Below are 44,103 nucleotides of genomic sequence, written 5' to 3'. Positions count from 1 at the left end.
GGTACCGGGGGTGCCGCCCATCGGCGTACGGCGAAACGACTACTTGCGCATGACCTCGGGCTCGTGGCGGCGCAGGAAGCGGGCCACGAAGAAGCCGCAGATCACGCCGAGGACGACCAGCGCGGCCATGTCCAGGCCCCAGGCGCCGACGGTGTGCTCCCACAGCGGGTCCGTGGCACCGCCGTCCTTGGGCGGGCTGATCTTGTTGAAGTCCAGCGTGGCGCCCGCGGCGCCGACCGCCCAGCGCGAGGGCATCAGATACGAGAACTCGTTGACGCCGACCGCGCCGTTCAGGGTGAACAGACAGCCGGTGAAGACGACCTGGATGATCGCGAACATGACCAGCAGCGGCATGGTCTTCTCGGCAGTCTTCACCAGCGACGAGATGACCAGGCCGAACATCATCGAGGTGAAGCCCAGCGCCATGATCGGGATGGAGAGCTCGAACATGGTGGCGCTGCCGAGGACCAGGCCCTCCTTCGGGATCTCCCGGCTCGCGAAGCCGATGACGCCGACCAGCAGACCCTGGAGCACGGTGACCACGCCGAGCACGAACACCTTGGACATCAGGTACGCGGAGCGGGACAGGCCGGTGGCGCGTTCCCGCTCGTAGATGACCCGTTCCTTGATGAGCTCGCGGACCGAGTTGGCCGCGCCCGCGAAGCAGGCGCCGACCGCGAGGATCAGCAGGACGGTGGTGGCCGTGCCGTTGGGGATGATCCGGCCGCTCTTCGGGTTGACCGGGTTGGGCAGCAGGCTGTTGCCGGAGTCGATGAGCAGGCTCACCGCGCCGAGGACGGCCGGCAGGATCACCGTCAGGGCCAGGAAGCCCTTGTCAGAGGCGATCACCGAGGAATAGCGGCGCACCAGCGTGACGAACTGAGACATCCAGCCCTGCGGCTTCGGCGGCTTCATCGCCTGCATCGGCGGCATCTGTACGGACTGCGGCGCGATGGCGTCGATGTCCGCGGCGTACATCTGGTAGTGCTGCGAGCCCTTCCAGCGGCCCGCCCAGTCGTAGTCGCGGTAGTTCTCGAAGGCGGAGAAGACATCGGCCCAGGTGTCGTAGCCGAAGAAGTTCAGCGCCTCCTCGGGCGGCCCGAAGTAGGCGACCGCACCGCCCGGCGCCATCACGAGCAGCTTGTCGCAGATCGCGAGTTCGGCCACCGAGTGCGTGACGACCAGGACCGTGCGGCCGTCGTCGGCGAGGCCGCGCAGCAGCTGCATGACATCGCGGTCCATACCCGGGTCGAGGCCGGAGGTCGGCTCGTCCAGGAAGATCAGCGACGGCTTGGTGAGCAGCTCCAGGGCCACCGAGACGCGCTTGCGCTGGCCGCCGGAGAGAGAGGTGATCTTCTTCTCTTTGTGGATGTCCAGCTTGAGCTCGCGCAGCACCTCGTCGATGCGGGCGTCGCGCTCGGCGCCCGTGGTGTCGGCGGGGAAGCGGAGCTTGGCCGCGTACTTGAGAGCCCTCTTGACGGTCAGTTCCTTGTGCAGGATGTCGTCCTGCGGGACCAGACCGATGCGCTGGCGCAGCTCGGCGAACTGCTTGTAGAGGTTCCGGTTGTCGTAGAGGACGTCACCCTGGTTGGCGGGCCGGTAGCCGGTGAGCGCCTTGAGCAGGGTCGACTTGCCGGAACCTGACGGTCCGATGACCGCGATCAGGGACTTCTCCGGGACACCGAAGGAGACGTCCTTCAGGATCTGCTTGCCGCCGTCGACCGTGACGGTCAGATGGCGGGCCGAGAAGGAGACCTCACCGGTGTCGACGAACTCCTCGAGCCGGTCACCGACGATCCGGAACGTCGAGTGGCCGACGCCGACGATGTCGGCGGGTCCCAGCTGGACCGAGCCGCCCTTGGAGATCTGCTGGCCGTTGACGTAGGTGCCGTTGTGCGAGCCGAGGTCGCGGATCTCCATACGGCCGTCGGGCGTCGAGTGGAACTCGGCGTGGTGACGCGAGACCTGGAGGTCGGAGACGACCAGCTCGTTCTCCAGGGCACGGCCGATGCGCATCACACGGCCGAGGGAGAACTGGTGGAACGTGGTCGGGCTGCGGTCACCGTAGACCGGCGGCGCCCCCGCGCCTCCACCGGGCACCTTCTGCACATACGGCTCGCCCGGCCCCTGCTGCTGCGGGACCTGCGGCGCGCCCTGCTGCGGTGGCTGCCAGCCGGCCTGCGGCGCCTGCGGCTGCGGGGCCTGCTGGGCCCAGCCGGGGTTCGCGGCCTGCGCGGCGTACGGCTGCTGCTGGGGCTGCGCGGCGGGCGCCTGCGCTCCCGAAAGGCTCACGCGCGGTCCGTCGGTCGCGTTGCCAAGGTGCAGCGCCGTGCCGGGACCGATGTCCAGCTGATGGATCCGCTGTCCCTGCGCGAACGTGCCGTTGGTGCTCCCGTGGTCCTCGACGACCCAACTGCGCCCGTTGAAGCTGACCGTGGCGTGACGCCAGGAGACCCTGGCGTCGTCGAAGACGATGTCCCCCTGCGGATCACGTCCGAGGGTGTATTGCCTGGACGGATCGAGCGTCCAGGTGCGTCCGTTCAATTCCAGTACGAGTTCCGGCACTCCAGCCCCACTGAGTTGTCCCCCGAGTTAGCCCCATCGACGGGGAGTCTAGGGATGTCGAACATCGGGGGGAACTATTTCAGTAGCGGCCCCCTGACCGAAAGTCGGGCCTTGTGAAGAGCGTGCGCGAGCGTATCGGCCGTTCCCGTTGACGGGGTTGAAACCGGCCCGGAGAGTGGTAAAGCACGCGAGGGGGACGGAAGCGGCGATCTTCGCCGCCGCGCGCCGCGGATCGGGGGGTCTGCATGAGTGCCGGTACGGGTGTCGAGGGCAGTGGGAGCGCGGCGCGCGCCAGTGGCGTGCCGTGGACGGACGTACTGCTGGCCGCGATCGCCGCGGTCAGCTGGGCGTTGATCGGGATGGCGGGGACGGCGGCGCTGGGACTGCATCTGCTCGGGGCGGACTCCGCCGGCTCGTTGGGCCCGATGACGGCCGCCGTGGTGGCCCTGGGGGCCGGTGGCTCGGTGACTCCCTCGGGCGACGTGTCCGCCTTCGGACTGACGGGCGCGGAGGCGAACACCGCCATCGAGATCACGCCATTGGGGGTGAGCCTGGTCGGTGCGCTGCTGCTGTCCTGGTTCTTCCTGCGGTCCCTGCGCACGGCCGGAGTTGTGATCGCCCCGGCCGAACTCCTCGCGCGCGTCGGCGCGGTGGTGGCGCTGTACGTGGCGATGCTCGGCGGACTGGCCTGGGCGGGGCACGACGTCATCACGCTCGACGGGAGTGCGCTGGGGCTGGACGACCTGCCCGGCGCAGGGGGCGGTGGCGGTGGCGGCCTGAACATCCCCGGGCTCGGTGATGTCGGGGACATCGGCGGGCTGCTGCCCGACCGGCTCGGCGACCTCGTCGACGCGAAGGCCGCGGTCGGCTTCACCGTCGACACGGCGCCCACGCTGCTCGGGGGGCTCGGCTGGTCGCTCGGCATCCTGGTGATCGCCCTGCTGGCCTCACGCCGCACGCCGCTGCCACCCGGCTGGGAGGCGGTGCACCGCGTGGTGCGGCCGGCGGTGTCCGCCGTGGTGACCGTGCTGCTGGTGGCCGTGGCGGCCGGGTTCGCCGCGGCGGCGTACGCGGCGATCGGCGACGACCACCCGAAGCGGATCGCGGGAGCGGCGCTGCTCGGGGCGCCGAACGGGGTCTGGCTGGGCATCCCGATCGGCCTGTTCGTCCCCTGGGACGGGCGGGCGACGGGCGCGCTGACGAGTGTCCTCCCGGACCCGTTGGACGACCTGCTGGGCGGGGGCACCGAACAGCCGGTGACACTGGGTCGCCTCGCCGAGCTGGACGGACGGGTGTGGCTGCTGGGCGTGGCGGCGGCGCTGATGATGCTGCTGGCCGGGGTGCTGACGGCCGTACGGACACCGGTGGGGTCGGCGCCTACGGGGTCCCCGCCGGGCTCGGGAACGGGTGCGCCGGCAGGCTCGGGGGCGGGAGTAGGGCCGGGCTCGGGGGCGGCAGCCAGGGAGGGGCGGGGCTCGGAGGCGGGCGCATGGACAGGAGCCGGGCAAAGCTCAGGGGCAGGCAGAGGCCCCAAGGGCCTGGGCGGGCGTGTGGTCGGTATGGCCGGGTTCGTGGGGCTTTGTGCCGTGCGGTTGGGGGTGGCGACGGCCTTGGCGTTGCCGTTGATCGCCTGGCTGACGAACGTGTCGGTCGACGCCTCCCTGTCCGTGCTGGGGTTCGACGCCTTCGGGGCCGGGATCAGGCTGCACGGGCATCTCGGTGCGGCGTCGCTGCTGGGCGCGGTGTGGGGAGCGGGGGCGGGGGCCGCCGGTGCGCTGCCGGCCTGCGCAACCGGAGCCGCGGGGCGGCGGGCGGCTCAGCCGGCACTTGGTGACGCGACGGGCGGCTCCGCGACCGGCGCCGGCGAGGGCGACGGACCGTCGGGGTACCCGGGTGAGCGGGCGGGGCCGTACGCGCCGGGTGCGCCCTCGTACCGGCCGCCGAATCCGGCCACCAACCCCTACCTTCGGGTCCCGGAGGAGGTGCGGGAGCCACGGGACGCGCGGCCGGACGGGGCTCGGGGCGACGGGTCCGGACCGTCGAGGCCGTACGAGAGCCAACGGCGGAACGAGCCCCCGCCGGGCGTGCCGCGCGGCGGGCGGCCGCCCGCCGTACCGCCGGGACCGGACGATGTCTACGGCGCGCCGACCGTGGTCCGGCCGATCGGCCCGCCTCCCCGCTCACCGCGCCGGCCTCCCGGCCCGCGTCCCGGTGAGCGTCCGCCGTCCGGACCGGAGGAGGGTCCGCCACCTCCGCCACCGCCTCCTCCCGCCCCTCCGAGGGGGCCCAGGACGCCTGGAGGACCGCGCTGAGAGGCGGGGCCGGGGACGCCCGCGGCCGGCTGTCCAGCTGCCCGCCACCTCGCCGACATCCACTGTTACCCGTCCGTCAGGCGGACCTCGGCGGCGAGCGGCACTGGGTGCCGGATACGGTGGGTACACCATGAGCGCTTTGCAGACTTCGTCCTCCGACGTCCCCACGCTCCTTGTCAAGATCTTCGGCAAGGACAGGCCGGGCATCACGGCCGGCCTCTTCGACACCCTCGCCGCCTTCTCCCTCGACGTGGTCGACATCGAGCAGGTCGTCACCCGAGGCCGGATGGTGCTGTGCGCGCTCGTGACCGAGCCGCCCTCCGGTCTGGAGGGCGAACTGCGGTCGACGGTCCACAGCTGGGCCGAGTCGATGAAGATGCAGGCCGAGATCATCTCCGGCATCGGTGACAACCGGCCGCGTGGCCTCGGCAGGTCACTGGTCACCGTGCTCGGGCATCCGCTGACCGCGGAGGCCACGGCCGCGGTCGCCGCGAAGATCACGAAGGCCGGCGGGAACATCGACCGCATATTCCGGCTCGCCAAGTACCCGGTCACCGCCGTGGAGTTCGCCGTCTCCGGAGTGGAGACCGGGCCGCTGCGCACGGCTCTGGTGACGGACGCGGCGGCGCTCGGGGTGGACGTAGCGGTGGTCGACGCGGGCCTGTACCGGCGAGCCCAGCGGCTCGTGGTCATGGACGTCGACTCCACCCTGATCCAGGACGAGGTGATCGAGCTCTTCGCCGCGCACGCCGGCTGCGAGGACGAGGTCGCCGAGGTGACGGCGGCCGCGATGCGCGGTGAGCTCGACTTCGAGCAGTCGCTGCACGCGCGGGTGGCGCTGCTGGCGGGGCTGGACGCCTCGGTCGTGGACAAGGTGCGCGCCGAGGTGCGGCTGACGCCGGGGGCGCGCACGCTGATCCGCACGCTGAAGCGGCTCGGGTACCAGGTGGGGGTCGTCTCCGGCGGCTTCACCCAGGTCACCGACGACCTTCAGGAGCGGCTCGGGCTGGACTTCGCCCAGGCCAACACCCTGGAGATCGTCGACGGCAGGCTGACCGGCCGGGTCACCGGCGAGATCGTGGACCGTGCGGGCAAGGCGCGGCTGCTGCGCCGGTTCGCCGCCGAGGCTGGTGTGCCGCTCTCGCAGACCGTGGCGATCGGTGACGGCGCCAATGACCTCGACATGCTCAACGCGGCCGGTCTCGGGGTCGCCTTCAACGCCAAGCCGGTGGTGCGCGAGGCGGCGCACACGGCGGTGAACGTGCCGTTCCTGGACACCGTCCTGTATCTGCTCGGTATCACCCGCGAAGAGGTCGAGGCCGCGGAGACACACGACGAGCAGTAACCCGGCGCTGTCGTACCGGACGCACGGGCGTGCCGGGGCACGCGGGGCACGCGAACAAAATGGGCAGGGCCCGGCGCCGTCGCGGTGCCGGGCCCTCACGCGTGCCGGGTGGGCTACTCGGCGGGGGCCCAGTAGTCGAGCAGCGTGGCCGCGCCCGGTTCCAGGGACTTCCAGGAGCCGTCGAAGGAGACGACGGCGAAGGCCGCGGCCGGGAACCCACGGCGCTGCATCCGCTCGCCCGCGTCGCCTTCGGCCTGGCCGGACAGGATCTCGGCGAGACCCTGGATGCCCGGGTTGTGGCCGATCAGGATCACGTCGCGCACGTCGTCGGGCGTTTCGTTGAGCAGAGCGATCAGCTCACCCGGTGAGGCCTCGTAGATCCGCTCCTCGTAGACGGTTTTCGGCCGCTGCGGGAACTCGTGGACGGCGAGCTTCCATGTCTCACGGGTGCGGACCGCGGGGGAGCAGAGGGCCAGGTCGACGGGGATACCGGTGTCGGCCAGTCTGCGTCCGGCGACGGCGGCGTCCTTACGGCCCCGCTCAGCGAGCGGACGCTCATGGTCGGTCACCTGTGGCCAGTCGGCTTTCGCATGGCGGAAGAGGACGATCCTGCGGGGTTCTGCGACGCTCATGAGTCCCAGCTTCGCATGAAACAGGCCATGGGGCGCAGGGAGTTGACATGCGGCTTCACCAGGGGGCTCAGGGAGTTGACATGCGCCTTCACCAGCGGTCCTGTGCTCCGTCCTAGCGGGTGACCAGCTGCTGCACGCGCTCGACGAGATGGGTGATCGCCGGCTCACTGGTGGCCGCGTGCGCATCCGCGGGGTTCAGTATCAGCACGAGCAGGGTGATGAAGGCGAGCGTCGGCAGGGCGAGGGCCCACCAGGGCAACCGGGAGTCGACGCCGCCCGGGGTGGCCGCGCGGGGCCGGCTGTATGTGGGGGCGGACATGGGTGCCTCCGCTGTCTTCGAGTGGTCCGTGGACCTGGGCAGGTGTTCCGCGTCTCGCGGTCACACACTCGAAGTTACGGAATCGGCGGCCCTCAACCCATCCGGTGATCCACCCACTTGACCCTGACCCTCACCCCCTAGGGGGCCGGGGGTTAACCCCACCCCCGGCCCGGAGACGGGGGGCGCGACAGGGTCGTCACGGCCGGGCCGGGCCGCGTCAGGGCGAGGCGATGGTCGCGATGACGGCGATGATGACGAAGATGGCGAGGAACGAGCCGAAGACGAGCAGCATCTTCTTCTGGCCGTCGCGCGGGTTCGGGTCGAGCACTGGCATACGGCAAGTCTCGCACTCCACGCCCGCGACGGCCGCCCCGGGGTCATCCGCTCAGGGGCATCCGCTCAGGGGCATCCGCTCAGGGCCACGGCCCCGGAGTCATCGGACGGCCGCGCGGGCGGCTTCCTCCTCCACCGTACGGTCACGGCCCGCCAGGACGCCCACGACCGTCTGCGGGACCATCAGGGCCGCCATGAGCACGAGGGGCAGGCCCCAGCCGCCGCTGTGCTGGTAGAGCACCCCGACCAGCAGCGGGCCGGGGATGGAGATCAGGTAGCCGGTGCTCTGCGCGAACGCCGACAGCTGGGCCACACCCGCGCCGGTCCTGGCGCGCATCCCGACCATCGTGAGGGCCAGCGGGAAGGCGCAGTTGGCGATGCCGAGCAGCACGGCCCAGACCCAGGCGCCGCCGGCCGGCGCGAGGTACAGGCCGGCGTATCCGACGAGGCCGCAGCCGCCGAGCGCGAGCACGATCGGGCCCTGGTGCGGCAGCCGGGTGGCGACGCGCGGGATGACGAACGCCAGGGGCACACCCATCGCCATGGTCACGGCGAGCAGCAGTCCGGCCGTACCGGCGGGCACACCCGCGTCCCGGAAGATCTGCGGCATCCATCCCATGGTGATGTACGCGGCGGTGGCCTGCAGGCCGAAGAAGACGGCGAGCGCCCAGGCGGTACGGCTGCGGGCGATACGCAGCGGGGCGGGCGCCGGCCGCGGCACGCGCGCGTGGTCCTGCGGCGCTCCGTGCGCGACGGCCTGCGCCACGCACGCGTGGTCCTGCGTTGTGTGCGCGTGGGCCTGCGAGGCGGGCTCGTCGGCCTCCGGTGCGCGCGCGAGGGCCCGTGAGGCGGGCCCGGGATCCCGCTCCCGCCGCTCCCCCGCCGTCCCCGCGCCATCCGGTGCCGTCCCGCGGTCGCGGGCGAGCGGCAGCCACGGCAGGACGGCCGCCGCCGCCAGGCCGGCCCACAGCGCCAGCCCGGTCTGCCAACTGCCGCCCACCGCCTCGGTCATGGGCACGGTGATCGCGGCGGCGGCGGAGGTGCCGAGGGCGAGGGCCATCGAGTACAGGCCGGTCATGGAGCCGACCCGGTCGGGGAAGTGACGCTTGACGATGACCGGCATCAGGACGTTGCCGACGGCGATGCCCATGAGGGCGAGAGCACTGGCGGCGAGGAACCCCGCCGTGCCGCCCGCGTACGGCCGCAGCAGCAGTCCCGCCGTGATGGCGGCCAGGCCGGCGCACACCACCGCGCCCGCCCCGAAGCGACGGGCCAGACGGGGTGCCATGACACCGAAGACGGCGAAGCAGAGCGGGGGCACGGAGGTGAGGAGCCCGGCCACGCTGCCGCTCATGCCGAGCCCGTCGCGCACCTCTTCGAGGAGGGCGCCCAGGCTCGTGATGGCGGGCCTGAGGTTGAGGGCGGCCAGCACGATGCCCACCACGAGCAGCCGCGTGTTCCAGTTCCACACCTGCGTGACGGTTGGCGGCGGCTCGCCCTCCCCCGAAGGGCGCGGGGGCGGGGATGTCGTCGTCCGGATCTGCTCGCTCGCCATGCCGTCCATCATAGAATCATGGGATGATTGGTTGTCCATCCCCGGGTTGCCCTCGGACGCCCCGCCCGTGCGAAGGTGTGCCATGCCCCTGAGCCATCCCCGCCGCTCGGCGCTGTCCGAGCAGGTCATCGCCGCGCTGCGCACCCAGATCACCTCGGGCGAGTGGCCGGTCGGCGCGCGCATCCCCACGGAGCCCGAGCTGGTCGAACAACTGGGCGTCGCCCGCAACACGGTCCGCGAGGCGGTCCGCGCGCTCGCGCACAACGGGCTGCTGGACATCCGGCAGGGCTCGGGCACGTACGTAGTGGCGACCAGCGAGCTGGCGGGCGTGATGCACCGCCGCTTCGCCGACGCCGACCCGGGGCACATCGCCGAGCTGCGCGCCACCCTGGAGTCGAGCGCGGCGCGGCTGGCGGCCGGGCGGCGCACGGAGAAGGACCTCAGGCAGCTGGACGCGCTTCTCCTGCGGCGTGAGGAGGCGTGGGAGTCGGGCGACACCGAGGCGTTCGTGACGGCGGACGCGACCTTCCACCTGGCGGTGGTGGCGGCCTCCCACAACGACGTCATGACGGCGATGTACGCGGACCTCGGCGAGGTGCTGCGGGACTGGCTGCGCGAGGACGTCGGCGAGGAGCTGACGCCGGAGACGTACATGGACCACACGCGGCTGGTGGACGCGATCCGCTCGGGAGACGCGGAGACCGCCGCCACCGAGGCGGCCGGCTATCCGTTGCTGTGCCGGCCCGGGCGGTTCACCGCTTCTGGTGGCTGACCCATGCCGAGCGGACCTCCTTCCAGCAGCGGCCGGTGAGCCGTACGGTCTGGGCGGGGCCCACGTCGGCGGGGGTCCCGTCGGTGTCGAGGTCCCACCAGCGGTCGCATTCGATGTGCAGGCGGACGCGGTCGGTGTCGGCGTAGGGGTTGTGGCAGTGGGTGACGACTCGGGAACCCTGGATCTCGGTGTGGCACTCCGCGCCGAACGGCTCCTCGGGTGCGGCGGTGGCCTGCTGTGCCGCCACGTGTGCGTGCGGCAGCGCGTCGTACGGCAGCGACAGGACGAGACAGACGGCTACGGTCATTGGGGCCAGGCTGCGAGACAGGCGCACAAGGGGACCTCCTCGGCCGTACTGGGGAGGAAAGCGCGGTGACGAACCCGCACTTCAGAGTGGCTTGCCGGGGCACTCCCCCGCCCGGCCAGGTAAGCCGAACGGGTGACGCCCCGCTCCCCGCGCGCGGGCGGGAGAACGGGGCGTCGACTGCGTGCTGGGGATCAGGCGCCGATGGCGTGCAGTCCGCCGTCCACGTGGATGATCTCGCCCGTGGTCTTCGGGAACCAGTCGCTCAGCAGGGCGACGACGCCGCGGCCGGCCGGCTCGGGGTCCTTGAGGTCCCACTCCAGCGGGGAGCGGTTGTCCCAGACGGAGGCCAGTTCGCCGAAGCCCGGGATGGACTTGGCGGCCATCGAGCCGAGCGGGCCCGCCGAGACGAGGTTGCAGCGGATGTTCTGCTTGCCCAGGTCGCGTGCCATGTAACGGCTGGTGGCCTCCAGGGCGGCCTTGGCCGGGCCCATCCAGTCGTACTGCGGCCAGGCGAAGGAGGCGTCGAAGGTGAGGCCGACGACCGAGCCGCCGTTCTGCATCAGCGGCAGGCAGGCCATGGTGAGCGACTTCAGGGAGAACGCCGACACGTGCATGGCCGTGGCGACCGACTCGAACGGCGTGTTGAGGAAGTTGCCGCCGAGCGCGTCCTGCGGCGCGAAGCCGATGGAGTGCACGACGCCGTCCAGGCCGCCGAGCTCCTCGCCGACGATGTCGGCCAGCCGGCCGAGGTGCTCGTCGTTGGTGACGTCCAGCTCGATGACCTTGGTGGGCTTGGGCAGCTTCCTCGCGATGCGCTCGGTCAGGGTGGGCCGCGGGAACGCGGTCAGGATGATCTCGGCGCCCTGCTCCTGGGCCAGCTTGGCGGTGTGGAAGGCGATGGAGGCCTCCGTCAGCACACCGGTGATCAGGACGCGCTTGCCCTCGAGAATTCCGCTCATGGTGATCAGTGACCCATTCCCAGTCCGCCGTCAACAGGGATGACGGCTCCAGTGATGTACGAGGCGTCGTCCGAGGCGAGGAACCGCACCGTCGCGGCGATCTCCTCCGGCTGCGCGTACCGGCCGAGCGGGACCTGCGAGACGATGCCCGCGCGCTGCTCGTCGGTGAGCGCCTTGGTCATGTCGGTGTCGACGAAACCGGGCGCGACGACGTTGAAGGTGATGTTGCGCGACCCCAGCTCACGGGCGAGGGAACGTGCGAAGCCGACCAGGGCGGCCTTGGAGGCGGCGTAGTTCGCCTGCCCGGGCGAGCCGTAGAGCCCCACGACCGAGGAGATCAGGACGACGCGGCCCTTCTTGGCGCGCAGCATGCCGCGGTTGGCGCGCTTGACCACGCGGAAGGTGCCGGTGAGGTTGGTGTCGATGACCGAGGTGAAGTCCTCCTCGGACATGCGCATCAGGAGCTGGTCCTTGGTGACGCCGGCGTTGGCGATCAGGATCTCCACGGGGCCGTGCTCGGCCTCGACCTCCTTGTAGGCCTGCTCCACCTGCTCGGAATCGGTGATGTCGCACTTGACCGCCAGGCAGCCCAGTTCCGTCAGGGCGGCCGGTGGCTCGCCCGAGCGGTACGTGATCGCGACCTTGTCGCCTGCGTCGGCGAACGCGCGGGCGATGGCGAGGCCGATGCCCCGGTTTCCTCCGGTGACGAGAACCGAGCGGCTCAACGGATCACCCTTTCGATTGGGATCTGACACACCCGCCCGAACACTGGAGGGCAGGTGGCTTCCCCCGAAACCTATCGGTCCGTCCCCGCCTGCGGACATTCGGGCACCGACAGTGGCTCACCGGACTGGCTGTGGGGTCCCTACAGAAAGTTTGCGGAAGCGGGGCGGAAAGGTGTGGTCCGGGAGCTGCCGGGCGCGACATGATCGAGACCTTCACACGTGACGACACCAGGGAGACACGTAGGTGCCCCATAGCATCGATGAGAGTTTCACGGCCCTGCCCCTGCGCGCCCTCGCCGACGCCGCTCTCGCACGCGCGCGTGCGCTCGGGGCGGAGCACGCGGACTTCCGGTTCGAGCGGGTGCGCAGCGCGTCCTTGCGGCTGCGGGACGCCAAGCCCGCCGGCTCGTCCGACACGACCGACCTCGGGTACGCGGTGCGGGTGGTGCACGGCGGTACGTGGGGTTTCGCGTCCGGGGTGGATCTGACGATGGACGCGGCCGCCCGGGTCGCCTCGCAGGCCGTGGCGATGGCCAAGCTGTCCGCGCAGGTGATCAAGGCCGCCGGCTCGGACGAGAGGGTGGAACTGGCCGACGAGCCGGTGCACGCCGACAGGACGTGGATCTCGTCGTACGAGATCGACCCCTTCACCGTCCCGGCCGAGGAGAAGGCGGCGCTGCTCGCGGACTGGAGCGCGCGGCTGCTGGCGGCGAACGGGATCAACCACGTGGACGCCTCGCTGCTCACCGTCCACGAGAACAAGTTCTACGCCGACACGGCCGGGACGGTGACCACCCAGCAGCGAGTGCGGCTGCATCCGGCGCTGAACGCGGTGTCGGTCGACGAGTCGAGCGGCGAGTTCGACTCCATGCGCACGATCGCGCCGCCCGTCGGACGCGGCTGGGAGTACCTGACGGGCACCGGCTGGGACTGGGACGAGGAGCTCGACCGGATCCCTGAACTGCTCGCCGAGAAGATGCGGGCGCCGAGCGTCGAGCCGGGACTGTACGACCTGGTCGTCGACCCGTCGAACCTGTGGCTGACCATCCACGAGTCCATCGGGCACGCCACCGAGCTGGACCGGGCCCTCGGCTACGAGGCCGCCTACGCCGGCACCTCCTTCGCCACCTTCGACCAGCTCGGCAAGCTGCGCTACGGCTCGGACCTGATGAACGTCACGGGTGACCGCACCGCCGAGCACGGTCTGGCGACCGTCGGCTACGACGACGAGGGCGTCGAGGGGCAGTCCTGGGACCTCGTGAAGGACGGCACGCTCGTCGGCTACCAGCTGGACCGGCGGATCGCGAAGCTGACCGGGTTCGAGCGTTCCAACGGCTGCGCCTTCGCCGACTCCCCCGGCCATGTGCCGGTGCAGCGCATGGCCAACGTGTCGCTGCGGCCGGACCCGGCCGGTATGTCGACCGAGGGGCTCATCGGCAGCGTCGACCGGGGCATCTACGTCGTCGGCGACCGGTCCTGGTCCATCGACATGCAGCGCTACAACTTCCAGTTCACCGGCCAGCGGTTCTTCCGGATCGAGAACGGGCGGATCACCGGCCAGCTGCGGGACGTGGCCTACCAGGCGACGACCACCGACTTCTGGGGTTCGATGGCGGCGGTGGGCGGTCCGCAGACGTACGTCCTCGGCGGCGCCTTCAACTGCGGCAAGGCCCAGCCGGGCCAGGTAGCGGCGGTGTCGCACGGCTGCCCGTCGGCCCTCTTCAAGGGCGTCAACATTCTCAACACCACGCAGGAGGCCGGTCGATGAGCGCGGGCAGCAACAAGGCGCAGCAGCCGCACGAGATCGTCGAGCGCGCCCTCGCGTTGTCGCGGACGGACGGCTGCGTCGTCATCGCCGACGAACAGTCGACGGCCAATCTGCGCTGGGCCGGCAACGCGCTCACCACCAACGGCGTCACGCGCGGGCGCACGCTCACCGTGATCGCCACGGTCGACGGCAAGGAGGGCACCGCCTCCGGTGTCGTCTCGCGGGCCGCCGTCACCGTGGACGAGCTGGAGTCCCTCGTGCGGGCCGCCGAGGCCGCCGCGCGCGGTGCGGGCCCCTCCGAGGACGCGCAGCCGCTGGTCACGGGCGTGGCACAGTCCCCCGAGTTCACCGAGGCGCCCGCGGAGACCTCGTCCGCGGTGTTCGCGGACTTCGCTCCCGCGCTGGGCGAGGCGTTCGCACGGGCGCGCGGCGGCGGTCGCGAGCTGTACGGGTTCGCCAACCACGAGCTCGTCTCGACGTACCTGGGCACCTCGACCGGGCTGCGGCTGCGGCACGACCAGCCGAACGGGACGCTGGAGCTCAACGCCAAGTCCCCGGACCGGACGCGGTCGGCGTGGGCGGGGCGGTCGACCCGTGACTTCAAGGACGTCGACCCGGCGGCGCTCGACGCCGAGCTGGCCGTACGGCTGGGCTGGGCGGAGCGGCGGATCGAGCTGCCCGCCGGGCGGTACGAGACGCTGCTGCCGCCGACCGCCGTGGCGGACCTGATGATCTACCAGCTGTGGTCGGCGTCCGGCCGGGACGCGACCGAGGGCCGGACGGTGTTCTCCAAGCCCGGCGGCGGTACCCGGCTCGGGGAGAAGCTGTCCGACCTGCCGCTTACCCTGCGCAGCGACCCGAACGAGCCGGGCCTGGAGTCGCCGCCCTTCGTCATCGCGCACTCCTCCGGTGGCGACCAGTCGGTCTTCGACAACGGTCTGCCCGTGCGGCCCACCGAGTGGATCGCGGCGGGTGAGCTGAAGCGTCTGACCACCACCCGGCACAGCGCGGCACTGACCGGTCTGCCTGCGTCGCCCGGGGCCGACAACCTGATCCTGGACGGCGGCACGGACCGTTCCCTGGAGGAGATGGTCGCGAGCACCGGGCGCGGGCTGCTGCTGACCTGCCTGTGGTACATCCGCGAGGTCGACCCGGCGACCCTGCTCCTCACCGGTCTGACCCGGGACGGCGTCTACCTGATCGAGGACGGCGAGGTCGTCGGCGAAGTGAACAACTTCCGGTTCAACGAGTCACCGGTGGGCCTGCTGGGGCGGGCGACGGAGGCGGGGCGCACCGAAAAGACGCTGCCCCGGGAGTGGAGCGACTGGTTCACTAGGGCTGCGATGCCCGCGCTGCGGGTGCCGGACTTCAATATGAGCTCTGTCAGTCAGGGCGTATAACCTCGTAGCCGTGGTCGTGCGACCGCCCGAAGCCCGAAGAGTGTCTGAAGATCATCAAGGAGATACGAGAACCGTGACGGACATCGTCGACGAACTGCAGTGGCGCGGGCTGATCGCCCTCTCCACTGACGAGGACGCATTGCGCAAGGCGTTCGCGGACGGTCCCGTCACGTTCTATTGCGGCTTCGACCCGACCGCGCCCAGCCTGCACCTCGGCAACCTCGTGCAGATCCTGACGATGCGCCGGATCCAGCAGGCGGGCAACCGTCCGCTGGGCCTGGTCGGGGGTGCCACCGGTCTGATCGGCGACCCGAAGCCCACCGCGGAGCGGACGCTGAACTCGCCGGAGGTCGTCGCGCAGTGGGTGGAGCGGCTGCGCGCGCAGATCGCGCCGCTGCTCGACTTCGAGGGCCCGCACGCGGCGGTCATGGTCAACAACCTGGACTGGACGCAGGGCCTGTCGGCCATCGAGTTCCTGCGCGACGTCGGCAAGCACTTCCGCGTCAACAAGATGATCGCCAAGGAGGCCGTCTCCCGGCGGCTCAACTCCGACGCGGGCATCGGCTACACCGAGTTCAGCTACCAGATCCTCCAGGGCATGGACTTCCTGGAGCTGTACCGGCGGCACAACTGCACGCTCCAGACCGGCGGCAGCGACCAGTGGGGCAACCTGACCTCGGGCACCGACCTGATCCACCGGGTGGAGCCCGACGCCGTGGTGCACGCGCTGGCCACGCCGCTGATCACCAAGGCCGACGGCACCAAGTTCGGCAAGACGGAGTCCGGCACGGTCTGGCTCGACCCCGAGATGACCACGCCGTACGCCTTCTACCAGTTCTGGCTGAACGCGGACGACCGGGACGTCTCGAAGTTCCTGCGCATCTTCAGCTTCAGGTCCCATGCGGAGATCGAGGAGCTGGAGCGGCAGACCGAGGAGCGTCCGCAGGCCCGGGCCGCTCAGCGCGCACTGGCCGAGGAGCTGACGACGCTGGTGCACGGCGCCGACCAGACGGCCGCCGTGGTCGCCGCGTCCAAGGCCCTCTTCGGCCAGGGCGAGCTCGGTGACCTCGACGACCGGACGCTGGCCGCGGCCCTCTCCGAGGTGCCGCACATCCAGGTCACCGAGCTCGGTCCGGTCGTCGACCTGCTGGCCGAGGTCGGCCTGGTGGCCAGCAAGTCGGCCGCGCGGCGGACCGTGAAGGAGGGCGGAGCCTACGTGAACAACGTCAAGGTCACCGCGGAGGACGCCGTCCCGGCGAGGGACGAGCTCATCCACGGGCGATGGCTGGTGCTGCGCCGGGGGAAGAAGAACCTGGCCGCGGTCGAGGTCACCGACGCCTGAGTGCCGCTCCGCGGGTCACGCCGTGAGGCGTGCGCGGGGTGCTGCGCCGTGAGGGGTGCGGGTTTTCTGCCGGCCGCGGCTTTCGTCGTGGCCTGTCGCGCAGTTCCCCGCGCCCCTGTGGGGCGGCCGGCTCGTCAGGCTCGGTGCTGCTTCCTCTTGCCCAGGGTCGCCATGTAGAGCATGTCGCCCAGGGCGACGATGATGATCGCGGCGATCAGCTGGAACAGGTGGCGGCTCCAGTCGATGCCGGACGTCTCCTCGACCCCTACCGCACGGGCGATCGAGTTGCCCACGATCGCGCCCAGCATGCCGAAAATGGTGGTCAGCCAGAGCGGGCTGTGCTGCTTGCCCGGAATGATCGCCTTGGCGATCAGGCCCAGCACGAATCCGACGATGATCGCCCACAACCAGCCCATGGCTGCCTCCTCTTCCGGCTCTACGTGAGCATTGCCCCTAAGTCTCGATCCGCTCGCCGTACGGCGCATGTCGGGTACGGCCGTACGCGGGACGGCGCAGAGTGTTCGCCCGGACGGGAGACGACCCGGTCTCGAAGGCGGCGCAGTCGCGGCGTAACGTGGACGGTGTCCGGGCGCGGCTCCCCGACGGGGAGCGGACCGGACAGGGGCCGAGGCGAGGTCGATGCGGGCGGACGGTGGAATGTGATGCGGAAGCAGGGTGGCGGCGGGAACGTTCAGGTGTTCCGGATCACCGGTGCGCGTCAGGGACTCCAGGAGGATGTGCGCGGCCGGCAACGGCGTTACGTCATCTCGATGTCGATCCGTACGGTGTCGGTGGTTCTCGCGGCGACGCTGTGGAACGTGGAACGGCACGTGGCAATCGTGGCGTTGGTCCTGGGGGTGGTACTCCCCTATATCTCGGTGGTGATCGCCAACGCGGGGCGCGAGAACGTGCCTTCACTGCCCTCCACCTTCCTGAGTGTGCCGGTGCGGCCCATGATCACTCCACCGCGCGCGGAGGACGAGGGGGCGGACTCAGCCCCGAAAGAGGAGGGCTTCGCGGAATCCCTCCGGAGGGAACCGGCGCCCGATCCGGCTGAGCGACAGCCATGAGCCGGCTCTGAACCGACTGTGCGCCAAGCTCAGGAAAAGCTCAGATCAATCACGTTGTTCCAGTCCCGTGGGAACGGCTGGCCGTGACATACTTCGTACGCGCTCCGCATCCCCCGTCGGAGCGACGGACCGACGCCGGGCAGCTCCCCCCGTGGCTGCTCGGCGTCGCCTTTGTGTGCGTGGGTGAGACAAGTCTGTGAGTGACGAAACCCCGATCTGTTCTGCCAAGGGCTGCCGTGTCGACGCGGTCTGGGTACTGGCGTGGAACAACCCGAAGATCCATACGCCGGAGCGGCGCAAGACGTGGCTCGCGTGCGAGGAGCACCGGGAGCATCTGTCACAGTTCCTCGGCGTCCGTGGCTTCCTCAAAGACGTCGTCCCGCTGGCCGACTGGGTGTCCCCGGAAGCTCCCCAGGGCCTCTCCGAGGGACAGTCCTGACCGCCGATCGCCGGCACGGTCCTAGCCGCCGATCGCCGACATCGGGCGGTCCGGCTGGACGAACGACGGGTCGTCCAGGCCCGCGCCCGCCTTCTTGCCCCACATGGCCAGGCGCCAGACGCGGGCTATCTCCTCGTCGGGGGCGCCGGAGCGCAGGGCCGCTCGCAGGTCCGTCTCCTCGCGGGCGAAGAGGCAGGTGCGGACCTGGCCGTCGGCCGTGAGGCGGGTGCGGTCGCAGGCGGCGCAGAACGGGCGGGTGACAGAGGCGATGACGCCGACGCGGTGCGGGCCGCCGTCCACCAGCCAGCGTTCGGCCGGGGCCGAGCCGCGTTCCCCCTCGCCCTCGTCGGTGAGGTCGAAGCGGGTGCGCAGGGAGGCCAGGATGTCCCCGGCCGTGACCATGCCCTCGCGTTTCCAGCCGTGCTGCGCGTCCAGGGGCATCTGCTCGATGAAGCGCAGCTCGTAGTCGTTCCCGACGGCCCAGGCGAGGAGGTCAGGGGCCTCGTCCTCGTTCAGGCCCGGCATCAGGACCGCGTTCACCTTCACCGGGGTCAGACCTGCCGCGCGGGCGGCTTCGAGGCCCTCGAGGACGTCCTTGTGCCGGTCCCGCCGGGTGAGGGTCTTGAAGACGTCCGGACGCAGGGTGTCGAGGGAGACGTTGACCCGGTCCAGGCCGGCCGCCTTCAGGGCCGGGGCGGTGCGGCGCAGTCCGATGCCGTTCGTCGTGAGGGACATCTGGGGGCGGGGGGCCAGGGCCCCGACCCGCTCGACGATGCCGACCAGGCCCGGGCGCAGCAGGGGCTCGCCGCCCGTGAACCGGACCTCCTCGATGCCGAGCTCGGTGACCGCGATGTCGATCAGGCGGACGATCTCGTCGTCCGTGAGGAGGTCGGGCTTGGCCAGCCACTGCAGACCCTCCTCGGGCATGCAGTAGGTGCAGCGCAGGTTGCACCGGTCGGTCAGCGAAACCCGCAGGTCGGTGGCCACTCGGCCGTAGGTGTCGATGAGCACGTGGGCCCCCTCCCTCGTAGCGGTCGCGTGTCCTCTTCCGTCACGTGTGAGCCTACGTGACACCGGTGACAACGACAGAGGCCCGATCCCACCAGATCCCGTGCGGCAGGACGCGGCCGCATCGTAGGGATCTACGACGCGGCCGCGTAAAGGGGGCGTGGTCAGCGGTTTCTCAGTGGGCCCCGGTGCCGGTCAGGGAGCGGACCTCCAGTTCGGCGTACTTGGCCTTGTCGGGCTCCTCCTTCGACAGCAGGGTGCCTACGACGCCCAGCAGGAAGCCGACCGGGATCGAGATGATGCCGGGGTTCTCCAGCGGGAACCAGTGGAAGTCGACGTCCGGGAACATCGAGCTGGGCTTGCCCGAGACGACCGGCGAGAACAGCACCAGGCCGACCGCGGTGACCAGGCCGCCGTAGATCGACCACAGGGCTCCGGCGGTGGTGAACCGCTTCCAGAAGAGGCTGTAGAGGATCGTCGGAAGGTTGGCGGAGGCGGCGACCGCGAAGGCGAGGGCGACCAGGCCGGCGACGTTCAGATCGCGGGCGAGGGCGCCCAGGAGGATGGAGACGGCGCCGATGCCGACGGTGGCGTAGCGGGCCGCGTTGATCTCCTGCTTCTCGGTGGCGGTGCCCCTCTTGATGACGTTGGCGTAGATGTCGTGGGCGAAGGACGAGGAGGAGGCGAGGGTGAGGCCCGCGACGACCGCGAGGATGGTGGCGAAGGCGACCGCCGAGATGGTGGCCAGGAGGATCGCGCCCCAGCTGGAGTCGACGCCGCCGAGATGGAGGGCGAGCAGGGGCGCCGCCGTGTTGCCTGCCTTGTTGGAGGCGGTGATCTCGTCCGGTTTGATCAGCGCGGCGGCGCCGAAGCCGAGGGCGAGGGTCATCAGGTAGAAGGTGCCGATCAGGCCGATGGCCCAGAGGACCGACTTACGGGCGGCCTTGGCGGTGGGCACGGTGTAGAAGCGGATCAGGATGTGCGGCAGGCCCGCGGTGCCCAGGACCAGGGCGATGCCGAGGGAGATGAAGTCCAGCTTGGTGGTGCCGGTGGCGCCGTACTTCAGCCCGGGCTCCAGGAAGGCCGCGCCCTTGCCGCTGTTGTCGGCTGCCGAGCCCAGCAGGTCGGAGAGGTTGAAGTCGAACTTCAGCAGGACCAGGAAGGTGAGCAGGAGGGCGCCGGCGATGAGCAGGACCGCCTTGACCATCTGGACCCAGGTGGTGCCCTTCATGCCGCCGATCGTCACGTAGACGATCATCAGTACGCCGACCAGCGCGACGATGCCGATCTTGCCGCCGTCGCTGGTGATGCCCAGCAGCAGCGAGACCAGGACGCCCGCGCCCGCCATCTGCGCCAGCAGGTAGAAGATCGAGACGACGATGGTGGAGGTGCCGGCCGCCGTACGGACGGGCCGCTGGCGCATGCGGTACGCCAGGACGTCGCCCATCGTGTAGCGGCCGGAGTTGCGCAGCGGCTCGGCGACCAGGAGCAGGGCGACCAGCCAGGCGACCAGGAAGCCGATGGAGTACAGGAAGCCGTCGTAGCCGAACAGGGCGATGGCGCCGGCGATGCCGAGGAAGGACGCGGCGGACATGTAGTCGCCGGAGACGGCGAGGCCGTTCTGGAAGCCGGTGAACTGGCGCCCGCCGGCGTAGAAGTCGGCGGCGTCCTTGGTCTGCCGGCCGGCCCAGACGGTGATGACGAGGGTCGCGGCGACGAACACCGAGAACAGGATGATGATCAGCGTGCGGTGCTCACTGGCCTCGCCCGCCGCGATCAGGGTCTGCTGCGCGGGGCTCATGCTCCGCCCTCCATCCGGGACTTGATCGCCTCGGCCTTGGGGTCGAACCGCGCCGCGGCCGTCCGCGCGTACCACCAGGCGATGAGGAACGTGGTGAGGAACTGGGCGAGACCGAGCGTCATGGCCACGTTGAAGTTGCCGAAGAGCTTGGTGCCCATGAAGTCGCCCGCGTAGTTGGACAGCAGGACGTACAGCAGGTACCAGGTGATGAAGGCCAGGGTCAGCGGAAAGGCGAAGCTGCGGTAGGAACTGCGCAGTTCACCGAATTCCGCGCTCTCCTGCACCGCGACGAACTCCTCGGTGGAGGGGAGTTGAGCTGGGGATTTCGAGGGGGGCGGTGTCTCGGTGGCCACGAAGTCTCCTCGTTGCGGATGCGGGTCGGACGGCGGAAGGAGGCGAGGGTCCTCTCGCTCCCTGCCCAAGGTCACGGCGCCGCACGAGGACGGGTTCAACGCGTCGGGCGGGTTTGTCCAAGTGACCTCCCGCAGGCCATGACCAACGAGCGCGGGCCGCGTCAGGTCATGGGTCGGCAAAACTCGCAGTCTGGAAGTCATTGCTGGCCGGTGAGTCGGGGAGATAGCTTCGGGCCAGCACCACCCGTCATGTACCTGCCCAAGCAGCACCTGCGCTCGGGCCATGTCCCCTTTCCGGATGATGTGGAGACCCCATGGCTCATCTGCCTTCCAGACGCCGCCTCGCCCTCGCGGTGCCCGTAGTGCTGTCGCTGACCGCTTCCCTCGGCTTCCTGCCGACGGCGGCCTCCGCGGCCCCCGTCACGGCCTCCGCCACCCAGGCGGCCGATGCCGGAACCCTGGCGTACGTCGTCAACACGAAGGCCAACCACAGCACGATCCGGAAGGTGACGAAGGCGATCACCGAGGCCGGCGGCACCGTCGTCGCGACCTACGACAAGATCGGCGTGCTCGTCGTGCACTCGGCGAACCCCGACTTCGGTCCACGGATACGCGCGGTGCGCGGCGTGCAGTCGGCCGGTGCGACCCGTACCGCGCCGCTGAGCCCCGCGGGGACCACCGACGAGGGGGCGGTCCAGGTCCTGTCCAAGGCGGAGGCCGCGAAGATCGAGAAGGCATCCGACGCGGCGGGCCAGAGCGAGCCGCTCGAGGCCGACCAGTGGGACCTGCGCGCGATCGGCGCCGACGAGGCCGCCACCATCAACCCCGGCAGCAAGAAGGTGACGGTCGCCGTCATCGACACCGGCGTCGACGACACCCACCCGGACCTCGCGCCGAACTTCTCCGCGTCCCAGTCGGCCAACTGCGTCGGCGGCGTCGCGGACACCACCCCCGGCGCCTGGCGCCCGTACAACCCGACCGAGGACTACCACGGCACCCATGTGGCCGGTGAGATCGCCGCCGCCCGCAACGGCATCGGCGTGGCGGGCGTCGCGCCCGGTGTGAAGGTCGCCGGCATCAAGGTGAGCGACCCCAAGGACGGCCTCTTCTACCCGGAGAACGTCGTCTGCGCCTTCGTGTTCGCCGCCGACCACGGCGTCGAGGTCACGAACAACAGCTACTACGTCGACCCGTGGCTGTACAACTGCATGGACGACCCCGACCAGAAGGCGATCGTCGACGCGGTCAACAGGGCCCAGCTGTACGCCCAGAAGAAGGGCACGCTCAACGTAGCCTCGGCGGGCAACTCCAACCACGACCTGGACTCCGACTCCCTGGTCGACGCCTCCAGCCCGGACGACGCCACGCCGGTCGAGCGGACCGTCGACCCGCACGAGTGCTTCGACGTCCCGACCCAGCTGCCGGGTGTCGTCACGGTGAGCGCGACGGGGGTCAAGGGCACCAAGTCGTACTACTCCAGCTACGGCCTGGGCGTGATCGACGTGGCGGCTCCGGGCGGCGACAAGTACCAGATCCCGGGCACCCCGTCGGCCAACGGCCGCATCCTGTCGACGCTGCCGAACAACACGTACGGCTTCCTGCAGGGCACCTCGATGGCGTCCCCGCACGTCGCCGGTGTGGCCGCACTGCTGAAGTCGACCCACCCGCACGCGAGCCCGGCCCAGCTGCAGGCGCTGCTCAAGCTTCAGGCCGACAGCACGGCGTGCCCGACCGAGCCGTACGACGGCGACGGCAACGGCGTCGTGGACGCGACCTGCGTGGGCGGCAAGCGCCTCAACGGCTTCTTCGGCTTCGGCGTCGTGAACGCGTTGCGTGCCGTGAAGTAGTCGTCTGAAGGGCGGTTGGAAGGGCCGGGCGGACATCCGCCCGGCCCTTCGTGCGTACGGCGACGCATCCGCGGTGCATGCCGTGATGTACACCCCGACGGACAGCGACCATATGTTGATTGAATCAATAGTGCATAGTCTAGTCATGACTGGAATCAAGTTCGCTTGGTCGGAGCTGGGCGGCGACCCCGCCCTCCTCACGCGCGTGTCGACCGTCGTGCGGGAGGGCGCTCTGCCGGCGCGTCTTCCCGTGCGGGAGCTGGCGCGTGCCTGCGTGGGCGTGTGCGCACTGGCCGGCGCCGAACTGGGAGCGCGACGAGCCGGTCTCCCGGAGGTGCCCGCAGTGCGGGTGGACGACGCGGGGGTGGCCACCGCGTTCGTCAGCGAGCGGCGGCTGCTGGTCGACGGGCGGGCGCCGGTCGTCTTCGCCCCGCTCTCCCGGTTCTGGCGGACGGCCGACGGATGGGTGCGCACCCACGCCAACTACCCGCACCACCGCGAGCGGTTGCTCAGGTCGCTGACCCTGCCCGAGGACGCCGACCCGGCCGCCGTCGAAGCGTCGCTCGCGGAACGCTCCGCCGTGGAGGTGGAGGACGCCGTGTACGCGGCAGGCGGCCTGGCCGTCGCGCTGCGCACGCCCGGGGAGTGGGCGGCGCACGAGCAGGCGGCCCCGATCGCCGCTCGCCCCCTGGTGGAGCGGGGCGGGTCGGACGGGGCACGCGTGCGTACGTTCGCGCCGCTGCAGGAGGGCCCTTTGCTGCCCGCCGCCGGACTGCGCGTCCTGGATCTGACCAGGGTCCTCGCCGGACCGGTCGCCACCCGCACCCTCGCGCTGCTGGGCGCGGACGTCCTGCGTATCGACGCGCCCCACCTGCCAGAGCTGCCCGACCAGCACACCGACACGGGCTTCGGCAAGCGTTCGGCGCTGCTCGACCTGGCGGCGGACCGGCGCGCCTTCGAGGAGTTGCTCGCGGCGGCGGACGTCGTGGTCACCGGCTACCGGCCGGGCGCCCTGGACCGGTTCGGGCTCTCCCCCGAGGCGCTGGCCGAGCGCCGGCCCGGGCTGGTCGTGGCGCAGGTCTCGGCGTGGGGCGCTTACGGGCCGTGGTCCGAGCGGCGCGGGTTCGACAGCCTGGTCCAGGTCGCCACCGGCATCGCGGCCTTCGAGGGTTCCGCCGAGCGGCCCGGCGCGCTGCCCGCCCAGGCCCTGGACCACGGCACCGGCTATCTCCTCGCGGCGGCCGTGCTGCGGGCGCTGACCGAGCAGTCGTACGACGGCGGCAGCCGGTTCGTACGGCTGGCGCTGGCCCGGACCGCGGCATGGCTCACCGAAGGAGCCTGGGCCGGCGAGGACGGACGCTTGCCGAGCGGAGGCTTCCCGGGCGGCGGCGTACGAAGCGGGGGCGTCCGGATGGGCGAAGGAGAGGGCAAAGGGATGACCAAGGAGGAGGGGCGGGAGGTGAGCGAGGGTGAGCGCCACGGTGCCGAGCCCTGGCTCGCGGAGACCGGCAGCCCTCTCGGACGGCTGCGGTACGCCCTTCCGCCGGTGTCGTTCGACGGCGGGCCGGGCGACTGGGCCCGGCCGCCGGGGCCGTGGGGAGCCGATCCGGCACGCTGGCTCTGAGCCGCCGGACGGTCCACTCCCGTCCGGGCATCGCGACCTCGGAGCGATTCAGGACGAGTTGCCCCGGTTTCTCGGGCATGGTGAAGATCCTGACATGGCCCTCATACGACCGACCGACGCAACCCGATCCATACGCCGTACCGGCCGTACCGGCCGTACCGGCCCCGGCCGGGCGGTGGCGCTGCTCGCCCTGGTGGCGCTCGCGGCCCTGGTCCCGCTGCTCGGGCCGTCCGTCGCCGCACACGGCACCGGGGAGGCCGCGAGCCCGGACTCCAACATGGTCGCGCTGCTGCGGACGCTGCTGTTCGCCGCGCTGTGCGTGCAGGTGGGAGAGCTGTTCGTGGGCGCTCTCGCCCGGTGGGTGCCCGGGGCCCCCGCCGACCGGCCGGTCAGCTGGGCGCCGTACGCGGCGGTCGTGGGGTTCGCCGCCGCGGCGTCCGCCGGGGAGCTGGCGCCGCACGGCCATGGCTCGCGGGGCGGCGTCCTCGCGCTGCTGGAGGCGATCGCGTTCGCCGTGGCGGGGCTGTGCGCGCTCACGCGCCGGCCGAATCGTCAGGTGTGGCCGCTCGCGGCGGTGGTCCTGGCGGAGGCGCTGCGCGCACACCCGCCGACCGAACACACCGCGCTGATCGGCTCCGGGCTGACGGTGGTGCATCTGACGTGCTCGGCGCTGTGGGCGGGCGGACTGCTGAACGTGCTCCGCACGCTGCGGCGACGGGGCGACGCCGAGGCGGGCGCCGCGCTGCTCGGGCTCTATGCGCGCGTGGCGGCCGTCCTGTTCGCCGGCGTCACCGCGACCGGCCTGTGCAGTTCGCTGCGCAGGATGCCGTCGGAGTCGGTGCTCGACCAGCTCACGACGACGGCGTACGGGCGCGTGCTGCTCGCCAAGGTGCTGATCGTGTGCGGGGTCGCCCTGCTCGCCCTGTGGGCGCGGACCCGACTGCGCCGGGCCGCCGACCCGCTGGCCGCCTGTTCTCCCGCGCGTGTGGAGATCGTCGCGCTGGGCGTGGTGGTCGCGATGTCGGGGCTGCTGACGGCGTTGCCGCTGCCCGCCAAGGGCTGAGCATCAACGGTTGAGGATCAACGGCTGAGGATCAACAGTGGATGATCGAGGAACGGACCTCAATTGTTGAGTGTCGTCAGCTGATCACCGCCACCTGATCACCGCCACCTTGCGGGCGGTCCGCCCCTCCCCCGCCCGTCAGCCGTCCGGGAAGCCCCTGGTCCCTGCGGCTCGTTCCGCCGTGGGCCAGCAGGAACTGTGCGGCGATGTAGGTGAGCATGATCCACAGGTCGGGGCGCGGCGGCTGCGGCCACTCGGCGACGCCGGTCGCGATGAGGGTGTCGGAGAGCAGGAACAGCACGCCGCCGGCGCCCGCGACCGGGCCAAACCTGGTGGCGGCGGAGTACGCCATGGCGGTGAGCAGGGTGCTGTAGACCGCGACGGGAAGGCGTAGATCCGCGGGAAGGTCGGGCCACAGCAGGGCAACGGTGGCGATCAGGGCGGTGGCGTAGCAGGGGGCGAGGAGGGCGCCGCGCGCGCGTGGCCGGCCGGTGCGGGCGAACAGCGTCAGGTAGCAGATGTGGCCGGCGGCGAAGGACGCCATGCCCGCGAGGAACGCGGGGTCGGCGTCGAGCAGCAGCAGGATGTCGCCGCCCCAGCCGCACAGAAGGGCGGCGACGAGAAGCCGGGGCGCGCCGCGCAGGGCCGCCCAGGCGGCGAGCAGGGGCATCAGCAGCGGCTTGGCCATCGTGTGCCCGGGGTCGAAACCGACCGCGAGGCTGAGCAGGTCGCCGGCCGCGGCGAGGACGAAGAGGGCGAGGAGGACGCGGGAGCGGGTCACGCGGCGGTGGTCTCCTCGACCGAGGCGGCGGTGGTCTCCTCGACCGGGGCGGTGGTCGCGGGGGCGGGAGCGGGTGCCGTGGACGCGGGCTGCCAGCCCGGCCCGCGGAACACCCTCCCCGACCGCTCGCGCCAACCGCTCGCCGCCTTCAGGTCCTTGACGATCGCGACGTACTCATGGGTGGCCACCTTGATCGGGTTGAACGTGTTGATGTTCTTCGTCAACCCGTAGACGGGCCGGTCGACCTCGGGCACGAACGATCCGAAGAGCCGGTCCCAGACGATGAGGATGCCGCCGAAGTTGCGGTCCAGATATCCACCCTGGGAGGCGTGGTGGACGCGATGGTGAGAGGGCGTGTTGAACACGAACTCGAACCACCGGGGCATCCTGTCGATCCGCTCGGTGTGGATCCAGAACTGGTAGACGAGGTTGGCCGAGGAACAGAAAGCGAGCGCGGCCGGGTGGACCCCGAGGGCGACGAGCGGGACGTAGAACGGCCAGACGGTCAACGTGGTCCAGGGCTGGCGCAGGGCCGTGGTGAGGTTGAACTTCTCACTGGAGTGGTGGACGACGTGGCAGGCCCACAGCACGCGGATGACGTGGTGGCCGCGGTGGGACCAGTAGTAGAAGAAGTCCTGCGCGAGCAGCATCAGCGGGAGCGTCCACCACAGGACCGGGACACGGAGCGGGGTCAGCTCGTGGACCGCCGTGTAGATCGCGACGATCGGGATCTTCCAGACGAAGTCGAACACGAGGCTGCCGAGCCCCATGCCGACGCTCGTCGCGGCGTCCTTCGTCCCGTATCCGGCCGCATCCTCTTCGGGATGGAGCCGGAAGCTGATCACCTCGACCACGGTGAGCAGCACGAAGGCGGGTATCGACCACAGCACGACATCGGGCAGGTTCGGCATGCAGGCACCGTAGAACCGCTGGTGGGCTGCGGCTAGACGTTGTTACTTACAAGTATTACCGACGGTATGCGCTTGCTTGTTGTCACCTTCCCTCACACCCCCGCCGCTCCCAGCAGCGATCCGACCAGATACGTCGCGCCCATCGCCAGCGCCCCGCCTCCCATGTTGCGCAGGACCGCCCGTCGCGGCGCCGCCGCTCCCAGTCGTGCGCTGCTCCACCCCGTACAGGCCAGCGCGACCAGGACCGAGGCGACGGTCACCGGGAGGCGCCGGTCGGCAGGGGGCAGCACGATGGCGAGCAGGGGCAGCAGGGCGCCGGCCGTGAAGGCCAGGAAGCTCGCCCAGGCCGCGTGCCAGGGGTTGGTGAGATCGTCGGGGTCGATGCCGAGCTCCACGCGCGCGTGGGCCCTGAGGGCGTCCCGTTCCGTGAGCTGGACGGCGGCCTCCCTGGCGACGTCCCGGGACAGTCCGCGTTCCCCCAGCAGTTCGGTCAGCTCCTCCAGCTCGGCCTCCGGCTGCTCGCGCAGCTCCCGTCGCTCCAGCGCGAGGGCGGCCTGCTCGGAGTCCCGCTGGGTCGACACGGAGACGTACTCCCCCGCCGCCATGGACATCGACCCGGCGAGCAGACCGGCGAGGCCTGCCGTCAGCAGGGCCGAGCGGTCGTCCGTCGCGCCGGCCACGCCGACGACGAGACCGGCGGTGGACACGATGCCGTCGTTCGCGCCGAGGACCGCTGCGCGAAGCCAGTTCAGCCGGGATCCGAGCGAGCCGCCGTGGGCCTCGGCGTGGGTGGGTTCCGTCACAGGACGGAGGATGACACCCCGGCAGCCACGGGTCCCGTACCGACGCTCATGGGCGCGAGGGCGGGGCCGGGCCGTGAAGTGGCGGGCTCGTTCCCCGCACGCAACCTGCATCCCGCTCTCCGTCTCCGCCCCGTCCCCGTCCCGTCCCCGCCCCGTCTCCGCCGTCCCCAGGTCGCGGTGGGCCGAGGTGGCAGGGTTCCCCGGTGCCGGAACCCGGAACCGGCAGCGGCAGCGGCAGCGGCAGCGGCAGCGGACGAGTTTCCGGGCGCCGGGCCAACGGGAGTGCGAACCGCGTTCCGGAGGGCCGGAGTTGTCCGGGCGTCAGTCGGCGGGTCCCGGCACGCATGCGTGCGCCCCGCGAACTCCCGTACGGTCCGGAGGGCTTCGCCCGCCCCCTCTTCGGGGCGGGTGCGGCGGGGTGTCAGTGGCGGCCCGTATCCTCAGTGACCATGCTCGAAGACCACACGACGACAGCGTCCTCCCCCACGGAGTGGCCGACCGCGTATCCGCTGGGATACGCGGTCGTTGACGTGGAGACCACCGGCCTGGCCCGCGACGACCGGATCATCTCCGCCGCCGTCTACCGGCTGGACGCGCGCGGTGAGGTGGAGGACCACTGGTACACGCTGGTCAACCCGGAGCGCGACCCGGGCCCGGTGTGGATCCACGGTCTGACGAGCGAGGTGCTCGAGGGTGCGCCCCTCTTCCGGGACGTGGCCGAGGAGTTCGCCGCCCGGCTCGACGGGCGGGTGCTCGTCGCGCACAACGCGGTCTTCGACTGGCAGATGATCGCGCGGGAGTACGCACGCGCGCAGAGCGAGGCGCCGGTGCGGCAGCGGCTGTGCACCATCGCGCTCGCCAAGGAGCTGGGCCTGCCGCTGCCCAACCACAAGCTGGAGTCGCTGGCGGCCCACTTCGGCGTCGTACAGCAGCGGGCACACCACGCGCTGGACGACGCGCGCGTGCTGGCGGAGGCGTTCCGGCCGAGTCTGCGGGCCGCGGCGGCGGGCGGTGTCCGGCTGCCCCTGCTCGAGTGCCTGCCGCTGACAGAGTGGGCCGACCGGCCGTCGCCCCTGATCGGCCGCCAGGCGAGCGGTCCGGGCGGCGGCTACGGCAGCTACCGGCCCGGCAGTTGGCGGCCGTCCCGCAAAAGACCCGTATGCCCCCATCCCAACCCGGGGCGGTACGAAGACGGCAGAAGACTCAAGCAGGGCATGCGGGTCGCCTTCTCGGGTGACACGTCGGTCGAGCGCGAACTGCTGGAGGACCGTGCCGCCGAGGCGGGACTGCACGTCGCCACGAGCATGTCCCGGCTGACCAGCCTGCTGGTGACCAACGACCCCGACTCGGGCACGTCGAAGGTGGTGAAGGCGCGGCAGTTCGGGACGCCCGTCGTCGACGAGGCGGCCTTCGGGCAGCTCCTGCGGGACGTGGAGCCCGCCGACGAGTGACGCGGGGACGCGGGTCGCGCGCGAGCGGAGCCGCACGCGAGGCCTGGGCGGTGACCCGTGCGTACGGGTGATTGCCACGCGACTCGCCCGCCGCCCGCTCGCCCGCGCGGGGGCGACGGCTCACCCTGTGGCGCATGGCGAGATGCGAAGTTTGCGGCAATGACTACGGAATGACCTTCGAAGTGCACGCGCAGGGCGCGATCCATGTCTTCGACTGCTTCTCCTGTGCGATCCACCGCATGGCCCCGATCTGCGAGCACTGCCGGGTGCAGATCATCGGCCAGGGCGTCGAGGTGGAGGGTCACTGGTACTGCGGAGCGCACTGTGCCCGCGCGGAGGGCAGGGTGGGCATCATCGACAAGGTGTGAGGCGGCCCGGGTGCGAGGCGGCCCGGACGACTCCGGGCCCGACACCGAAATGCCCCCTTCCGGTACCCGGGCGCAGGAGCCCCACGACCGAGTTGTACGGTCGTGGGGTGTACCGCTTCCTGTTGTCCCGGCAGTGGGTGATCCTCACGCTGGTCTCCCTCCTCCTCATCCCCACGATGATCAGGCTGGGCTTCTGGCAGATGCATCGCTACGAAGAGCGCACCGCGCGCAACCGGCTGGTCTCCGACGCGCTGACCTCCAAGGCGGTGCCCGTCGAGCAGCTGACCACTCCGGGGCACACCGTCACCCGCAGCGAGCGGTACCGGAACGTCACCGCCGACGGACACTTCGACACCGGGCACGAGGTCGTCGTGCGGCGCCGGGTCAACGCCGACGAGACGGTCGGCTTCCACGTCCTCACCCCGTTCGTCCTGACGGACGGCAAGGTGCTGCTGGTCAACCGGGGCTGGATCCCCGCGGACGCTCCGAGTCAGACCACGTTCCCCAAGGTCCCCGCGCCCCCCGGCGGCCAGGTCACCGTCACCGGGCGGCTGATGCCCGACGAGACGACCGCGGCGAGCGGCATCAAGGACCTCAAGGGACTGCCGGCCCGGCAGGTCATGCTGATCAACAGCGAGCAGGAGGCCCGACGCCTCGGCGCGCAGGTGCTCGGCGGTTACATCGCGCAGACGGCGCCCGAGCCGAAGGGCGACAGTCCTGAGCTGGTCGGCCGGCCCGGCAGCGAGGACGCGGCCCTGAACTACGCGTACGCCATCCAGTGGTGGCTGTTCTCCGCGGGCGTCCCCCTCGGCTGGGTGATCCTGGTCCGCCGCGAGGCCCGCGACCGGGCTCAGGCGGCCGTACGGGAGACGGAACAGGCCGAGCCGGCGACGGTCTGACGCGGGAGCGGGACGCGAGATCGTCGTCACTCGCCCGGCCGCAGCTCTGATTGTGCTCCGGGCCCGCCGGGAACCCGGAACTGCGTGCACACCCGCATCGAGAACTACGCGCTCATCGGCGACGAACAGACCGCCGCCCTGGTCGGCATGGACGGTTCCGTCGACTGGCTCTGCCTGCCCCGCTTCGACTCCGGGGCCTGCTTCGCACGTCTCCTCGGCGACGAGGAGAACGGTCACTGGCGCATCGCGCCCAAGGGCGTGCAGGGTCCCTGCACCCGGCGCGCCTACCGGCCCGACACCCTCGTCCTGGACACCGAGTGGGAGACCGACGAGGGCGCGATCCGGGTCACCGACCTGATGCCCCAGCGCGACCGGGCCCCCGACCTCGTACGGATCGTGCAGGGTCTGCGCGGCCGGGTCACCGTCCGCAGCACGCTGCGGCTGCGCTTCGACTACGGCTGGATCATCCCGTGGATGCGCCGGACCGACGGTCATCGGGTGGCGATCGGCGGTCCCGACGCGGTCTGGTTCCGCAGCGAGCCGGAGGTACCCACCTGGGGCGAGGACTTCGGCACCCACTCGCAGTTCACGATCGCCGAGGGCGAGTCGGTCGCCTTCGTGCTGACCTGGCACCCCTCGCACGAGTCGCGCCCGCCGCTCGTCGACCCGTGGGAGGCGCTGCGCGTCAGCGTGGACGACTGGCAGCAGTGGGCCGCCCGCTGCCGCTACGACGGGCCCCACCGGGACGCCGTCGTCCGCTCCCTGATCACTCTCAAGGCCCTCACCTATGTCCCCACCGGCGGTATCGTCGCCGCGCTCACCACCTCGCTGCCCGAGGAGTTGGGCGGGATCCGCAACTGGGACTACCGCTACTGCTGGCTGCGCGACTCCACCCTCACCCTCGGCGCTCTCCTGGCGGCCGGTTACGAGGACGAGGCCGAGGCCTGGCGCAACTGGCTGCTGCGGGCCGTAGCGGGCGATCCGGCGGACCTCCAGATCATGTACGGGCTGGCGGGTGAGCGCCGGCTGCCCGAGTGCGAGCTGCCCTGGCTTTCCGGCTACGCGGACTCCAAACCCGTACGCATCGGCAACGGAGCCGTGGACCAGCTGCAACTGGACGTCTACGGCGAGGTCATGGACTCGCTGTCGCTGGCCCGGACCGCGGGCATGACGCCCAAGCCGCACATGTGGTCGTTGCAGTGCGCGCTGATGCAGTGGCTCTGCGAGAACTGGCGGCAGCCGGACGAGGGACTGTGGGAGGTGCGCGGTGGCCGGCGCCAGTTCGTGCACTCCAAGGTGATGGTGTGGGTGGCCGCCGACCGGGCGGTGCGCGCGCTGGAGGAGTACCCCGCGCTGCGCGGCGATCTGGAGGGCTGGCGGGCGGTGCGCGACGAGGTGCACCGCGAGGTGTGCGAGAAGGGCTACGACCCGGTGCGCAACACGTTCACCCAGTACTACAGCTCGCGCGACCTGGACGCCTCGCTGCTGCTCATCCCGCGCGTCGGCTTCCTGCCGCCGGACGACCCGCGCGTGGTCGGGACCGTCGACGCGGTCCGCGAGGAACTCGGCCACGGCGGTCTGCTGCGCCGCTACAGCACGGACGGCGCGGCCGTCGACGGCCTGCCGGGCGACGAGGGGACCTTCCTGGCGTGCTCGTTCTGGCTCGCGGACGCGCTGCACATGACGGGCCGCAGGAAGGAGGCACGGGAGCTGTTCGAACGGCTCGTGGGCCTGGCCAACGACGTGGGGCTGCTGGCGGAGGAGTACGACCCGACCACCGGCCGGCACCTCGGCAACTTCCCGCAGGCCTTCAGTCACATCGGCCTGGTGAACTCCGCCCTCGCCCTGTTCGGGGGCGAGAAGGCAGGATAGGGGTCATGGATCTTGGACTGAAGGACCGGGTGTTCGTCGTCACCGGGGCCACGCGAGGCCTCGGCAACGCCACGGCGCGTGAGCTCGTCGCGGACGGCGCGAAGGTCGTCCTCACCGGGCGGAACGAGAAGAGCGTCGCCGACGCCGCGGCCGAACTGGGGCCGAACGCCGTCGGTGTCGCCGTGGACAACGCCGACCCCGGGGCGGCGGAGCGGCTGATCGCGGCGGCACGCGATGCCTTCGGCGGGTTCGACGGGGTGCTGGTGAGCGTGGGCGGTCCGCCGCCCGGGTTCGTCGCGGACAACACGGACGAGCAGTGGCAGACCGCGTTCGAGTCGGTGTTCCTCGGGGCGGTCCGGCTGGCGCGGGCGGCTGCCGCCGAGCTGGAGGCGGGCGGGGTCATCGGGTTCGTGCTGTCGGGGTCGGTGCACGAGCCGATTCCCGGGCTGACGATCTCCAACGGCCTGCGGCCGGGACTGGCCGGGTTCGCGAAGTCGCTCTCCGACGAGTTGGGGCCGAGGGGTATCCGGGTCGTGGGACTGCTGCCGGCCCGTATCGACACCGACCGGGTGCGGGAGCTGGACGGCCTGTCGGCCGACCCCGAGGCCACCCGGGCCGCGAACGAGTCCCGGATTCCACTGCGCCGGTACGGGACCCCGGCGGAGTTCGGCCGCACGGCCGCGTTCCTGCTGTCACCGGCCGCCTCCTACCTGACGGGCCTCATGGTGCCGGTCGACGGCGGAATGCGGCACGGATTCTGACCGGTCCGCCGCCGGATACGGCCCGGGCCCGCCCATCTCTCCGCCGGACACGGACCGGCGCCGGGGGCCGCGCTTCGGGGTCGCTCAACTGACCCTTTCCGCCTTGTGTTTGGCGCCTCGCATCCGCACCTCGGCCGGCAGGGTGTCCAGCGCCGCCGACTCCCGTGCGTGGGTCAGGGCCTGGGCCGTCAGGTGGTCCAGGGTCGTCGCCGGGTCCACGTGTGGCTCCAGCTGCAGGCGGACCCGGGCCGCGGGCGCGTCCCTGCGGCCCGTCAGCGCCACATGGGCGTGGGCGACGCCGTCCAACCGGCCCGCCTCGCCGGCGAGTACGCCCTCCAGGGCGCGCCCCCGCAGCAGCGCTCCCGCGCCGTCGCCCGTGTCGACGAGGAGCTCGCCGAGCCGGCGGCGGCGCAGGACCGCCGTCAGCCACCACAGGGCCAGCAGGACGAGGAGGGCGAGAACCCCGATCACCGTCGGCCACCACCAGGCGTCGCCGCGCCAGCGAGTGCGTTCGGCGGTGGTGAGCAGGACGTCGTGGGGACCGTCGTGGAGCCACCAGGAAGGCGCCGGGGCGCCCAGACCCACGGCCAGCACCGCGCCGCCGACGGCGAGCAGCACCAGTCCGACTACTGCGAGAAGCACGCGGTTGACGGTACCGAGCATCGTTCTCACCCCTTCTTCCCGGGCCGCCGCGCATGGACCGACAGGGCGAGCGGCCGGACCAGGCCCAGGCCACGGATCGCGTCGGTGAGGACGGCGTCCAGGTCGGCGTGCACGTCGTTCAGGTCGCGGAAGTGGCAGAGCGCGCGGACGTCCGCCCTCCGGCGGCCCGTGCGCACCCGTACCGACTGCACCCCGGCCACCTCCATGGCCCGGTCGCGCAGCACGAGCGCGGCCGCGCCGCGGTGCAGGCCCGGCCGGACGTCCGGGTGGGTGCGGCGCATCGGCAGGATGTCCCTGAGGCCCGGGGTGGCGGCCAGCAGGAGCAGCCACAGCCCGAGGGCCGCCACGACCCCGGCGCCTACCAGTACCCAGGTGTCGTCGAGGGGGCGCTCGGCGAGCTGCCGGGCGAGTCCGCTCCGCCAGGTCATGGCGGAGCGGTGGGCGCGGACGGCGGCCACGTCGTAGAGGAAGGCCCCGGCGACGACCAGCAGCAGTGCCGCGACGACAGCGGCCGGGACGCGGCGCGCCGACCAGAAGCGGTGCTCGGCGGAGCCCGCCTCACCGGGACCGTCGTTCCCCGTGGGTTTCTCCAGAACGGGCACCGTGCCCTGCAAGCCTCCGGGCTCGCTCATCGTGTCCTCCCGTGCGCCACGCCGGAGGCCTCTGTCAGGTGCAGCCGTTCCACCTGGACGGCGACCTCCGGAACCTCCATTCCCACCAACGCGCCTACCCGCTCGGTGACGTGCCGACGCACACGGTGACAGCGGCCGCCGACATCGGTCGGGTAGTCGAGTTCGAGATGCACCCGTACGTGCGCGGCCTCATGGTGGACGACGACGGTGGCGTGCGGGCCGGCGGCGTCGGCCGGCAGGGGGCCCACCGCCTCGCGCGCGGCCTGCGCGGCGATCTTGGCCACGACCCGGTCGGCGATGCGGGTCGCGCCGCGTTCACCCGGGGGAACGACGGACCGATCTCCGCCGACGGGGACGCTCCCCCGGTCCACGGAGGTCACCGGCGCCGGTCGTTGCGGGTACGGAAGAGGTCGCCGAGATCCAGGTCCCCCTCCAGGAACCGGCCGACGACGAACCCGATGGCGCCCAGTGCCGCCACCAGCAGGAAGGCCCCGAACCCGCCGAAATATCCGGCGAAGCCCAGCGCCATGCCGGCGATCATGCCGACCACGGCCATGCTCAAGGTGCTCTCCCCTCGACGGTCCGGTCACCCGGCCGTCTGTGTGTCACTGGATCCGGGGCTCCGGCTCCTCGTCCTCTTCGTCGGGCAGCTTGACGTCGCTCACCGCGATGTTGACCTCGACGACCTCCAGTCCGGTCATCCGCTCCACGGCCGTGATCACGTTCTCCCGCACGGCCTGCGCGACATCGGCGATGGCCACGCCGTAGTCGACGACGATCTCCAGGTCGAGCGCGGTCTGCACCTCGCCGACCTCGGCCTTCACGCCTCGGGACACCGACTTCGAGCCGCCGGGCACCCGGTCCCGTACGGCTCCGAAGGTGCGGCTGAGCCCGCTGCCCATCGCGTGGACGCCCAGGACGTCCCGCGCCGCCAGGCCCGCGATCTTCTCCACGACCCCGTCGGCGATGGTGGTCCGACCCCGGGTCGACGGGTCCCCGCCGCCGCGCCTGGTCGCCTTGCGGGTCCCCAGCGGCTCGGTGCCTCCGTCGGAGATCTGCGTCCGGTGCTGCTCCGTTGCCTCGGTCATCGCCGTACGTCCTTACGTCCGGTCCGTTCGTCGTCTCTCTGACCACGGTAAGCGCGGTTGCGCCACAGCGCCCCGGGGATGCGGCAGGCTGGAGCAATGACGGCAGACGGATGGACGAGCGCGGTACGGCACCAGTTGGGCCTCGGCCGGCTGCTCCCCCTGGGCGGGCCGCGGGACGGCGCGTGGATCACGGAGGCCGCGGCCGAGGCGGTGCTGCGGCGGGCGGTGCGGAACGTGGAGGGCGTCCGGCTGGGCGCGCTGCGGATCGCGGTGGCCGACCCGGCGGGCGTGTACGAGCCCGCCGTGCCGCCCCCGCCAGGCGCCCTGCCGCCCGGGCCGTTGCGGGTGACGGCGGACATCGCCGCGTACTCGTCCGAGCCGCTGCCGACGGCGGCGTCCCGGCTGCGCTCGGCGCTGACGGCGGCCGCGACGGAGCGCGTCGGCCTGGTGGTGTCGCAGGTGGACCTGCGTGTGACGGCCCTGCTGGACGAGGATCCGGAACCGGAGGCGGTGCTGGCCGGCCCCGAGCCGCCGCCCGTCGGGACTGCTCAGCACGGCGACGAGGCACGCGCGACCGTCGCCGCTCTGTCGGTGCCCGGGGTGACCCGGTTGACCGATGTCGTCGGCAGGGCGGTGCGCATCGAGGAACGAGAGCACGTGACCGCCCTGCCGCACCGCCACGCACGCGTGGAGATCGCGGTGAGTGCGAACCACCGGGCGCTGGACGTGGCCCGGAAGGTGCGCGGGGTGGTGTCGGAGGCGCTACGGGATCATCCGACGGTGACTGTGCTGATCACGGCGGTGGAGTGACCGGGGCCCGCGAGGGCTCGGTTCATTCGCCGACGCCGGCCAGGTCCCGCAGTCGGCGGCCCTGCGCGGCCCGCTCGGCGGCGCGCTGCTCGTCGTAGGTGCGATCGCCGGCGCCCCGCAGGAGCGCCTTGGTCTCGATGACGGCCTCCCGGGGCGCGGCGAGGACCGCGGCGGCCAGGTCGAGTGCCGCGGCGTCGAGTTCCGTCGCCGGTACCGCGAGGTTGGCCAGGCCGGAGTTCACCGCCTCCTCGGCGCCGACGAACCGGCCGGTCAGGCAGATCTCGGCAGCGCGTCCGTAGCCGACCAGCGAGACGAGGGGATGCGTGCCCGTCAGGTCCGGTACGAGGCCGAGGCTGGTCTCACGCATGGCGAACTGCACGTCGTCGGCGACGACGCGCAGGTCACAGGCGAGAGCCAGCTGGAAGCCCGCACCGATGGCGTGGCCCTGGACGGCGGCGATGGAGACGACGTCGTTGCGCCGCCACCAGGTGAAGCCCTCCTGGAACCCGGCGATGGCAGCGTCGAGTTCGGCGTCGCCACTGCGCGCGAGTTCGATGAAGGACGGCTCGCCCTCGATCCCCTCGGGCGTGAACATCTGCCGGTCCAGCCCCGCGGAGAAGGACTTGCCCTCGCCACGCAGCACGACCACGCGGACGGAGCCCGGCACCAGGCGCCCGGCTTCCGCGAGCGCCCGCCACATCGCGGGGCTCTGCGCATTGCGCTTGGCCGGGTTGGCCAGCGTCACCGTGGCGAGCGCGTCGTCGACGGTGAGCCGTACGCCGTCCTTGTCGAGCAGGGGAACGAGTTCCTGGTCGGGCGTGGCCATGTGGTGCCTCCGATGGGTGCGGTCAGCTAGCGGTCAGCTAAGTGACTGCACAGTAACCACCCGGCCGATCCAGGATCCCGTCGGGCCCCTTGAGGGCTCGGCGGGAAACCGGCCGGGTGGTCACCGAAGGCGGTGGGCCGACCCAGGTCAGGACGAGGCGGCCTTCTTGCCCCGGGTCGCCCCGCCACGCCCTCGCAGCGTGACGCCCGACTCGCTGAGCATCCGGTGAACAAAGCCATACGAGCGACCGGTTTCCTCGGCCAGCGCCCGAATGCTCGCACCGGAGTCGTACTTCTTCTTCAGGTCTGCCGCGAGCTTGTCGCGCGCGGCGCCGGTCACCCGGCTGCCCTTCTTCAGAGTCTCGGCCACCCGTGCCTCCTCATGGGAAGTGCGCTCTGGTCATCCTCATGATCACCCCTCCGGGGCGCGATGGCCACCCATTCGGCAAGGTCCGTGCGACAGGGTTTTGACGACAGGAGCGCGTGCCCACAAGTGGAATCTGTTATTCCGGCTGATGGCGTTCGTGGGGCCGAACGGGTTGTCGTGCGAAGTGGCAGGTCAGAGACGCGTAACGGCCGATCCCTTGTCGACAAGGGATCGGCCGCGAAATCGATGTACGACACACCTCGATACGAGGAGATCTCACACAGATGATGGATCACCGGTGGGCCGAATGATCCAGACGAATGATCCAACACCGTGGATCACGCGGCTGAGCACCTCATCGATCACGCGGCGAGGCACGTGACGGATCACTCGGTGGATCACTCGGCCACTCGCCCACTCGGCCACTCGCCCACTCGGCCACTCGGCCACTCGGCCACTCGGCAGATCATGGACGCACGATTCGGCGCACCGTTCGACGGACCGCGTGGCCGGTCAGGCCAGGGCGACCAGATCCGCGTAGTCGGCGCCCCACAGGTCCTCGACGCCGTCGGGCAGCAGGATGATCCGCTCGGGCTGGAGCGCCTCCACCGCGCCCTCGTCGTGGGTGACGAGGACGACCGCGCCCTTGTAGGTGCGCAGCGCGCCGAGGATCTCCTCGCGGCTGGCCGGGTCGAGGTTGTTGGTGGGCTCGTCGAGCAGCAGCACGTTGGCCGAGGAGACCACGAGGGTGGCGAGGGCCAGCCGGGTCTTCTCACCGCCGGAGAGGACGCCGGCGGGCTTGTCGACGTCGTCGCCGGAGAACAGGAACGAGCCGAGCGTCTTGCGGACCTCGACCAGATCGAGGTCGGGGGCGGCGGAACGCATGTTCTCCAGGACCGTACGCTCCGGGTCGAGGGTCTCGTGCTCCTGCGCGTAGTAGCCGAGCTTGAGGCCGTGGCCTGCGACGACCTCGCCGGTGTCGGGCTGCTCGGCACCGCCGAGCAGCCGCAGCAGGGTCGTCTTGCCGGCGCCGTTCAGGCCGAGGATGACGACGCGCGAGCCCTTGTCGATGGCCAGGTCGACATCGGTGAAGATCTCCAGCGAGCCGTAGGATTTCGACAGGCCCTCGGCCATCAGGGGCGTCTTGCCGCAGGGCGCGGGCTCGGGGAAGCGGAGCTTGGCGACCTTGTCGGACTGGCGGACCGCCTCCAGGCCGGACAGCAGCTTGTCGGCACGGCGGGCCATGTTCTGCGCGGCGACCGTCTTGGTGGCCTTGGCGCGCATCTTGTCGGCCTGCGAGTGCAGCGCGGCGGCCTTCTTCTCCGCGTTCTGGCGCTCCCGCTTGCGGCGCTTCTCGTCGGACTCGCGCTGCTGCTGGTAGAGCCGCCAGCCCATGTTGTAGACGTCGATCTGGGAGCGGTTGGCGTCCAGGTAGAACACCTTGTTGACCACCGTCTCGACCAGGTCGACGTCGTGACTGATGACGATGAAGCCGCCGCGGTAGGTCTTGAGGTAGTCGCGCAGCCAGACGATCGAGTCGGCGTCGAGGTGGTTCGTCGGCTCGTCGAGGAGCAGCGTGTCCGCGTCGGAGAACAGGATGCGGGCCAGCTCGACCCGGCGCCGCTGACCGCCGGAGAGCGTGTGCAGGGGCTGGCCGAGCACCCGGTCGGGCAGGTTGAGCGCGGCGGCGATGGTGGCGGCCTCGGCCTCGGCGGAGTACCCGCCCTTGGTGAGGAACTCCGTCTCCTGGCGCTCGTACTGACGCATCGCCTTGTCGCGGGTGGCGCCCGCGCCGTTCGCGATCCGCTGTTCGTTCTCGCGCATCTTGCGGATCAGGATGTCCAGACCGCGCGCGGAGAGGATGCGGTCGCGGGCCAGCACGTCGAGGTCGCCGGTGCGGGGGTCCTGCGGCAGGTAGCCGACCTCGCCGGAGCGGGTGACCTGGCCGGCGGCCGGGATGCCCTCGCCCGCCAGGACCTTGGTCAGCGTGGTCTTGCCGGCGCCGTTGCGCCCGACCAGACCGATGCGGTCGCCCTTGGCCACACGGAAGGAGGCGTTCTCGATGAGGATGCGGGCACCGGCGCGCAGCTCGATGCCGGAGGCGGAGATCACGGACAGACTCCAGTGCGGGGATTGTTGACGGGATGGACGGCTGAGGACGTTCCCGCCGTCTAATGCGCGAGGAGAATGGCCATGACGCCAGTCTAACGGGACGATGCAAGCACTTTTTCTGCGTTCAGGTGTTCGATCTTCGCCTTCCCCCGCCGGGCTTCCGGTCCGGGGGCGTTGTCAGTGGTGGGTGCCAGACTGGGCAGCGGGTGACGAATCCGGCATTGATCACAAGGGAGTGATCGGCATGGCAGGCACGAACAGCGCGCGGCCCAGCATCTGCCCGACGGTGCTGTACGCCGACGCGAAGGCGGCGATCCGGCAGCTCACGGAGGCCCTGGGGTTCACGGAGCTGTCCGTGTACGAGGGCGAGGACGGCTCGGTCATGCACGCCGAGCTGGTGCAGGGAAACGGCGTGGTGATGCTCGGCTCGAAGGGGCGCGGCGGTGTCTTCGACACGGCGATGAAGGACGCGGGTCCGACCGGGGTGTACGTCGTGGTGGACGACGTCGACGCACACCACCGGCGGGCCGTGGAGCACGGCGCGGAGATCCTCATGCCCCCGACGGACCAGGACTACGGCTCCCGGGACTACATGGCCCGGGACCTCGAGGGCAACCTCTGGAGCTTCGGCACGTACGCGCCCGAGATACAGGGCTGAGAGTCCCGCCGGAGCGCCTCCCGGAGCGCTCCGGGACCCACGCGGAGCCCCTGCGGGAGCCGGGCGGAGCTCGTTCAGCCGCCTGCGGTGCGCACCTCGTTCAGCTGCCTCCGGTGTGCACCTGGAAGGCGGCCCGGCGGACGGCCTTGGCCAGCGCCGGGTCGGGGTGCGCGGCGGCGAGCGCCACCAGCACCTGCACGGTGCGCGGATGTCCGACGGCCCGCACCTCGGTCAGGAGCGCGGGGACGGTCGGCTGCAGCGCGGACTCCAGATGGCGGACGAGCATCGGCGCCTCCCCGTGATCGGCGACGGCCGCGGCGGTGTCGACCCACAGCCAGGTGGCCTCCTGCCGGGTGAGCACCTCGTGGGCGTCCTCCGGGTCGACGCCGTCGTGCTCGGCGAGCCACAGCAGCGCGTAGGGCCGCAGGGCCGGCTCGTCCACGACCGCGCGGACGTCGGGCTCGGCGGGGGCGCCGACGACGCGCAGGGCCTCGAAGGCGAGGCCGCGCAGCAGGGCGTCGTCGCCGCGGGCGGCGAAGAGCAGTTCGGCGACGGCGCTGCCGACGGTACGGGCGGCGAGCCAGGCGCGGTACTCCGCACGGGCCGCGTTCGGGCGCAGTTGGGCACAGCCGCGGAGCATGGCCTCGGCCGACTGCTCGATGTTGCCCGCCGGGCTCTGCGCGGCGACGCAGATCTGCTCCAGTTTGACCCAGACCGCCCAGCTGCCCAGCGGTGTGAGCGTGGCCTGTCCTGAGCCGTAGGTGAGGGCGCCCACGGCGGCGAGGGCGTGCAGCGCCCAGTCGAGCAGCGGGGCGAGTTCGGCGTTCCGGGCGGGCTCCGCCGGGTCGGCGTCGGCGGAGAGGACCGGGGCGATGGGGGTCGCGGGCTCCGAGCCGGCGCTGTAGGGCACCTCGCAGCGCTCGGTGCGCAACTCGGTGACGCGCTGGCGCAGCAGGTCCAGGAGCTGCTCCACGGGGACGGGTCCGGCGGAGAGCTGGAGGAAGGAGAGCACCTGGGGCATGGCCGAGACGACCTCGGCGACCGCGCCGGGCTCCTGGTCCCCGGGTTCCGGGGAGGCGAGCGACCAGGCGTCGAACAGGGCGACCCAGCCGCGCAGGACGGCGCTGTCGTCGCGGTTCCAGGCGTGGAGCCGCCAGCCGGGGCGGGCGCTGTCGCCGTGCACCTCGACGAGGCCGGCGAGGCGGGCGGTGTCCCAGTCGGCGCGGATCCGGTCCGTGGTCAGGCCCAGATCGCCGGCCGCCCGTTCGGCGGTCGCGTCGGAGAGCGTGGCCTTGCCGTCGGCCGTGGCGGCGTCTCGGCCGGGGCCGAGGGCGTTGTCGGCCCAGCGGGCGACGCGGGCCGCGGCGGCCAGTCCGGAGCGTGCCATTCTGGCCAGCTCCGCGGGGGCCGGGGTGCCCTCCGGCGGGCGGGGTGCGGGGCGGCGCGGGCGCCGCTCGTTCACAGCTGAGGGTGCGGCGGCCAGGGGTCGCGGGCGGACGAGGCGAAGCCTGGAGTCGCGCGGGATACGGGACGTCACGGGTGCAGTCTTCCGGTTGGCGGTCCGAAAACCCAAACGGAATGTCACGGCGGGCTACGGGACTGGCCAAGGCACGGGGTTCCGCGAGGGACGAGGAGGGGGTTCAGGCCAGTGGTACGGGCTTGAACGGAACCATCGGGACCGGTCCGGCGCCTTGTCACGAACCCACATGAACGGACTCGGCGAACGCGCGCGGCAGTTGGGACCCGCGGCCGGGGCCCCCGCCGCGGGTCCCAGCTGCCGGTCACGGTTCGGGGCGCCGCCAGGGAGTCGCCCAGCGGTCACATCAGTGGTGTCAGGAAGCGGCGCAGTGCCTCCTCGTAGGCCGCGGGGTCGGGGTTCCACATGGCGCCGTGCGGGGCGTGCCGGACGGTGTGCAGGGTGACCAGCTCGGGTCGGCGCTCGGCGAGGCGGCGGGAGGCGCCCCAGGGGGCGACGGTGTCGTCGGGGCCGTGCAGGACGAGGGCCGGGACCCTCAGCCGGTCCGGAGCGGCGGCCGTGTCACCGTGGCCGCCGGGCCCGGCGTGCAGGCCGGTGCGGCCCTCGGCGGCGCGGACCGCGAGCGGCAGCAGCACGCCCGGGGTGTGCCGGGCGACGGCGAGGGCGCGCACCGTCGTCCGCCAGTCAAGGACCGGGGAGTCCAGCACGAGCCCCGAGACGAGGTCGCGCAGCCCCGAGTCGGCGGCGGCGCGCAGGGCCATGGTGGCGCCGGTGGACCAGCCCAGCAGGACGACGCGTTCGGCGCCGTAGCGCACGGCGTACCGCATCGCGGCGTCCAGGTCGCGCCACTCGGTTTCGCCGAGGTGGTTCAGTCCGTCCGGGGAGCGGGGTGCGCCGAGGTCGCCGCGGTGGGCGAGGGCGAGCACGGGGAAGTGCCGGCGGTGCAGGAAGCCCATGAGGTTCAGGGCGTGCTCCCGGGTGGTGCCCAGACCGTGCACGGCGATCACCCAGGTGCGGCGCGGGCCGGGGACGAACCAGGCGGGCAGGTTGCCCAGCTCGCCGGGGATGTCGATGTCGGCGTGGTCGAGGCCGAGGGCGCTGCTGGGGTTGCCGACATGGAGGTTGGGGGTGAGCCAGACCGCGTCGCCGGGGTTCAGGGTGCCGTGGGTGACCCGCTCCAGGCGGCGTACGACGGTGTCGGCGGAGTGCGGGGCGGTGGGCAGGACGGGGCCCACGACCGCGTGGGAGCCGTTGCCGGAGAGGCCGTAGGTGCCGGGGCGCAGGGCGGCCAGGTCACGAGTGAGGGTGATCTGGCCGGCGGCCGTGGCGTGCACGGTGAGCCGGGGTTCGGTGGGCAGGGGCCGACCGGGCGGCGCCTTCAGCGCGGCGTCGCTGGCCAGCCGGCCGGCGGCGACACTGGCGGCTCCGACGGCCAGGGCTGCGGTGACGGCGGCGGCCGTCGCTTTGGCAGTGCGCACGCGTCCAGTGTCCTGGCCCGCCCTCCTCCCGGCCAGTGGTGGAGCCGGCCGGGGGAAGGCGGCAGGGGGAAGGCGGGGCCGGGGGCTGCGAGGTGAGGACCGCTCATCCGGCTTGCGGGAAAGGCGGGAACGGCGGGACAGCGGGGACGGTGGGGACGGCCGGGTCAGCGGGAACCGCAGGGTCGACGGGCCCGACGGGGTCGGCCTAGTCGGCGGGTCGACAGGGTCGACGGGTCGGCCGGGTCGGCCGGGTCGACGGGGTCGGCCGGGTCGACGGGGTCGACGGGTCGACGGGTCGACGGGGTCGGCAGGGTCGAAGGGGTCGACGGGTCGACGGGGTCGACGGGGTCGACGGGGTCGGCAGGGTCGGCAGGGTCGGCAGGGTCGAAGGAGTCGACGGGAACCGCAGGGTCGGCAGGGACAGCGGGAACCGCAGGGACAGCGGGACAGCGGGAACCGCGGGGTCGGCAGAGACAGCGGGACAGCCGGAACCGCAGGGTCGGCAGAGACCAGCGGGACAGCCGGAACCGCAGGGTCGGCAGAGACCAGCGGGACAGCCGGAACCGCAGGGTCGGCAGAGACCAGCGGGACAGCCGGAACCGCAGGGT

Annotated in this window: 43 protein-coding genes; 18 read left to right on the top strand and 25 right to left on the bottom strand. The window is 71.7% G+C overall.

Features of this window, described 5'->3' with window-relative positions; translation table 11 throughout:
• Positions 1 to 39: 39 nt before the first annotated feature.
• Positions 40 to 2,565 (bottom strand): FHA domain-containing protein, encoded by a 2,526-nt coding sequence (locus tag ACFWBB_RS23890; protein ID WP_385275966.1) that lies wholly within the window; start codon positions 2,563 to 2,565, stop codon positions 40 to 42.
• Between the two features lie 245 nt (positions 2,566 to 2,810).
• Here ACFWBB_RS23890 and ACFWBB_RS23885 point away from each other — a divergent pair, with 245 nt between their 5' ends.
• A complete protein-coding gene (locus ACFWBB_RS23885) occupies positions 2,811 to 4,877 on the top strand; it encodes a streptophobe family protein (RefSeq protein ID WP_385275963.1) in 2,067 nt (688 codons plus the stop codon).
• Positions 4,878 to 5,007: 130 nt separating this feature from the next.
• Positions 5,008 to 6,222: a phosphoserine phosphatase SerB gene (serB, locus tag ACFWBB_RS23880; protein ID WP_385275960.1), complete on the top strand. Its 1,215-nt coding sequence runs from the start codon at positions 5,008 to 5,010 to the stop codon at positions 6,220 to 6,222.
• A 113-nt stretch (positions 6,223 to 6,335) separates the two neighbouring features.
• On the opposite strand, the gene ACFWBB_RS23875 is transcribed toward serB, so the two are convergent.
• From ACFWBB_RS23875 to ACFWBB_RS23860, 4 genes are all read right to left on the bottom strand, one after another.
• Positions 6,336 to 6,854, bottom strand: coding sequence for a SixA phosphatase family protein (locus ACFWBB_RS23875; RefSeq protein ID WP_385275958.1), 519 nt, complete (start codon positions 6,852 to 6,854; stop codon positions 6,336 to 6,338).
• A gap of 112 nt (positions 6,855 to 6,966) precedes the next feature.
• Positions 6,967 to 7,173 carry a hypothetical protein gene (locus ACFWBB_RS23870; protein ID WP_385275955.1) on the bottom strand — a complete coding sequence of 69 codons (207 nt, stop codon included), beginning with the start codon at positions 7,171 to 7,173 and terminating at the stop codon, positions 6,967 to 6,969.
• Between the two features lie 217 nt (positions 7,174 to 7,390).
• Positions 7,391 to 7,507 carry an SGM_5486 family transporter-associated protein gene (locus ACFWBB_RS23865; protein ID WP_107444720.1) on the bottom strand — a complete coding sequence of 39 codons (117 nt, stop codon included), beginning with the start codon at positions 7,505 to 7,507 and terminating at the stop codon, positions 7,391 to 7,393.
• Between the two features lie 99 nt (positions 7,508 to 7,606).
• Positions 7,607 to 9,073, bottom strand: coding sequence for a CynX/NimT family MFS transporter (locus ACFWBB_RS23860; RefSeq protein WP_385275951.1), 1,467 nt, complete (start codon positions 9,071 to 9,073; stop codon positions 7,607 to 7,609).
• Between the two features lie 70 nt (positions 9,074 to 9,143).
• Between ACFWBB_RS23860 and ACFWBB_RS23855 the strand changes: the two genes are divergently transcribed.
• A complete protein-coding gene (locus ACFWBB_RS23855) occupies positions 9,144 to 9,833 on the top strand; it encodes a FadR/GntR family transcriptional regulator (RefSeq protein WP_385275948.1) in 690 nt (229 codons plus the stop codon).
• Here ACFWBB_RS23855 and ACFWBB_RS23850 read toward each other — a convergent pair.
• The 3 genes from ACFWBB_RS23850 to fabG form a co-directional block, all read right to left on the bottom strand.
• Positions 9,814 to 10,167, bottom strand: a complete 354-nt coding sequence (locus ACFWBB_RS23850; RefSeq protein ID WP_385275945.1) for a hypothetical protein — start codon at positions 10,165 to 10,167, stop codon at positions 9,814 to 9,816. The two genes, ACFWBB_RS23855 and ACFWBB_RS23850, sit on opposite strands and share 20 nt — an antisense overlap.
• Before the next feature lie 164 nt (positions 10,168 to 10,331).
• Positions 10,332 to 11,099 (bottom strand): enoyl-ACP reductase FabI, encoded by a 768-nt coding sequence (gene fabI, locus ACFWBB_RS23845; RefSeq protein ID WP_385275942.1) that lies wholly within the window; start codon positions 11,097 to 11,099, stop codon positions 10,332 to 10,334.
• Positions 11,100 to 11,104: 5 nt separating this feature from the next.
• Entirely contained in the window at positions 11,105 to 11,824 is a 720-nt protein-coding gene (fabG, locus tag ACFWBB_RS23840) for a 3-oxoacyl-[acyl-carrier-protein] reductase (protein ID WP_385275939.1), read from the bottom strand.
• A 244-nt stretch (positions 11,825 to 12,068) separates the two neighbouring features.
• Here fabG and ACFWBB_RS23835 point away from each other — a divergent pair, with 244 nt between their 5' ends.
• The 3 genes from ACFWBB_RS23835 to tyrS all read left to right on the top strand — a co-directional run bounded on the left by ACFWBB_RS23835 (position 12,069) and on the right by tyrS (position 16,334).
• Positions 12,069 to 13,592 carry a TldD/PmbA family protein gene (locus tag ACFWBB_RS23835; protein WP_385275936.1) on the top strand — a complete coding sequence of 508 codons (1,524 nt, stop codon included), beginning with the start codon at positions 12,069 to 12,071 and terminating at the stop codon, positions 13,590 to 13,592.
• Positions 13,589 to 14,992, top strand: coding sequence for a metallopeptidase TldD-related protein (locus ACFWBB_RS23830; protein ID WP_385275933.1), 1,404 nt, complete (start codon positions 13,589 to 13,591; stop codon positions 14,990 to 14,992). The genes ACFWBB_RS23835 and ACFWBB_RS23830 overlap by 4 nt, the downstream gene beginning before the upstream one ends.
• 73 nt (positions 14,993 to 15,065) lie before the next feature.
• Entirely contained in the window at positions 15,066 to 16,334 is a 1,269-nt protein-coding gene (gene tyrS, locus ACFWBB_RS23825; protein WP_385275930.1) for a tyrosine--tRNA ligase, read from the top strand.
• 134 nt (positions 16,335 to 16,468) lie between these two features.
• Here tyrS and ACFWBB_RS23820 read toward each other — a convergent pair whose 3' ends face one another.
• Entirely contained in the window at positions 16,469 to 16,750 is a 282-nt protein-coding gene (locus ACFWBB_RS23820) for a GlsB/YeaQ/YmgE family stress response membrane protein (RefSeq protein WP_385275927.1), read from the bottom strand.
• Between the two features lie 246 nt (positions 16,751 to 16,996).
• On the opposite strand from ACFWBB_RS23820, the gene ACFWBB_RS23815 reads away from it, so the two are divergent.
• On the top strand, positions 16,997 to 17,404 hold the full coding sequence (locus ACFWBB_RS23815) for a DUF3099 domain-containing protein (RefSeq protein WP_385275924.1): 408 nt from the start codon (positions 16,997 to 16,999) through the stop codon (positions 17,402 to 17,404).
• Positions 17,405 to 17,600: 196 nt separating this feature from the next.
• Positions 17,601 to 17,843, top strand: a complete 243-nt coding sequence (locus ACFWBB_RS23810) for a hypothetical protein (RefSeq protein WP_385275921.1) — start codon at positions 17,601 to 17,603, stop codon at positions 17,841 to 17,843.
• A gap of 21 nt (positions 17,844 to 17,864) precedes the next feature.
• Here ACFWBB_RS23810 and moaA read toward each other — a convergent pair whose 3' ends face one another.
• The 3 genes from moaA to ACFWBB_RS23795 form a co-directional block, all read right to left on the bottom strand.
• Positions 17,865 to 18,854, bottom strand: a complete 990-nt coding sequence (moaA, locus tag ACFWBB_RS23805) for a GTP 3',8-cyclase MoaA (protein ID WP_385275918.1) — start codon at positions 18,852 to 18,854, stop codon at positions 17,865 to 17,867.
• A gap of 172 nt (positions 18,855 to 19,026) precedes the next feature.
• A complete protein-coding gene (locus ACFWBB_RS23800; protein WP_385275915.1) occupies positions 19,027 to 20,652 on the bottom strand; it encodes a cation acetate symporter in 1,626 nt (541 codons plus the stop codon).
• Positions 20,649 to 21,005: a DUF485 domain-containing protein gene (locus tag ACFWBB_RS23795; RefSeq protein WP_385275912.1), complete on the bottom strand. Its 357-nt coding sequence runs from the start codon at positions 21,003 to 21,005 to the stop codon at positions 20,649 to 20,651. Before ACFWBB_RS23795 ends, ACFWBB_RS23800 begins: the two co-directional genes overlap by 4 nt.
• Positions 21,006 to 21,319: 314 nt before the next feature.
• On the opposite strand from ACFWBB_RS23795, the gene ACFWBB_RS23790 reads away from it, so the two are divergent.
• From ACFWBB_RS23790 to ACFWBB_RS23780, 3 genes are all read left to right on the top strand, one after another.
• Entirely contained in the window at positions 21,320 to 22,852 is a 1,533-nt protein-coding gene (locus ACFWBB_RS23790; protein ID WP_385275909.1) for a S8 family serine peptidase, read from the top strand.
• Positions 22,853 to 22,997: 145 nt separating this feature from the next.
• The gene (locus ACFWBB_RS23785; protein ID WP_385275906.1) at positions 22,998 to 24,476 is read left to right on the top strand and encodes a CoA transferase; all 1,479 of its coding nucleotides are present in this window, start codon (positions 22,998 to 23,000) and stop codon (positions 24,474 to 24,476) included.
• Between the two features lie 94 nt (positions 24,477 to 24,570).
• Positions 24,571 to 25,539, top strand: coding sequence for a copper resistance D family protein (locus ACFWBB_RS23780; protein ID WP_385275903.1), 969 nt, complete (start codon positions 24,571 to 24,573; stop codon positions 25,537 to 25,539).
• 76 nt (positions 25,540 to 25,615) lie between these two features.
• On the opposite strand, the gene ACFWBB_RS23775 is transcribed toward ACFWBB_RS23780, so the two are convergent.
• From ACFWBB_RS23775 to ACFWBB_RS23765, 3 genes are all read right to left on the bottom strand, one after another.
• Positions 25,616 to 26,320, bottom strand: a complete 705-nt coding sequence (locus ACFWBB_RS23775; RefSeq protein WP_385275900.1) for a lysoplasmalogenase — start codon at positions 26,318 to 26,320, stop codon at positions 25,616 to 25,618.
• Positions 26,317 to 27,231 carry a sterol desaturase family protein gene (locus ACFWBB_RS23770; protein ID WP_385275897.1) on the bottom strand — a complete coding sequence of 305 codons (915 nt, stop codon included), beginning with the start codon at positions 27,229 to 27,231 and terminating at the stop codon, positions 26,317 to 26,319. Before ACFWBB_RS23770 ends, ACFWBB_RS23775 begins: the two co-directional genes overlap by 4 nt.
• Before the next feature lie 92 nt (positions 27,232 to 27,323).
• Positions 27,324 to 28,034: a VIT family protein gene (locus tag ACFWBB_RS23765; protein WP_385275894.1), complete on the bottom strand. Its 711-nt coding sequence runs from the start codon at positions 28,032 to 28,034 to the stop codon at positions 27,324 to 27,326.
• Positions 28,035 to 28,483: 449 nt separating this feature from the next.
• Between ACFWBB_RS23765 and ACFWBB_RS23760 the strand changes: the two genes are divergently transcribed.
• From ACFWBB_RS23760 to ACFWBB_RS23740, 5 genes are all read left to right on the top strand, one after another.
• Entirely contained in the window at positions 28,484 to 29,485 is a 1,002-nt protein-coding gene (locus ACFWBB_RS23760) for a DEDDh family exonuclease (protein WP_385275891.1), read from the top strand.
• A 134-nt stretch (positions 29,486 to 29,619) separates the two neighbouring features.
• Positions 29,620 to 29,853: a hypothetical protein gene (locus ACFWBB_RS23755; protein WP_171396442.1), complete on the top strand. Its 234-nt coding sequence runs from the start codon at positions 29,620 to 29,622 to the stop codon at positions 29,851 to 29,853.
• A 107-nt stretch (positions 29,854 to 29,960) separates the two neighbouring features.
• Complete coding sequence (locus ACFWBB_RS23750) at positions 29,961 to 30,752, top strand: SURF1 family protein (RefSeq protein WP_385275888.1); 792 nt, start codon at positions 29,961 to 29,963, stop codon at positions 30,750 to 30,752.
• Positions 30,753 to 30,836: 84 nt separating this feature from the next.
• Positions 30,837 to 32,624, top strand: coding sequence for a glycoside hydrolase family 15 protein (locus ACFWBB_RS23745; RefSeq protein ID WP_385275885.1), 1,788 nt, complete (start codon positions 30,837 to 30,839; stop codon positions 32,622 to 32,624).
• Positions 32,625 to 32,629: 5 nt separating this feature from the next.
• A complete protein-coding gene (locus tag ACFWBB_RS23740; RefSeq protein WP_385275882.1) occupies positions 32,630 to 33,385 on the top strand; it encodes an SDR family oxidoreductase in 756 nt (251 codons plus the stop codon).
• 84 nt (positions 33,386 to 33,469) lie between these two features.
• Here ACFWBB_RS23740 and amaP read toward each other — a convergent pair whose 3' ends face one another.
• Genes amaP through ACFWBB_RS23715 form a run of 5 tightly spaced genes read right to left on the bottom strand, consistent with a single transcriptional unit; the run spans position 33,470 to position 35,768 of the window.
• Positions 33,470 to 34,048 (bottom strand): alkaline shock response membrane anchor protein AmaP, encoded by a 579-nt coding sequence (gene amaP / locus ACFWBB_RS23735; protein ID WP_385275879.1) that lies wholly within the window; start codon positions 34,046 to 34,048, stop codon positions 33,470 to 33,472.
• Positions 34,049 to 34,053: 5 nt separating this feature from the next.
• Positions 34,054 to 34,680, bottom strand: a complete 627-nt coding sequence (locus tag ACFWBB_RS23730; protein ID WP_385275876.1) for a DUF6286 domain-containing protein — start codon at positions 34,678 to 34,680, stop codon at positions 34,054 to 34,056.
• Positions 34,677 to 35,060 carry an Asp23/Gls24 family envelope stress response protein gene (locus tag ACFWBB_RS23725; protein WP_385275873.1) on the bottom strand — a complete coding sequence of 128 codons (384 nt, stop codon included), beginning with the start codon at positions 35,058 to 35,060 and terminating at the stop codon, positions 34,677 to 34,679. The genes ACFWBB_RS23730 and ACFWBB_RS23725 overlap by 4 nt, the downstream gene beginning before the upstream one ends.
• The gene (locus ACFWBB_RS23720) at positions 35,057 to 35,242 is read right to left on the bottom strand and encodes a hypothetical protein (RefSeq protein ID WP_385275870.1); all 186 of its coding nucleotides are present in this window, start codon (positions 35,240 to 35,242) and stop codon (positions 35,057 to 35,059) included. The genes ACFWBB_RS23725 and ACFWBB_RS23720 overlap by 4 nt, the downstream gene beginning before the upstream one ends.
• A gap of 43 nt (positions 35,243 to 35,285) precedes the next feature.
• Complete coding sequence (locus ACFWBB_RS23715; protein WP_385275867.1) at positions 35,286 to 35,768, bottom strand: Asp23/Gls24 family envelope stress response protein; 483 nt, start codon at positions 35,766 to 35,768, stop codon at positions 35,286 to 35,288.
• A 96-nt stretch (positions 35,769 to 35,864) separates the two neighbouring features.
• On the opposite strand from ACFWBB_RS23715, the gene ACFWBB_RS23710 reads away from it, so the two are divergent.
• Positions 35,865 to 36,578: a nucleopolyhedrovirus P10 family protein gene (locus ACFWBB_RS23710; protein ID WP_385275864.1), complete on the top strand. Its 714-nt coding sequence runs from the start codon at positions 35,865 to 35,867 to the stop codon at positions 36,576 to 36,578.
• A 22-nt stretch (positions 36,579 to 36,600) separates the two neighbouring features.
• Here the strand turns inward: ACFWBB_RS23710 and ACFWBB_RS23705 are convergent, their stop codons facing one another.
• The 3 genes from ACFWBB_RS23705 to ACFWBB_RS23695 all read right to left on the bottom strand — a co-directional run bounded on the left by ACFWBB_RS23705 (position 36,601) and on the right by ACFWBB_RS23695 (position 39,882).
• Positions 36,601 to 37,404 (bottom strand): enoyl-CoA hydratase/isomerase family protein, encoded by an 804-nt coding sequence (locus ACFWBB_RS23705; RefSeq protein WP_385275861.1) that lies wholly within the window; start codon positions 37,402 to 37,404, stop codon positions 36,601 to 36,603.
• Between the two features lie 147 nt (positions 37,405 to 37,551).
• Entirely contained in the window at positions 37,552 to 37,773 is a 222-nt protein-coding gene (locus ACFWBB_RS23700) for a helix-turn-helix domain-containing protein (protein ID WP_004002281.1), read from the bottom strand.
• 510 nt (positions 37,774 to 38,283) lie between these two features.
• Positions 38,284 to 39,882: an ABC-F family ATP-binding cassette domain-containing protein gene (locus ACFWBB_RS23695; RefSeq protein ID WP_385275858.1), complete on the bottom strand. Its 1,599-nt coding sequence runs from the start codon at positions 39,880 to 39,882 to the stop codon at positions 38,284 to 38,286.
• 244 nt (positions 39,883 to 40,126) lie between these two features.
• On the opposite strand from ACFWBB_RS23695, the gene ACFWBB_RS23690 reads away from it, so the two are divergent.
• Positions 40,127 to 40,540 carry a VOC family protein gene (locus ACFWBB_RS23690; RefSeq protein WP_385275855.1) on the top strand — a complete coding sequence of 138 codons (414 nt, stop codon included), beginning with the start codon at positions 40,127 to 40,129 and terminating at the stop codon, positions 40,538 to 40,540.
• 100 nt (positions 40,541 to 40,640) lie between these two features.
• Here ACFWBB_RS23690 and ACFWBB_RS23685 read toward each other — a convergent pair whose 3' ends face one another.
• Both ACFWBB_RS23685 and ACFWBB_RS23680 read right to left on the bottom strand, forming a co-directional pair.
• On the bottom strand, positions 40,641 to 42,077 hold the full coding sequence (locus ACFWBB_RS23685; protein WP_385275852.1) for a hypothetical protein: 1,437 nt from the start codon (positions 42,075 to 42,077) through the stop codon (positions 40,641 to 40,643).
• 281 nt (positions 42,078 to 42,358) lie between these two features.
• Positions 42,359 to 43,495 carry an alpha/beta hydrolase gene (locus ACFWBB_RS23680; protein WP_385275849.1) on the bottom strand — a complete coding sequence of 379 codons (1,137 nt, stop codon included), beginning with the start codon at positions 43,493 to 43,495 and terminating at the stop codon, positions 42,359 to 42,361.
• Between the last annotated feature and the right edge of the window lie 608 nt (positions 43,496 to 44,103).

The sequence above is a fragment of the Streptomyces sp. NPDC060000 genome, from assembly GCF_042737375.1.
Taxonomy (GTDB): domain Bacteria; phylum Actinomycetota; class Actinomycetes; order Streptomycetales; family Streptomycetaceae; genus Streptomyces.
Note: the sequence above shows the minus strand (reverse complement) of the source record. Positions and strands in the feature narration are given on the sequence as shown.

What these genes read in the sequence shown, in the direction of transcription:
- ACFWBB_RS23755 (WP_171396442.1), top strand. Translation starts at nt 29,620, where the DNA reads ATGGCGAGATGCGAAGTTTGCGGCAATGACTACGGAATGACCTTCGAA.
- amaP (WP_385275879.1), bottom strand. Translation starts at nt 34,048, where the DNA reads ATGCTCGGTACCGTCAACCGCGTGCTTCTCGCAGTAGTCGGACTGGTG.
- fabI (WP_385275942.1), bottom strand. Translation starts at nt 11,099, where the DNA reads ATGAGCGGAATTCTCGAGGGCAAGCGCGTCCTGATCACCGGTGTGCTG.
- ACFWBB_RS23780 (WP_385275903.1), top strand. Translation starts at nt 24,571, where the DNA reads ATGGCCCTCATACGACCGACCGACGCAACCCGATCCATACGCCGTACC.
- ACFWBB_RS23785 (WP_385275906.1), top strand. Translation starts at nt 22,998, where the DNA reads ATGACTGGAATCAAGTTCGCTTGGTCGGAGCTGGGCGGCGACCCCGCC.
- ACFWBB_RS23770 (WP_385275897.1), bottom strand. Translation starts at nt 27,231, where the DNA reads ATGCCGAACCTGCCCGATGTCGTGCTGTGGTCGATACCCGCCTTCGTG.
- ACFWBB_RS23865 (WP_107444720.1), bottom strand. Translation starts at nt 7,507, where the DNA reads ATGCCAGTGCTCGACCCGAACCCGCGCGACGGCCAGAAGAAGATGCTG.
- ACFWBB_RS23760 (WP_385275891.1), top strand. Translation starts at nt 28,484, where the DNA reads ATGCTCGAAGACCACACGACGACAGCGTCCTCCCCCACGGAGTGGCCG.
- ACFWBB_RS23820 (WP_385275927.1), bottom strand. Translation starts at nt 16,750, where the DNA reads ATGGGCTGGTTGTGGGCGATCATCGTCGGATTCGTGCTGGGCCTGATC.
- serB (WP_385275960.1), top strand. Translation starts at nt 5,008, where the DNA reads ATGAGCGCTTTGCAGACTTCGTCCTCCGACGTCCCCACGCTCCTTGTC.
- ACFWBB_RS23885 (WP_385275963.1), top strand. Translation starts at nt 2,811, where the DNA reads ATGAGTGCCGGTACGGGTGTCGAGGGCAGTGGGAGCGCGGCGCGCGCC.
- ACFWBB_RS23870 (WP_385275955.1), bottom strand. Translation starts at nt 7,173, where the DNA reads ATGTCCGCCCCCACATACAGCCGGCCCCGCGCGGCCACCCCGGGCGGC.
- ACFWBB_RS23815 (WP_385275924.1), top strand. Translation starts at nt 16,997, where the DNA reads ATGCGGAAGCAGGGTGGCGGCGGGAACGTTCAGGTGTTCCGGATCACC.
- ACFWBB_RS23740 (WP_385275882.1), top strand. Translation starts at nt 32,630, where the DNA reads ATGGATCTTGGACTGAAGGACCGGGTGTTCGTCGTCACCGGGGCCACG.
- ACFWBB_RS23830 (WP_385275933.1), top strand. Translation starts at nt 13,589, where the DNA reads ATGAGCGCGGGCAGCAACAAGGCGCAGCAGCCGCACGAGATCGTCGAG.
- ACFWBB_RS23800 (WP_385275915.1), bottom strand. Translation starts at nt 20,652, where the DNA reads ATGAGCCCCGCGCAGCAGACCCTGATCGCGGCGGGCGAGGCCAGTGAG.
- ACFWBB_RS23705 (WP_385275861.1), bottom strand. Translation starts at nt 37,404, where the DNA reads ATGGCCACGCCCGACCAGGAACTCGTTCCCCTGCTCGACAAGGACGGC.
- ACFWBB_RS23875 (WP_385275958.1), bottom strand. Translation starts at nt 6,854, where the DNA reads ATGAGCGTCGCAGAACCCCGCAGGATCGTCCTCTTCCGCCATGCGAAA.
- ACFWBB_RS23730 (WP_385275876.1), bottom strand. Translation starts at nt 34,680, where the DNA reads ATGAGCGAGCCCGGAGGCTTGCAGGGCACGGTGCCCGTTCTGGAGAAA.
- ACFWBB_RS23790 (WP_385275909.1), top strand. Translation starts at nt 21,320, where the DNA reads ATGGCTCATCTGCCTTCCAGACGCCGCCTCGCCCTCGCGGTGCCCGTA.
- ACFWBB_RS23690 (WP_385275855.1), top strand. Translation starts at nt 40,127, where the DNA reads ATGGCAGGCACGAACAGCGCGCGGCCCAGCATCTGCCCGACGGTGCTG.
- ACFWBB_RS23855 (WP_385275948.1), top strand. Translation starts at nt 9,144, where the DNA reads ATGCCCCTGAGCCATCCCCGCCGCTCGGCGCTGTCCGAGCAGGTCATC.
- ACFWBB_RS23710 (WP_385275864.1), top strand. Translation starts at nt 35,865, where the DNA reads ATGACGGCAGACGGATGGACGAGCGCGGTACGGCACCAGTTGGGCCTC.
- ACFWBB_RS23860 (WP_385275951.1), bottom strand. Translation starts at nt 9,073, where the DNA reads ATGATGGACGGCATGGCGAGCGAGCAGATCCGGACGACGACATCCCCG.
- ACFWBB_RS23715 (WP_385275867.1), bottom strand. Translation starts at nt 35,768, where the DNA reads ATGACCGAGGCAACGGAGCAGCACCGGACGCAGATCTCCGACGGAGGC.